The sequence below is a fragment of the Acinetobacter sp. YH12235 genome (genome assembly GCF_013417705.1).
GTDB lineage: Bacteria > Pseudomonadota > Gammaproteobacteria > Pseudomonadales > Moraxellaceae > Acinetobacter.
Genome location: NZ_VPDL01000015.1, coordinates 1 through 57671, shown reverse-complemented (window position 1 = coordinate 57671; position 57671 = coordinate 1). Strand labels below are relative to the sequence as shown.

The following is a 57671-nucleotide window of genomic DNA, read 5'->3' as shown; positions in this document are numbered from 1 at the left end:
ATTGAGGGGAAATGCTGAACTTTTAGATTGTGAATTAGAATTGACTTAAAGTCATGTTTATCATTTTATCGGAATAGAACTACGTATCCAAATTGAATTTGTATTAGGCGACATGGATGTCGCCGTTGGCTTGTGATACAGGGACGTATCATCAAGCTAACAGAAGATTTTTGTTACCTTGCATAGCAGTGCTATTCATCTTTCAAAAGTAAAAGAAGAATTTCAAGTGTCAGTAAGTTTATTCATAAAGTTATTTGAAAATTAGAATTTCATTATTTTTACTTTAATTTAAATTTTGAGTAGTTATGCCTTACTTTTGACGGGCCAAAAGTAACAAAACCCCTCGTTGATCTGATGGCACTTCCATGTGCCACAGATCAACGGCAGCATCCATGCTGCTAAGTCATGTATCAAATGTTCGCTTCGATGTTTAAGATGCAGATATTTTTATGGGTAGAAAATAAAACCCTCAAAAAGAGGGCTTTATTTACTTAGGAATTTAGCTTAACGAAGTCGCGATAACCAGTCACCGACACTTTGTACAATCTGTACCAGGATCAATAAAACAATCACAGTCATGATCACCACAGAGGTATCAAAACGCTGATAACCATAAGAAATTGCCAGATCACCAATGCCGCCGGCACCAACTGCTCCAGCCATCGCCGTTGCACCAATTAGACTGATGGTTGCAGTCGTCAGGTTAAGAATGAGTGAGCTACGCGCTTCCGGCAGAATAAACTTAAAGATGATCTGCATTGGTGTTGCACCCATGGCTTGTGCAGATTCGATAATCCCCTCATTCACTTCTAGCAGAGAAGTCTCGACTAGACGACCAATATAAGGACCGACATAAATAGTCAGAGGCACAATCGCTGCCCAAGTACCAATTGATGTTCCGACCAAAAACTTGGTTAGTGGAATCACTGCAATCAGCAGAATAATAAAGGGTAGGGAACGCAGTGCATTCACAATCGGGTTTAGAGCATGATAAATCACACGGTTTGGCAGAATCCCGTTTGGGCGAGTGACAAGTAAAATGATCGCCTGAATAAAGCCCCAGATACAGCCAAACAGCATTGCGAAGAACACCATGTGAAAGGTTTCTTGCAGTGCAGTAACAAACTGATCCATCGATAGTGAACTTTTCCAGAATGGCGCAGTAATGGTGGTCAACCACTGTACAATTAAGTCTCTCATTCTTGTACTCCTGCTTGATCTACTTGTACGCCGTTATCTCTCAGATATTGCATTGCCGCTGTGATTTGCGCTGGATCGCCTAAAAGTTGGATAAACATCTGGCCAATCACTGAACCATTAATTTCTGTCATATTGGCAAACAGGATATTTAAACTGACATCAAACTGTTTGATCACACCTTGAATCACGGTTTCCTGCGCTGAGCTGCCCAGGAATTTTAAACAATAAATACTGTGATGATTCTGGTTTTCCAGATTCGCCAGAATATTCACTGGCAAGTTTTGCTGGAGTACAGTTTGAATGAAATTCTTGGTTGTTGGATGCTGAGGTTGACTAAAGATCTGCAGGGTAGAACCGGTTTCAATCACATCACCTTTTTCCATGACAGCCACATAATCACATACGGTCTCAATGACATCCATTTCATGGGTGACCATAACAATGGTAATGCCTTGTTCCTGATTAATGCGTTTCAGCAATTGCAGTACAGATTTGGTGGTTTGCGGATCTAAAGCAGAAGTTGCTTCATCACACAGCAGAATTTTGGGATGATTCGCGAGGGCACGCGCAATACCGACACGCTGCTTTTGACCGCCTGATAACTCGTCCGGAAAAGCATGACGCTTATGTTTTAGGTCAATAAAATCCAGCAGTTCTCCGAGACGTTTTTCCCGTTCAGCCTTACTCCAGCCAAGCAACTTCATTGGCATTTCAATATTGGCAGCCACTGTTTTAGTCTGCATCAAGTTAAAATGCTGAAAAATCATGCCGATCTGGGTACGTTCCTGACGCAATGATTTGGCATCCAAAGCAGTAAAGTTCGTGCCATTGATAATCACCTGACCAGACGTTGGGCGTTCAAGCAGATTAATCAGGCGGATCAGGGTACTTTTACCAGCACCACTATAGCCAATAATGCCAAAGATACTGCCGGTTGGAATCTGTAAATTGATCCGATTCAAGGCACGTAAGGTTTGACCCTTGAGCTCATACTGTTTGGAGATGTCTTTAAATTCAATCATAGTGTCAAATACTGCATCACGAATAAAAAAACAGGCAAGAAATCTTGCCTGTTCTGAATATTGATTATTGTATTACTTTTCTTCGGTTAAATAAGTCACTGGTTTATTGACAGCAACTTTAGTACCACCGAAGTGTTCATCAACATAGGCTTTCACAGCAGGAGTATGATACAACTGGCCAACTTTTTGAAGTACAGGATCATTTTGACGGTCAGCAGCGACAGCTAAAATGTTAACATTCATTTTAGTACTTTGATCAATCGCTTCGTAATAGATCGCATCTTTCAATACGTTCAGACCACCTTCCATTGCCAAAGTATTACCTAGAACAATCGCATCAACTTCATCTTTCACACGAACTGCAGTCGCCATTTGAATTGGCTTAATCACAATCTTTTTCGCATTTTCAGTAATGTCAGCAGGCGTACCTTTTACTAGGTCAAAGTTTGGTTTAAGTTTTACCAGACCTGCAGATTGTAATAATAACAATGCACGTGATTCATTTGCGCCGTCGTTCGGAATCGCAATTGTAGCGCCTGTTTTAAACTCTTCTACTTTTTTTACTTTGCTTGAGTAGATCCCCATTGGCTCAAGATAAGTCGTAGAAAGCGGAGCGATCTTTTGAGTATTGGCGTCGTTATAAGCCACCATATAGGCATAAGACTGGAATGCGTTGACATCAATTTCTTTGTTGGCAACAGCAGTATTCATCGCCACATAGTCAGTGAAGTTTTTCACATCAAGTTTGATGCCGGCTTGTTTAGTTTCAGGCAAAGTTGAAATGTAGCGCCATACGTCAGCATCTGAACCAGTCGATGCCATAGTAACAGTTTGCAGTTCACCTGAGTCTTTGTTTTGTGCTGCATCCGTTGCAGGCGCTTCTTGTTTTCCGCATGCAGTTAAAGTCAGTACAGATGCACTGAGTAAAACGCCAAGTAGCTTTTTCATAAAGATGTCCTAATTTTCGTGTTGCCTAAAGTATATGCATTTTAAGGTCATGTTAAAGTGGAGTTTTATTACACTTTCAGCTGACCTTAGATCGAGTCGCATGTGGCTCCGGCAGGGAAAATGCAAATGTACTGCAACAGTTCACGTTAATTCGATCGGGTCAGAGTTCACCAAACCACTATAGAGATTCCCTATTTGGAGAGAGTAAATAGAGGTTTTATAAAAGATATAGTCAAATTTGGTGCTCTGAATGGGCGCAATCATAGCAATTATTATTTATTCAATATAGTGGATAAAAACTATTTACTTATCTTTTTAATAGAATATAAATTGAATGAAAATGATCAAAATATCAATGAATACAATATATTATTTTTATTGAAGATAAGGCGGAATTTCATATCGTTTAAAGATTGATCTTTATAAGATTTTATCCAATAGAAATCATAAAAATGAATAAACATGATAAATACATCAGCTCATTAAGCTACTGAAAGATCTTTTTTAATAAATGTTTAGGGAGGATTTGAGCCGTGTCTTATTTGGCTGAGTAATTAATTTGATTGATTTCATACAATACATGCCAACATAAAGGGTGATCTTCCGGCAGCTTTGGATGCTGAAATTCTTGAGTCTTTATCATGCCTATCTTTTTCATCACAGCCTCAGATGGGGTATTTGATTTGGCAGTAAACGACACAACTTTATCTAGGTTTAAAGTATTAAAGGCATAATCTAGGACTGCACGTGCACCTTCAGTCGCATAACCTCGATGCCAATACTTTTTCGCCAGACGCCAGCCAATTTCAACACAGGGCGAAAACTCAAACAGATCAGGTTGTGGTTGCAGACCAATGAAGCCAATAAATTCTTTAGTCTCTTTTAGCTCAACTGCCCATAAACCCCAACCATGCTGATCAATCTGTCGAGTCACTTTTTCAATAAACTGTAGGCTTTGTTTAGATGTCAGTGGAGCGGGAAAATAACGCATGACCTCATTATCTGCACACATTTGGATAAATGGGGCAGTGTCAGCGTCTTGCCATTGGCGGAGGATGAGGCGAGGGGTTTTTATAATTGCAATCATGTTTATCTTGAAATTTGTAAATTTGAAGTAATAATTGTATGAGATCAAATTAAGAGTAGAAAAATGGATCTATTAGAAAAAACATTAGAAAATATAAAGGATTTAGCACAAGAAAAAAATTTATATGCTTATATTTTTGGCAAGAAAAGTAAAATATTTTTAGAAAATTCTAGTCATCGTTATTGTATCGATGATGGAAGACTTCTGAAATTATCACGTATGAATGATAAAAAGTGTGTGCTGTTGGAGATTGAATTAAATAATGGCTTAAAATTATATAAGCATAGAACTGAAGTTTTAACTAGAAAATATAAAGGACGTTCTGTTAGTCTGGAATAGATTAAGGGATTTATAAATGCAAACAAAGATACATCAATTTTATTAGATACAAAAAATCCTAACCAATTAGAAGAAAAAGATTTAAGAGATATTTACAAACAAACATTTAATACTGTAGATACAATTTTTTGTAAACAATGTGGTGGTGATGGGGCTGAATGGTAGATGTCCAAGATGCTCTGGCAATGGATTAGAGCCTATTGTTTAAAATGAGAGCATTTAAAAACCCCGCACTCAGCGGGGTTTTTACTTAATTTTTTACGAGAAAGAATTAAGCATTTTCACGTGCAATCGCGCGGTAACCAATATCTTTACGATATTGAACGCCGTCAAAAGTCACTTTCTCACAAAGTTCTAATGCTTTCGCTTGTGCTTCACCAATGGTATTACCCAATGCAGTCACACAAAGTACACGACCACCCGCAGTCACGATGTCACCATTTTCATTGGCTTTCGTACCCGCATGGAATACTTTCACATCAGTCATTTCTGTATCTAAACCTGAAATCACATCACCATTGCTAGACGTTTCAGGATAGCCTTTAGATGCCAGTACGATCCCGACAGTTTTACGCTCATCCCATTCAGCTTCTGCAGGTAAATTACCTTCAAGACCTGCTTGGACTAAATCAACCAAAGATGATTTTAAACGCATCATGATTGGTTGAGTTTCTGGATCGCCAAAACGACAGTTGAACTCAATCACTTTTGGTTGGCCTTTGTCGTCAATCATCAAGCCTGCGTATAAGAAACCTGTGTATACGTGACCATCTTTTTTCATGCCTTCAACAGTCGGACGCATCACTTCATTCATGGCTTTTTCGAATACGTCAGCAGTCACAACAGGAGCAGGAGAGTATGCTCCCATACCGCCAGTGTTCGGACCTTGGTCGCCTTCAAAAATACGTTTATGATCTTGAGAAGTCGCCATTGGCAGGATGTTGTCACCATCGATCATGCAAATGAAAGATGCTTCTTCACCAGCAAGGAATTCTTCAATCACCACACGAGAGCCGGCATCACCAAACTTGTTGCCAGCCAGCATGTCATCAATGGCATCGAATGCTTCCTGATTGGTCATGGCAACAATTACACCTTTACCCGCAGCAAGACCATCAGCCTTGATCACGATTGGTGCGCCATTTTTCTCTACAAAGGCTTTCGCTGCATCTACTTCGGTAAATACATCGTAGAAAGCTGTTGGAATGTTATGGCGTTTTAAGAAGTGCTTCGCGAATGCTTTAGAGCCTTCCAGCTGAGCAGCAAATTGAGTTGGACCCCAAACTTTCACGCCTGCTTCGCGGCAAGCATCAACTACACCATTTACTAATGGTGCTTCAGGACCCACAATAATCATTTCAACTGCATTGTTTTTTGCAAAATCAATGATGGCAGGGTTATTGAGAATGTCCAAAGCGACATTTTCACATTTATTTTCAGTTGCGGTGCCTGCATTGCCCGGTGCAACAAATACTTTTGCCACTTGATCGTCTTGTGCGATTTTCCATGCAAGCGCATGTTCACGGCCGCCACTACCTAAAACTAAAATGTTCATCTTTAGAAAATTCCCTCGAAAATGAAATTCCACAAACCCAATGAGGTTTAAAAATCTTTTAACATCTTATAGCAAGATATTAAATAATCTACTGATGTAACAAACCCTCCTTACGAAAAGGAGGGTTTGGAATTTAATACTTAAAAATTAGTGGCGGAAATGACGCATGCCAGTGAATACCATTGCAATACCAGCTTCGTCAGCTGCTGCAATTGTTTCTTCGTCACGCATTGAACCACCTGGCTGGATGATGCATTTGATGCCGGCTTTAGCCGCATTGTCGATGCCATCACGGAATGGGAAGAATGCATCAGATGCCATAACTGCACCTTCAACCACGAGTCCTGCATGTTCAGCTTTGATCGCGGCAATACGAGCAGAGTTTACACGGCTCATTTGACCTGCGCCAACACCAATGGTCTGACGGTTTTTCGCATAAACAATTGCGTTCGATTTTACGTATTTCGCAACTTTCCAAGCAAAGATCATATCGTCAATTTCTTGTTCAGTTGGTGCGCGTTTAGTCACAACTTTCAGGTCATCTTTAGTGATCATGCCCAAGTCTTGATCTTGAACCAGTAAACCACCATTTACACGTTTGTAGTCAAGTTGTGGAGCACGTTCGTTAATTGCTGGAAGTTCACCACATACGAGTACACGTACGTTTTTCTTCGCGCCAGTCACTTCAAGTACGCCGTCAGCGATGCTTGGTGCAATGATCACTTCAACGAATTGACGATCCACAATTGCTTGTGCAGTTGCAACGTCTAATTCACGGTTGAATGCAATGATGCCACCGAATGCAGATTCAGGGTCAGTTGCATAAGCAAGATCATAAGCAGCTTTGATGCCGTCTAGAGAAACTGCAACACCACATGGGTTCGCATGTTTTACGATCACACAAGCAGGTTTCGCAAATGATTTCACACATTCAAGTGCAGCATCAGTATCCGCGATGTTGTTATAAGAAAGTTCTTTACCTTGTAGCTGCTTAGCAGTCGCAACAGAAGCTTCTTTCGCAGCAGGATCTACATAGAAAGCAGCAGACTGATGCGGGTTTTCACCGTAACGTAAGTCTTGAGCTTTGTTTAATTGAGTATTGAAAGTACGCGCAAATTTGTCTGCCTGACCTTCTTCTTTACCTACGCGAGCGCCTAAGTAAGATGCGATCATACCGTCATATTGAGCAGTATGTTCGAATGCTTTAACCGCAAGGTCAAAACGGGTTGCATAAGATAAAGCACCATCAGCTTTAAGCTCAGCAATTACAGTTGCATAGTCAGCAGCATTTACTACGATACCAACAGACGCGTGGTTTTTCGCAGCAGCACGAACCATTGTTGGACCACCGATGTCGATGTTTTCAATTGCATCAGCTAGTGAACAGTTTGGTTTCGCTACAGTTGCAGCAAATGGATACAGGTTAACAACGACAAGATCGATCGCATCGATGTTGTGTTCAGCCATCACAGCTTCGTCTAGACCACGACGAGCCAGGATGCCACCATGAATTTTCGGATGTAGCGTTTTTACACGGCCGTCCATCATCTCTGGGAAACCAGTGTGCTCCGAAACTTCTACTACAGCAACATTATTGTCTTTCAACAATTTGTATGTACCACCTGTAGATAAAATTTCTACCCCAAGAGCAGCAAGGTCTTGTGCAAATTCCACAATACCGGTTTTATCGGAAACAGAGATTAAAGCGCGTTTAATAGTCATGATCTTCGTCACAGTTAGCAAGGAACAGATTAAATCTAAATAGCTAATTAACAGTCAAAAAAAATGCCTGCGGTAGCCGCAAGCATTTTATCATTTATTCACTCATTAAACCGTGAGCTTTTAACTTTTTACGTAAAGTACCGCGGTTTAGTCCGAGAATCTCGGCAGCGCGTGTCTGATTACCACGCGTATATTCTAGAACGACAGATAATAAAGGCTTCTCCATTTCTGCCAGCACCATGTCGTACACCTGAGAAGGTTGCTCGCCTTGCAGTTGTGCAAAGTAGTGGCGAACTGCGCGATCTACGTGAATACGAAGAGCGACATCAGATTGTGCAGTAAAAATAGGAGATTTGCTATTCATGCGAATTAATCCGAAAAATCAAATATCACTTGGGTAAAGCGATATATAAAAGTGGTCTAGAAATTGAAATGAACTCCATTTTAGATCCTAAAACTGGAGTTCTAAAACTTGGTCATTACATTGAGCTTGTAGCTTGCCACATCTCGACGATTTGGTCGAAAAATAAGCGTAACAATAGTTAAAGTTTTGTTACTGACCAAAATCAAAACAAAAAAATCTGCTCGATACGCAATAAGTTTTATAGCGCATTAGGCAAGACTGTATTTGTTGTGAAAAAGTAGCGAGGAGTTTGCAGCACATAGCTTTCGTGGCGCGTATAATACCATTGTCTCGGGAAAAGTGAGCAAGAAAACTGCATTTTTTTTAACTTTTTTTTCGTTTTTTAATAGTTTTTATCAATATTAAGGTCGAATTATTTCCAAACTGTAATTATCGAAGTCTTTACGGTCGACAGGAAGCACAAATTCAAATTTAAATGGGCTGTTTTGGGGAATACGTTGAATCTTAACCAGGCTTTCGATCAGGTATTCCTGAGGTTTTAAATTATAAGTCGCCAAGACTACACCCTGATCTTTAAGGTGAACTCTTAAGTTTGGCATTTCCAGACTGCGCTTGTGGAAATTGATTAGCTCACCACTAAACTGGGTTTTATCTGTGGCAATCGCTTTGGCTTTGACCTTATTGGTATTGATCAGATTGTAATGTTCTTCCAGATTGGAACAGTTGAACACTTCACAGATATTGTTAAAAGCCACACTCATCACATGACTATTCTTAATATAGTGTGGATTGAACCAGAAGAATTGAAATAAAAGTAAGCCAAATAAGAACAGGTTTAGGCTGGTCCAGCCTAAATAATAAAGCGGGCCTTTATTGTGCTGTTTATCAGCCTGATCATCCCAGTTCATGCTAGGCAGTACTGCAATCGGTTCAGTACTGAAATAATTCAGGTTGTTCAGATAGGTTTTCAGATCAATATTGGAGTTTTCAACTTTTTCATCAAAAATGTTCAGTAAATAGTGCTGATCTGAAGAATTAGCTGAAGAAGTAGATTCGGTGAGGTTTCTATTAATATAAGAAACATGACTTGGCGTATGGGTAAGGGCGACCGAATTCTGTGCTTCGGTCACCAGATGCGATAAAGCATTAAAGGTCGTACTACATTTTGGGCAGCAAACCATGCCTTGGGCAATGGTTAATTGCGCAACCGTAACTTTATAGGTTGTAGAGCAGGTCGGGCAGTGGGTTCGCTTGTCACTCATAAATGTTTATAGACTCTTTAATTCTTATGGCGTTTCCCCGAGATACGGCACCAGTGTTCATCGCGTTTTTCTACTTCTAATATATCAAAATGTTTTGAGTAAATGCTAGTAACATCAGCAACTTGCTCTTCGATAACACCTGCGAGTGCGAACTCTGCCTCAGGTTTGACCAATTCTGCGAACTCAGGCTCAAGCATCATGAGTGGGCCAGCCAGAATATTGGCAACAAACACATCTGCTTTCTGCTCGCCAAGCTCTGTGTTGAACTCTTCCGGTAAACCAACATAAAGTCGATCCAATACGCCATTCAGTTCAGCATTCTGTTTGGTGGCTAAAACAGCTTGTGGGTCAATATCAGTTGCATAGGCATATTTGGCACCGAGTAACAGGGCCGCGACAGCCAGAATACCTGAACCACAGCCATAATCGATCACGATCTTGTCTTTTACATCGGTTTTGCCTAGCCATTGCAGGCAAAGGAAAGTAGATGCATGGTTACCTGTACCAAAAGCCAAACCTGGATCAAGCTTGATATTCACTGCATCTGCTTCAGGCGCTTCCATCCACTCTGGAACAATCCAGAATTTTTCAGAAATCTGGATTGGCTCGTAGGCATCCATCCAGGTGCGTTCCCAAGCTTGATCTTCCAGGAATTCATGGCGGATCGGTGCTTCAGGTAGTTGTGCGTGAATAAAGGTTTCCAATGCAGCTACATCGATTTCTTCTTCGTCATCTTCCTGAGCATAGATGCCAGTCACGATCACTTTATTCCAGAGCGGTGTTTCTCCTGGAAGTGGTTCCAGCAAATCCTGGTTTTCAGCATCATCCAGAGTGACACTTACGGCGCCCAGTGAGCTAAGTAATGTTTCAGTAAAATCTACCTGAGCTTGATCAACTGTAATATGAATTTGTAACCACTTCACAGAAATAACCTTTATACATTTTTTCAAAAAGCTATTGTAACGGAAGTTCGGCTTGAAGGTGTGATCTTCTTGAGACGGAGTCAAATAAAAAGGATGCTTTCGCATCCTTTTTATGAAAACCGGTTAAAACGCATTTTCCTGAGTGGGAGAAATGCTAGGACGTGCAGTTACTGGAGCAAAGCGATTCAGTAATAATCCAAAAATAGCCGCGAAGATATACATGAAGATGGAATAGACCGCAGCAGGCATGGCAACCACAGTGCTGGACATGACAGTAAGTGCAATGGTCATGGCGAGTGTACTGTTATGAATACCGATCTCGAAAGCGCTGGCACGTGCCTGAGCAGAATTGATGTTCATTAGTCGTGGAACAAAATAGCCAATCATTAAGCTGAAGAGACAGAACAGGGCGGTTGCTAAACCTACCTGAGTCAGATATTCGGCAATATTGGCGCGTTCACTATAAATTGCTCCGGCAATAATCAGCACCAGAAAGAGGACTGCAAAAATGCGAAGAGGCTTATTCAGCTTTACAGTGAGTGCTGGGGCATAATGACGAATCAACATACCAATCGCGACCGGTATAATAATGATACCAAACACTTGTAGGATCTTTCCGAACTGCAAGCTGATCTGCTGACTGTCCTGCATAAAATGCATGATCGAGAAATTCATGATTAAAGGCAAGGTAAATGCAGCAACCACCGAATTGATCGCAGTCAAGGTAATATTGAGGGCTAGATCGCCTTTAAACAGATAGCTGAACAGATTTGCGGTACTGCCACCTGGCGATGCGGCCAGCAACATCAGACCAACAGCTAGTAAAGGTGGTAAAGTCAGAACTTTACATAGAATGAAAGCAATGCTTACCAGTAGAATTAATTGACAAAACAAGGCAACCAGCACTGCTTTAGGGTGCTGGCTTACCCGGGCAAAATCTTTGAGCGTGAGTTCGAGTCCTAATCCCACCATGATGATGGCGAGTGCGAGGGGGAGGAATATTGTTATGATGCCAGAGTCCATCTGCATGCTCCTTATAGAAATTTATTTTAATAGTTTTAAATTTTCTATAAAAAGCATACAGCTTAAGCAGGCATTTGGCTTAGGAAGTTACAAATCTGATAAACGACTCTTGCCACTATAGCTAAGCTTTTGCTGACTAATCATAAAACCAAAAATACCGGCAAAAACGTACATGACAATTGAATAAATACCCGCAGGGATGGCAATGGTGACATTATTGAGGACAGAAATCGCAATCGTCATTGATACAGTTGTGTTGTGAATGCCGACTTCAAAGGTACAGGCGCGTGCCATCTTGTCTGGGATATCCATTAATAAAGGCAGGCAATAACCGAGAAACAGGCTGGAAAAACATAATATGGAAGTAGCAATCCCGATACTGGCAAAATATTCGATGATGTTAAAGCGCTCTTGGAAAATGGCATAAATCAAGAGCATGCTTAAAAAAGCGATAGATAGAAACCGCATTGGCATATGTACAATATCTGAAAGCTTTGGAAATTTTGCCCGAATCAGCATGCCGATCACAACCGGAATAATTGTAATCAGAAAAACCTGAGCCATTTTTTCAAGCGGTAAGCCGATGCCGGTATCCTGTCCTATAAAATAGTACAGGGACAGGTTCATAATAAAAGGTAAGGTGAAAATAGAAATAATCGTATTGATGGCGGTTAACGTGATATTAAGCGCCACATCACCTTTATAAAGATAGCTCAGCAGATTGGCAGTGGCACCTCCTGGAGAGGCAGCTAGCAGCATCATGCCTACAGCAAGCAATGGTGGCAGATCCAGTACCAGACAGATTAAAAAGGTTAAACCGGTTAAAATGACCAGTTGTGAGAATAAGACAATAAAAATCACCTTGGGATAACGACTAACATGCAGAAAATCCTTGACTGTTAACTGTAGTCCTAACCCCATCATCGTAATTGCCAAAGTAATCGGCAAAAACAAACTAAAAAACCCCGAATCCATGAAGTTTCCTTTTTATTATTCATTTTTTAGGTATGTTTTGAGTTTAGCGTAGATGAATAAATAAGCAATATAAAAACGGGTAAAATTTATGCATTTTACCCGTTAAGTTTCTGATTAAAAATATATTTAATCAGCTATATAGTGATTTACATCCCTGATTGAGATGGGGTTTGAGGCTGAGTTTGCATTTGTGACTGTGGACGTGGAGGGGTAAAGCCTAATGCACATTTACCATTGACCTGAGTGCCATTAATGGTTGCTGAAGTTTTGCCGCCTGAACTACAAGACGTATAAAGTTCAGGTTCATCGCCTTTGATATTGGTTGATGATGAAGGGAAGAACTGTTGCTGACAGGTACCATTCCAGATAATGCCGCGGTAAGCAAAACTTACAGGAGCACCCTCTGATTTACCTTTACAAACTTGCTGGTATTTTTGGGCATTATAAACCTTCTCGACTTTATCATTTGCTGAGGCTGCAAATGGAGCGAAACATAGACCGCAGAGCGCTGTTGCTAGGAAAATATTCTTATTCATCATGTATACCTTTGTTTGTAATGTGACCACTTTATAGATTAAAAACTAATCAATATTAAACAATATGAGTCGGGTAACTTTTTGAGTTTAGATGTTTAATTTATATAGTAAGTATGCAAAGTTTAATTACATTGCTTTATTGGCTGGCAGAGTAAATTCCGAAGGATAAATTCAAGTGATTTTGTCAACTTTGGAAGGAAGTTTGCTATAATGTTCAGCTATCCTTTTTCTATCTCTCTATTTACCACTATGCACTATCCTAAAGTATACGATGTCATTGTTATCGGTGGCGGTCACGCAGGTACGGAAGCAGCACTGGCTGCAGCACGTATGGGTCGACAGACATTACTCTTAACTCATAACATTGAGACTTTAGGGCAGATGAGCTGTAACCCGGCCATTGGCGGGATCGGTAAATCACATTTAGTGCGTGAAATTGATGCCTTGGGCGGTGCGATGGCGCTGGCTGCCGATAAAGGCGGTATTCAATTCCGTATTCTGAATTCACGTAAAGGTGCAGCAGTACGTGCAACTCGTGCGCAGGCTGACCGTGTTCGTTATAAAGCAGCGATTCGTGAGACTTTAGAAAATCAAGCGAATCTGGATATCTTTCAGCAAGCAGCAGATGACCTGATTGTTGAAGGCGATACTGTTAAAGGTGTCGTGACCCAAATGGGTATTCGCTTTGATGCGAAAACTGTGGTGCTAACTGCAGGTACATTCTTAGGTGGTGTGATTCACATTGGCTTAAACAATGCTTCAGGCGGTCGTGCTGGCGATCCTCCTTCAATTTCATTGGCACATCGTTTACGTGAGTTAAACTTACCTGTAGGTCGTTTAAAAACAGGTACACCGCCACGTATTGATGCACGTTCAGTCGACTTCTCTGTCATGACACCGCAGCCGGGTGATTTCCCGTCTCCAACCATGTCATTTATGGGTGATGCATCGATGCATCCAGAGCAAGTGAACTGCTACATCACGCATACCAATGAACGTACCCATGAGATCATTCGTGGCGGTTTAGACCGTTCACCGATGTACACTGGTGTGATTGAAGGTGTAGGTCCACGTTACTGTCCATCAATTGAAGATAAAATTCATAAATTTGCTGATAAAGACTCCCATCAGGTCTTCCTTGAACCAGAAGGCCTGGATACACATGAGCTTTATCCAAATGGTATTTCGACTTCATTGCCATTTGACGTACAGTTTGAACTGGTACGCTCAATCCGTGGTATGGAAAATGCGCACATTCTTCGTCCGGGTTATGCAATTGAATACGATTATTTCAACCCTCAAGCGTTGAAGTTCACTTTGGAAACCAAAGCGATCAATAACCTGTACTTTGCTGGTCAGATTAACGGTACAACCGGTTATGAAGAAGCGGGTGCTCAAGGCTTGCTTGCAGGCTTGAACGCTGCACGTCGTGCATGGGATCAAGAACAATGGACACCAAAACGTGATGAAGCATACATGGGCGTACTGGTTGATGACCTAATTACTTTAGGTACTAAAGAACCGTATCGTATGTTCACTTCACGTGCGGAATACCGTTTGATGTTGCGTGAAGATAATGCGGATCAGCGTTTAACACCAATCGGTCGTGAAATGGGTCTGGTAGATGACGAACGTTGGGCAGCTTACTGTGAAAAAATGGAAGCTGTAGAGAAAGAAACAGGTCGTTTGCAACACCTTTGGGCTGCACCAAACAATCCAATGGGTAAAAAATTCGTAGAAATGACGGGTGCGGATCTTTCTAAAGAATGTTCTGCAATTGATTTGTTAAAACGTCCAAACATCACCTTTGCTCAAATTGCAGAGCTCACAGGTTCTGAAGTTTCACCACAAGTGGGTGATCAAATTGAGATTGCGGTGAAATACGAAGGTTATATCAACCGTCAGCATCAAGACGTTGCACAAATGAAACGTTTAGAGGAAACCAAGATTCCTGCTGATTTTGACTATGATGTTGTTTCAGGTCTTTCTCGTGAAATTACATTGAAGTTAAAAGATATTCGTCCTGAAACACTGGCTCAAGCAAGCCGTATTCCGGGTGTAACCCCTGCAGCAGTTCAATTGGTGATGATTACGATTCGTAAGAATGCCCAAGCGAAAAAATCTGCTTAAGATTTGGAAGTAAAAAACCCGCGTAATGCGGGTTTTTTATGTTTAATAAGTTTGAAAAAAATTAAAGATCAATTATTTCAAGATAGATTCAGTAATTTTGCTATGTTAATTATGGGAAATGTACAACAATGAATCTAAAACATGGATAGAGAAAAATACATACGTGGCGCGATTTACGGTTTACTTGTTGGTGATGCGGTAGGTGTGCCTTATGAGTTTAAAGTGCCGAGCCAGCTGCCTGATATTGAACAAATTGATATGATTCCCCCAAAAGGATTTGCGCGGACTTATGCCAGTCTTCCAATTGGAACGTGGTCAGATGATGGTGCACAAGCATTATGTTTGTTGGCCTCATTGTTAGATCAAAAGAAACTCAATCCTGAAGATTTTATGCAACGGATTTGCGATTGGTACCAATCAGGTTATATGGCTGTCGATGGTCAGGTATTTGATGTGGGAATTCAAACGGTTGATGCGATACATCGTTATCAATCGGGTATCGAGTTAAATCAAGTTGCGAAAAATGATGAATATGCCAATGGTAATGGTGCGCTGATGCGTGTATTGCCTTTAGCGCTCTGGCATCAAGGCTCTAATCGTGAATTAATAGAGGCGGCATTTATACAATCACATCTGACTCATGCGCATATCCGTTCTAAATTATGTTGTGCATTATATTGTTTATGGGTACGTAAAATTTTAGATGGTTGTTCTATTCAAGATTCATGGATAGAAGCAATTGAAATACTCAAGCGTGAATTGAGTGATCAGAATGGTGCGTTAGATGAGCTTGAGCACCATATTTTAAGTGATGACTGGGATCGACCGACAGGTACTGGCTATGTCGTAGATTGTTTAAAGTCGGCATATTACGCACTACAAGCTAGCGATTATGAAAAGGTGATTAAGACAGCAATTGCGCTGGGTAATGATACAGATACGACTGCATGTGTGGCGGGTGGTATAGCTGGTTTATATTATGGTGTAGATGCAATTCCATCATCTTGGATGAATCATTTACGAGGTAAAGAAATGGTGGAAGAATTGCTTGTGCAATGGTTGTAGAAATTTTCTAAAGAATGACTGCGATGATGTTGGGATTTGCTAAAATATTCAAAAGTTCCACATCTAGATCATTCCAATGCCATACCAACTCGTTGAACTCGATATCCAAGCCACAGACAACATCGCTTGTCCTCATTGCCATCAAGACATCATTAATTGGCAAGAAGAGCAGTATGTTCAACCCTGTGAACATACCTTATTTATTGCCATGGATATCGGCTTTGAATACATCACCGATGAATTTGAGCAAACTATGCGAAAAACAGTGGATGAACTGCATGCCAATGATGACATCGTCAACATGTTCGAAGAAATCACCACAAGTACTTATCCGAATTATCTGATTTTAAAGTCAGATTTAGGTGCAGCAGGTTATTCGCGTTATATCGGTTTAACAGTGTAGGAATCTCATTACTATACATAAGCAATAAAAAAGCACCCAAGGGTGCTTTTTTAATTTCAGGCTTGGCCTTCGACTTCTTCGACTTCATCATCCTCCGCACTGTCCATGCCGAGTTCTTTCAACTTACGGGTGAGGGTATTACGCCCCCAACCTAATAGTTCGGCTGCATGACGCTTACGACCACGGGTTTGTTGTAGTGCAGCATTAATGAGTGTGCGTTCAAACATTGGTGTAGCCACATCTAACAGCTTCATTTCGCCGTTTTTCAGTTTCTGGATTGCCCATTGACCCAGTAATTCATCCCAGTGATGCGGCGCAATCTGATTCGGGTTTGGAATTGGAGCACCCGGGTCTTGCTGCTGAATTGGAATCTGTTTTAATTCAGGTGGCAGATCTTCTGGATAAACTTCACGGCCTGTGATCATCACTGTGAGCCAGCGACAGGTATTTTCAAGCTGACGAACGTTCCCTTGCCAAGGCAGCTTCTGCATATATTCCTGAGTTTCAGGACGTAAGATTTTAGGATTAACGCCTAATTCTTTACCTGCACGCGCCAGGAAGTGCTGCGCCAACATCGGAATATCTTCAGAGCGATGTGCCAGTTTAGGTATATGAATACGAATCACGTTTAGACGGTGATACAAGTCTTCACGGAAGCGACCATCATGTACCAGCTTTTCCAGGTCCTGATGCGTTGCAGCCACAATACGTACATCAACTTTAACCGGAATGTGACCACCAACACGATAGAATTCCCCATCAGCTAGGACACGTAATAAACGCGTTTGTGTTTCAAATGGCATGTCACCAATTTCATCCAGGAACAGCGTACCGCCGTTGGCCTGTTCAAAACGGCCCTGACGTTGCGTATTTGCACCGGTAAAAGCGCCTTTTTCATGACCAAACAATTCAGTCTCAATCAGGTCTTTCGGAATCGCGGCCATGTTTAGTGCAATAAACGGTTTATTGCTACGTGGTGAATGGCGATGCAAGGCATGCGCAACCAGTTCTTTACCTGTACCAGATTCACCATTAATCAATACGGTAATATGTGATTGAGACAAACGACCAATCGCACGGAACACTTCCTGCATTGCTGGCGATTCACCAATGATCTCAGTCGATTGAATGGTTGGTGCAGATTTGGCAGATTCTTGCTGCTGTAATTTAGTGATATGTAAAATTGCACGATTGACCAGTGCCAATGCTTCATCAATATCAAATGGTTTTGGCAGGTATTCAAAAGCACCCGTTTGATAACTGGATACCGCAGATTCCAGATCTGAATGCGCCGTCATAATAATAACCGGCAAATCAGGATTGGTATTTTTCACCTTGCCTAAAAAGGTCAAACCGTCAATACCCGGCATACGGATATCGGTCAGGATCACATCAGGTGCATCGACACCCAACTGATCAAGTGCTGACTGGGCTTCTTCAAAACTAGTAACGTCGAAACCTTCTTCTTTAAATGTTTTTTCTAGTACCCAACGCATGGCACGATCGTCATCAATCACCCATATTTTATTTCGCGACATGATCTGACTCCCAAGGTAAAAATAAGCTAAATACGGTTTTTCCTGGAACTGACTGGCATTCAATCATTCCGTTATGTTGATGCATAATATTTTGAGCAATGCTGAGACCTAGTCCGGTACCTTTGGCACGGCTGGTCACCAGTGGATAGAACACGGCTTCGATAATATCGTCTGGAACACCAGGGCCATTATCTTCAATGTCGATTCGAACCACAGATCGGTGAATCACACCACTAATGGTATAAAGCCGCTGAATTCGGGTTCTTAAAATAAGTTCCGGTTGATGCTCGACAAAGAAATCCTTGTTTTCTGTCATCGCCTGAACGGCATTTACGCAGATATTTAGCATGACCTGAATGAGCTGATCGCGATCTGCCAGAACTTCCGGTAGGGACAGATCATAGTCCCGAGTAATTTTTATTTTCTTTTTAGTCTGATTCACAATCAGTGAGCGGACGCGTTCTAATGGTTCATGTACATTGACCATTTCATAGCTTGGTAACTGGCGTGAACCGAGCATGCTATCTGCCAGATTTCTCAGGCGATCCACTTCACTAATAATAATGTCAGTGAACTCTTTATATTTTGGATCTTCAAGGCTACGTGCCAGAAGCTGGGTTGCACCACGAATACCACCAAGTGGATTTTTAATTTCATGTGCCACGCCACGAATTAATTGGCGCGCAACCTGGTGCTGCTGGATATAGTTTTCTTCACGTGAGATTTTCAGCATACGATCACGCTGATTCAGCTCGATTAACAATAAAGGATGATTTGGCTTGCCCGCATTGAGCAGGGAAACCGTATAGTCCACATGAATGTCTTTAAAATTGACAATGATCGTCGCCTCACGGCGAGTATAAGGTTGGCCTGTGTGCAGCGTGTTATATAGAGATTCTTCAGTGTTGAATTCATCTGTCGGTGCTTGCAGTATATTTAATACCGGCGTGCCTGATGCGCGTAACAGGCTGACATCAAACATGGCCTCGCAGGCCGTATTTAAGTAATAAATATTCAGGTGGCTATCAACCAGCATAATGGCAGTGGTCAGATTGTCCACCAAAAGGCGATAGTCGATGGAAAGAGGCTGATCCATTAGCGGTGGTTTTCCTGTATTAAAATGGCGCAATGGCATCTTCATAAAGCAAAATAACAATTTCAAAGTTCAGATTTGAGGCAAATTAAGCAAGATGCACGCCAACTTTAGAACTCTTGTTAAAATTTTGCTGAAAAATGCACGAAATCTGACGGGGATGCCCAATCAAACTCAGGTATAACGGATTAAATTGAGGCTGTAAACCTAAAATGATTCATTTTGGTGCATAAGCTTTTATATTGAATATTTTATGGCGTTATTTTAGTGCGTGATGCAAAGAGTGGCCATTTCAACTATTTTTATGATGCGAAAAGACATACAATACGCGCATTCTAGTGGAGCGCAGATTCATGAAGTCCCCCAAAGTCGGTTTTGTATCTTTAGGTTGTCCTAAGGCATTGGTAGATTCTGAACGAATTTTAACTCAGTTAAAGACTGAAGGTTATGATGTCGCATCGGATTATGACGGTGCTGATTTAGTAGTAGTAAATACCTGTGGTTTTATTGAATCTGCAGTACAAGAGTCTTTAGATGCCATCGGTGAAGCGATGAGCGCGAATGGTCGTGTCATCGTAACAGGTTGTCTAGGAAAAGACGAAGATAAAATTCGCCAAATGCACCCGAATGTCCTAAAAGTGACAGGTGCAGCAGCATATGAAGAAGTGATGGATGCGGTACATGAGTATGTTCCTGAACCGCCAAAACACAATCCATTTATTGATCTGGTGCCTGAGCAGGGTATCCGTTTAACCCCTAAACATTATGCATACCTGAAAATATCAGAAGGCTGTAACCACCGTTGTACCTTCTGCATCATTCCAAGCATGCGTGGTGATCTGGTTTCCCGTCCAGTCGGTTCTGTGCTTGAAGAAGCTGCAGCACTGAAACGTTCAGGTGTCAAAGAAGTACTCGTGATCTCCCAAGATACTTCTGCTTATGGCGTTGACACCAAATACAAACTGGATTTCTGGAACGGCCAGCCAGTTAAAACTAAATTCTATGACATGTGTGAAGCATTGGGTCAATTGGGCATCTGGGTGCGTCTGCACTATGTTTATCCATATCCACACGTAGATGCCGTAATCGATTTGATGGCGCAAGGCAAAATCCTGCCTTATCTGGATATTCCATTCCAGCATGCCAGCCCAAGAATCCTGAAGCTGATGAAACGACCTGCTCACAGTGAAAATACACTGGAGCGTTTAAAAGTTTGGCGTGAGAAATGTCCTGACCTAGTCATCCGTTCTACATTTGTGGTGGGTTTCCCGGGCGAAACGGAAGAAGATTTCCAGATGCTTCTGGACTGGCTGAAAGAAGCACAACTGGATCGCGTGGGCTGTTTTACTTATTCACCAGTTGAAGGTACGACAGCGAACGATCTTCCAGATCATGTGCCTGAAGAGATCAAGCAAGAACGTTATGAACGTTTCATGCAGGTTCAGCAGGAAATTTCAGCAGCGAAGCTACAAAAACGTATTGGCCAGAAAATGACGGTGCTAGTCGATGACCTGGAAGAAGAATTCCCGGTTGCTGTAGCACGCTCATATGCGGATGCGCCTGAAATTGATGGTAATGTTTTTGTTGAAGATATCGACAAAAGTGTGATTAAGGCAGGGGATTTGCTTGAAGTCGAAATCACTGATGCAGATGAATATGATTTATTTGCCAAGCTGATCTCAATCAAGTCTGCTTAAGATTTTGAATTAAAAGAATTTATATTAAATAATTTGGAGTTTGAGATGTTGGATTCTAAAAAGCCACGATTTGGTCGCATCCTGCTAAAGCTATCTGGTGAAGCACTGGCAGGAAACAAGGACATGGGTATCGATGCACAAGTGCTCGATCAGATGTCACTTTCTATTGCGCATCTCGTGGGTTTGGGTGTACAAGTCGGTATCGTAGTTGGCGGTGGTAACCTGTACCGTGGTAGCCAGTTGCAAAAAGACGGTCTTGTTGGTCGTGTAACCGGTGACCAGATGGGTATGCTGGCAACTGTCATGAACGGTCTGGCATTACGCGATGCTTTGGTGCGCCGTAATATCAAAACCCGTTTGATGTCTGCATTGCCGATTGGTGCAGTGGTTGAATCTTATTCTAGTCGCGATGCCATCCGTCATCTGACTCAAGGTGAAGTGTGCGTATTTGTTGCGGGTACAGGTAATCCGTTCTTTACTACGGATACAGCAGCTTGTTTGCGTGGTATCGAGATTGAATCTGACCTGATCCTGAAAGCTACTAAGGTGGATGGGGTTTACAATAAAGATCCAAGCAAATACGAAGATGCCGTGAAATACGATACTTTGACATTTGATCAGGTGCTGGACGAGAAGTTGGGCGTCATGGATTTAACCGCGATCTGCTTATGTCGTGACCACAATGTGCCACTTCAAGTATTTGACATGAACAAATCTGGCGCATTGCTTTCAGTGGTGATGGGTGAAAAAGAAGGAACTCACGTCACCAATTAATGACGTGAGCTACAAAGCCCTTTATACTACCTCCTAATTTAGTAAATACATCTTTTAAGAATTAAGTAAGGAAGATCATATGATTAACGATCTTAAAAAAGACGCAGAAGAGCGTATGAACAAGTCTCTTGACTCGTTAGAACATGGTTTCGCAAAAGTTCGTACCGGACGTGCGCATCCATCGATTTTGAACGGTGTCATGGTTCCTTACTACGGCTCTGATGTGCCATTGAACCAGGTTGCCAACGTAGGCGTGGAAGATTCACGTACATTGCTGGTTCAACCGTTTGAACGTTCAATGGTTGCTGCAATTGATAAGGCGATCCGTGAGTCTGATCTTGGCTTGAACCCGATTACTGCTGACGCGATCCGTGTACCAATGGCAGCGTTGACTGAAGAAACTCGTCGTGACATGCAGAAAGTTGCACGTAACGAAGCTGAAAATGCCAAAGTTGCGATCCGTAACATCCGTCGTGATGTTTTAGGTGACATCAAAGCATTGTTGAAAGAAAAAGAAATTTCTGAAGATGATGAACGTCGTGCATCTGACGAAATTCAGAAAATCACAGACAAATTTGTTGCTGAAGTAGACAAACGCTTGGCTGCGAAAGAAGCTGAATTGATGAAGGTCTAATTCATCAATGACCGCTTCTGAAGAAAATTCCCGTCTTCCAAAACATGTTGCCATCATCATGGATGGCAACAATCGTTTTGCCAAAAAAAATCAGATGCAGAAAGGCGATGGACACCGTGAAGGAAAAACGGTTCTAGACCCGATTGTTGAACATTGTAGAAAAAGAAATATCCAGGCTTTAACGGTCTTTGCATTCTCCAGCGAAAACTGGAACCGTCCCCAATATGAGGTCGACTTGCTCATGAAGTTGTTGGAAGACACGATTCATGAACAGTTGCCACGTATGCAAAAATTTAATATTGCTTTACGTTTTATTGGTGATCGGTCGCGTTTATCTCCTGAACTGCAAGCATTGATGTTGCAAGCAGAACAAAGGACTGCTAATTTCGATAGTATGACGCTTACTATTGCAATCAGCTATGGTGGAATGTGGGACATGGCACAAGCTGCAAAGCAGATTGCTGCGGATGTTTTAACAAATAAATTAGATCTTGAAGCAATTGATACTGATGTGTTCGGTCAATATGTCAGTTTGAGTGACTTGCCGCCTGTTGATCTGCTGATTCGTACCGGTGGAGATTTCCGCCTGTCCAATTTCCTGCTCTGGCAGGCAGCATATGCAGAGCTGTATTTTACTGAGACCTTATGGCCAGAATTTACCGTAGAGGAATTCGATGACGCACTTGCTGTATTTGGCGGGCGCGAACGTCGTTTCGGTAAAACATCAGAGCAGATTCTTCAAGAAAGACTTGAGAATTAATACACATGTTTGAGCGGATTATAACCGCATTGGTGCTGGTTGCAGTCGTACTGAGCTGTATGTTTGCGACCAAATCACAATATCCAATGTTCGCATTGATGGTTGTGGCTGCCGGGGTGGCAGGCTATGAGTGGTTTAAACTCATGCCGCGAAAATGTAAAAATGTAATCAAGCCAGTGGCGTGGGGCTATGGTCTACTGACTGCAGCCTTATCTGCACTGGCTTTATACTATTGGGATGTGGCCTTATTATTGTGGTCAGCATCTATCCTGACCTGGTTGCTGAGTATTTACTGGGTTAAAACCTATCCTGATTATGATGGCTGGTACAATGTCAGCTTGCATGGCATCGGGATTGTGCTGGTTTCTGCTGCTGTTACAGCAATCTTCTCGGTTTGGCTAAACTCTCCATGGTGGTTAATGTACCTGTTCCTGCTGGTTTGGGGTGCAGACAGTGGCGCTTACTTTGTTGGACGCAAATTCGGCAAGAAAAAACTCGCACCAAATGTCAGCCCAAACAAGTCGCTAGAAGGTCTATACGGCGGTATTCTTACCTCCATGCTCATCGTGGTTGTCGTCGCTTCACTTTATCTGGATATGACCTGGCCAGAGCTATGTCTGTTCCTGATCCTTTCTGTTATTACTGTGTTTAGTTCAGTGCTAGGTGACCTGTTTGAATCCATGATTAAGCGTCGTGCTGGAATCAAGGATTCGGGCCGTATTTTGCCGGGTCATGGTGGTGTACTAGATCGTATTGATTCTTTGCTTGCTGCAGCTCCTATCTTTGCAACAGGCATATATGTTTTAAAACTTATTGGCGTAGATTTATAAATGTCACAAGCTGTTTGTATACTGGGTGCTACAGGTTCAATTGGTCAAAGTACTTTAAAAATTTTGCAGCAACATCCTGAAGCTTACTCGGTTTTCGCTGTGACAGCGCAAAGTCGTATTACTGAGCTGGCGGAAATCTGTCGGCAGTACCGTCCTAAAGTGGCTGTAGTGCCTGCAAATAAGGTCGATGAGCTTTCTCAGTTGCTACAAGTGCAGGGCTTATCAGATATCGAAATTCTTCAGGATGAAGCGGGCTTAATTTCAGTCGCAGAGCATGCTGATGTTGATATTGTGATGGCAGCAATAGTCGGGGCGGCAGGCCTGCTTCCTACATTGGCTGCAGTCAAAGCGGGTAAGCGTGTCCTGTTGGCCAATAAAGAAGCCTTGGTCATGTCCGGCGACATCATGATGCAAGCCGCGCGAGATTATGGTGCATTATTATTGCCTGTCGACTCTGAACATAATGCAATTTTCCAGTGCCTGCCTCAAAACTACTTTGATGCCGAACGTAATGGTCAACCTAAGCTCGGTGTTCATCAGATTTTACTGACTGCTTCTGGCGGTCCATTCCTGAACCATTCGCTTGAACAATTGCATGATGTGACACCTGCTCAAGCCTGCAAACATCCTAACTGGTCAATGGGGCAAAAGATTTCCGTAGATTCCGCTACTTTAATGAATAAGGGACTGGAACTTATCGAAGCGTGTCATTTGTTTGCAGTTCAAGAACAATTTGTTACAGTTGTTGTGCATCCACAGAGTATTATTCATTCCATGGTGCAATATGTGGACGGGTCAACATTGGCACAAATGGGCAACCCGGATATGGGCACGCCAATTGCACATGCTTTGGCATGGCCACAACGGATCAGTACCCATATCCCGGCTCTGGATTTGGTTAAGCATTCACAACTGAATTTCCAGGAACCGGATGTGGTTCGTTTTCCGGCACTGAAATTAGCGCGTCAAGCCATGAAGAGTGGTGGAATTGCGCCTACAATTTTGAATGCGGCCAATGAAATTGCAGTTGCTGCATTTTTAAATCAGCAAATCAGATTTACCCAAATTCCTCAGGTGGTTGAAACTGTCCTGAACCAGATGGACAATCAACCAGCACACGATCTGGATACTATCCTGCATGCAGATCACACAGCACGAGGTTTATCACAGCAATATGTTGTGAATAAAGGAAGTTAAGACATGAACGCCTTGTTTATTATTGCAGCCGCAATCCTATTACTCGGTCCCTTAATTGCGATTCACGAGTTTGGTCACTACATTGTGGCACGTAAACTGGGCGTTAAAGTACTGGTCTATTCCATTGGTTTTGGACCAACCCTTCTAAAGTGGACTTCCAAAAAATCCGGTATCCAATATCAGCTTTCAGCTTTGCCTTTGGGTGGTTATGTCAAAATGCTGGACGAGCGTGAAGGCAGTGTGGCAGAAGAAGACTTGCCTAAAGCCTTTAACCGTCAGCATCCCTGGAAACGTATTGCCATCGTTGCTGCGGGTCCTCTCATTAACCTGCTTTTAGCTGTTGTCCTGTTTTGGGTACTTTTTTTACCTGCACAGGAACAGCTGAATACTCGTGTAGGTAAGGTTTTACCAAACACACCTGCAGCCGAGGTACAGATGCAGCCGGGCGACAAGATTGTTGCTGTAGATGGTACACAAGTCGAAACTTGGGAAAAACTGAGTTATGCCTTGGTGGATCGTGTGGGTGAAACTGGTGTGGTCTCGATTCAGGCAGACCGTGCGGGTGAAAACAAGATATTCCAGTTACCAATTCAAGACTTTCTTAAAGATCAAAGTCAGTCACCCCTTGATACATTAGGTTTCTTGCCATATCGTCCGGAAATTCCGGCTGTGGTGAGCAAACTGAGTGAAGATGGTGCAGCCATTCGTCAGGGTCTTAAAGAAGGTGACAAGATTCTGGCGATTGATGGTGTACAGATGAAAGACTGGTTCGATGTGGTACAAGTGGTACAGGCATCACCAGAAAAATTACTTAAGATAGATGTATTACGTGGTAATCAGGTCGTGCATCTTCAGGTCATGCCGCAAGGCAAACGTGACAATATGGGGAATGTAACCGGTATGCTCGGAGTTCAAAGCGATCCGGGCAAGGTGACAATTCCTGCTGAATATAAACAGACGATTCACTATACGCCTGTTGAGGCGATGGTGATGGCCTTTGACAAGACAGCACATCTGTCTTCAATGATTCTGAACTCGATCGTCAAAATGGTACGTGGTCTGATTGGTCTGGATAATCTTTCTGGCCCGATTACCATTGCCAAAGTGGCAGGACAAAGCGCGGAAATGGGTTGGGAAACTTTTATTTCCTTTATGGCGCTAATGAGTGTAAGTTTAGGGATATTAAACTTATTGCCAATCCCAATGCTTGATGGCGGACACCTGGTTTATTATTTTATCGAATTAATTCGTGGTAAACCTGTTTCTGAACAAATACAATTGATTGGATTAAAAATTGGTATGGTACTGCTCGGCAGTATGATGCTTTTGGCATTATTTAATGACTTTATGCGTTTATAATAACGTAAATGGAATAATTAACAGCGGAAAAGACTGGCATGCAGCACACACATTTATTTATGCCTTTGGCACTCGTTAGTGCAATGGCAGTAGCACAACAAGTATATGCGGCAGAAGACTTCATTGTACAAGATATAAAATTTGATGGATTGGTACGTTTAACTCCAGAAAATGTGTACGGCTTGGTGCCAATCAACAGTGGTGACCGGGTGAATGATCCGATTATTGCCAATGCGATTCGTAGTTTGTATGCATCTGGACTATTTGATGACATTAAAGCCGTTCAACAGGGCAATACTTTGGTATTCCAGGTCGTAGAACGTCCGGTAATTTCGAAAATTGAGTTGAAAGGCAATAAGCTGATTCCAAAGGAAGCACTGGAAGAAGGCCTGAAAAAAATGGGTCTGGCTGAAGGTGAGGTGCTGAAGAAATCTGCACTGCAAACAGTCGAAACCGAGCTGGAACAGCAATATATGCAGCAAGGTCGTTATGATGCCGATATTACGGTAACAACGACACCGCGACCAAATAACCGCGTTGAAGTGCTGATTGATTTTGTTGAAGGTAAAGCCGCTAAAGTTTTTGATATCAATATTATCGGTAATACTGTTTTTAAAGAATCAGATATCAAACAGGCATTCGCTGTTAAAGAAAGTGGCTGGAGCTCGGTCATTTCGCGTAATGACCGTTATGCACGTGAAAAAATGGCTGCGAGCCTGGAAGCTTTACGTGCGATGTATCTGAACCGTGGTTACATCAACTTCAATATTACCAATTCAAGTCTGAACCTGAGTGAAGATAAAAAGAATGTCTTTATTGAAGTTTCAGTGAATGAAGGCGAACAGTTTAAGTTTGGACAAACCAAATTCCTGGGCGATGCGCTTTATAAACCTGAAGAGCTACAAGCTTTGCAGTTGTATAAAGAAGGTGATACCTACTCTCAGGAACGAGTGAATGCGGTCAAGCAGCTATTGCTACGTAAATATGGTAATGCTGGTTATTACTATGCTGAAGTAAATGTTGTACCTCAAATCAATAACGAAACTAAACAGGTTGACCTGAACTACTATATTAATCCGGGTCAGCAAGTGACTGTACGTCGGATCAACTTCACAGGTAACTCTAAAACTGCCGATGAAGTATTGCGTCGTGAAATGCGCCAGATGGAAAGTGCGCTGGCAAGCAATGAGAAGATTGACCTGTCTAAAGTGCGTTTAGAACGTACTGGTTTCTTTAAAACAGTCGATATCAAACCTGTTCGTATTCCAGGATCACCGGATCAAATTGATTTGAATGTGGCAGTTGAAGAACAGCATTCAGGTACAAGTACTCTAGCTGTTGGTTTCTCTCAAAGTGGTGGTGTAACGTTCCAGGCTGGATTAAGTCAGACTAACTTCCTGGGTACAGGGAACAGCGTTTCGATTGATCTGTCACGTTCTGAAACTCAAGATTATTATAACTTGAGTGTAATGGACCCGTACTTCACGATTGATGGTGTACGTCGCGGTTATAATCTTTACTACCGTAAAACAAAGCTGGATGATGACTATAACGTAAATAACTATGTTACAGACAGCTTGGGTGGTGGTATTAACTTTGGTTATCCAATTGATGAGAACCAGAGTGTAAGCCTGGGTCTGAATATAGACCAGACTGAAGTGACCACAGGGCCATATGTATCTACATATGTGGCTGACTATTTGGAACGTAATGGTGGTAAAGAAACCAAGCGTGGTGACTTCTGTCCAGGTCAGGTTGAATCTGCAACAGGCAACTGTGTAGATGCAAATGGTGCTCCACTTGATACTATTTCATATGGTCAAGAGTTTAAAGGCGATTTCTTGACCTATAACCTGAATCTGGGCTGGTCTTATAATACCTTGAACCGTCCAATGTTCCCGACTACAGGTATGTCACATCGTGTCAATGCAGAAATTGCCTTGCCAGGTAGTGATGTGGAATATCAAAAGCTCACCTATGACGCACAGGCTTTCTTCCCATTAGGCAAAGACTTTGTTCTGCGTGGTTATGGCCGTTTAGGCTATGGTAATGATCTGCCTTTCTATAAGAACTTCTATGCCGGTGGTTATGGTTCGGTACGTGGTTATGAAAACAGTACCTTAGGTCCTAAATATCCAGGCGTATATTTCTCTGACATCGGCCGAACTGATCCATCCCCAGAAGAAGTGGGCGGTAATGCTTTAGTTCAGTTTGGTACTGAGTTAGTTCTGCCTGTTCCATTTAAGGGAGATTGGGCGCGTCAGGTTCGTCCGGTACTTTTTGCTGAAGGTGCTCAAGTATTTGATACTCAGTGTGATGTATCTAATGATAATATTTTCGTGAATGGCAGCTCGATTAGTGGTAAACAGTACTGTAAAGATAACTTTGGTTTCGATGCAGGCAATATGCGTTATAGCGTAGGTGCTGGTTTCACCTGGATTACCATGATTGGTCCATTATCACTGAGCTATGCATACCCGTTGAATGATAAAGACGGTGATGAAACTCAAAATGTTCAGTTTGAAATTGGACGTACTTTCTAAGAAAACTTTGATCTTAAATATAAATTTTGCTCATGAAGCCATCAGGTTTTGTGAGCAAAATTTTTTGAATGGGTAAAAACATGAAAAAAATGATGATGGCAATGGGTATTGCTTTAGCGGGATTAACTTCATTGTCACATGCGGATGATTACGGAATTGTTGATCTGGAAAAAGTGGTACAAAACAGTACCTATTTAAAGCAGCAAAATGCCACTCTGGAAAATGAAATCAAGCCGCAAACCGCACAGATTGCACAGTTTCAAAAAGACCTTGCTGCAATCAAGCAAAAAGGTCAGGCTGCAAAAACACCAGCAGAACGTGAAAAAATAGCCAAAGAATTTGAAGGCAAAGCGACTCAACTGGCAGGGGTGCAGCAACAGGTACAGGCAACCGTGCAAACGCGTATGCAAAGTGTAAATAAGGCTTTTGAAGGAAATTTGAAGCGTGCTGCTGAACAATTACGCCAAGAAAACAAGCTAGATGTGGTTTTAAATAAAAATTCCGTACTTGCTTATGACGCGAAGTATGATTTAACTGATAAAATGATTCAAAAGGTTAATGCAATTAAATAATCGATGAATCATCAAAAACTTCAGTTAGCTGACCTCGCTCGTCTTGTCCAAGGTGAGTATGTAGGTCAGGCAGATTTATGTTTGAGAGGTTTGGCAAGTCTTGAAAATGCAACCTCTCATGACCTTGCATTTGTCAATGCAGATAAATATCTGGAACAGGCAACTCAGAGTAAGGCGGGCGCTTTAATTGTGACTGCTGAATTAAAAGAGCAGCTAACTTCCCAGCAGAACTTCATTGTCGTAGCCAATCCTTATCTGGCTTTTGCAATTCTGACTCACGTTTTTGAGAAAAAACATACGATTCAGGGAATTGAAAGTACCGCACAAATTCATCCATCTGCCATCATTGCTGACAGTGCCTATATTGGCCACTATGCCGTTATTGGTGAGAATTGTGTGGTGGGTGAAAATACGATTATCCAGTCACACGTTCAGATCGATGACCAGGTTGAAATTGGTCGGGACTGTTTTATTGATGCACATGTGACTTTAACAGGTGCTACAAAAATCGGTAATCGTGTTCGGATCCATGCCAATACCGTAATTGGTAGTGAAGGTTTTGGGTTTGCACCTTATCAAGGGAAATGGCATCGAATTGTCCAGTTGGGTTCAGTCCGTATTGCAGATGATGTCCGGATCGGCTCAAACTGTAGTATTGACCGGGGTGCACTGGATGACACAATTCTGGAACAAGGTGTCATTATTGATAATCTTGTGCAAATCGCCCATAACGTCAAGATTGGTGAAAACACTGCGATCGCAGCCAAATGCGGGATTGCCGGTAGTACCACAATTGGCAAAAACTGTATTCTCGCAGGGGCCTGTGGGGTAGCAGGACACCTACATATCACCGATAATGTGACCTTGACAGGAATGTCAATGGTGACAAATAACATTACTGAAGAAGGTACTTATTCTTCAGGCATGGGATTGTTGCCAAATCAGCAATGGAAACGCACAGTGGTTCGCTTAAGACAATTAGCAGATGTGCCATTGACCCAGTTGGTGAAACGATTGGATCATATGCAATCTCAAATTGAGTCCATTGAATCAACATTTAAGTTGCGTAAATAATTATGATGACAGAGTCGAATTTGCCTACATTCACGAAGCCTGAATTGCCAATGAATATTCAAAAGATTCGTGAATATTTGCCCCATCGCTATCCATTTCTGCTGGTTGATCGCGTTGTCGATATTACCGAAAATGGCATTGTTGGTTATAAGAACGTCTCAATTAATGAAGAGTTTCTACAGGGGCATTTTCCGAACTATCCAATCATGCCAGGTGTATTGATCGTAGAGGCATTAGCACAGATCTCAGGTATTCTTGGTTTTGTCATGAATAATGAAACTCCAAAAGAAGGTTCATTATTCCTTTTTGCTGGCGCTGAAAAGGTTCGATTTAAAAAACAAGTGGTTGCTGGCGACCAATTAGTACTTAAATCTGAATTAGTGATGCAAAAACGTGGCATTTATAAATATAATTGTATTGCCACAGTAGATGGCATTGTCGCAACAACCGCGGAAATTATGGTTTCCCATCTGAAAGTCGAGCAGGCATGAGCAATAATCCCCTAATTCATCCAACTGCCATCATTGACGCATCTGCAGTAATTGCTGCAGATGTACAGATTGGCCCTTACTGTATTATTGGGCCAAATGTCACGATTGGTGCTGGTACCAAACTGCATTCACATGTCGTGGTAGGTGGTTTCACACGTATTGGTGAACATAATGAAATTTTTCAGTTCGCCAGCGTCGGTGAAGTCTGCCAGGATCTGAAATATGCAGGTGAGGAAACCTGGCTGGAAATTGGTGATTATAACAAGATTCGTGAACACTGCAGTCTGCACCGCGGTACGGTTCAGGATAAAGGTATTACCAAGATTGGCAGTCATAACCTGTTAATGGTAAATACCCATATTGCACATGACTGTATGGTTGGTGATCATAATATTTTCGCAAATAATGTTGGTGTGGCGGGTCACGTACACGTAGGCGATTATGTCGTGATTGGTGGTAACTCAGGTATTCACCAGTTCTGTAAAATTGACTCTTACAGCATGATTGGGGGCGCTTCACTGATTCTGAAAGATGTTCCTGCCTATGTGATGGTATCGGGTAATCCGGCACATGCATTTGCCATGAATGTTGAAGGCATGCGTCGTAAAGGCTGGTCGAAAGACGTAATTAACGGTTTACGTGAGTCCTTTAAGTTGATTTACAAATCTGGTTTAACGACTCAGGAAGCTATTGAGAAAATCCGTAACGAGATTCTTCCAGAAGTTTCTGAAGCACAACGTCTGATTGATTCACTCGAACAATCCAAGCGTGGCATTGTGCGTTAAGTTATAGAAATGAAAGTAAAATTAAAAAAGACACCTTCGTGGTGTCTTTTTTATGGGACTTTTTATTTACTTCAAAAATTTAACTTCTTCAGCTTTCGGATAATTCTTGAGTAGTTTCGCTTTATATTGTGAAGCAAGAGTAGCGTTCTTTTCTACATCCTTACTAATATTATAAAGCTGATAAAGGGCAGTAGAGGCTTTTGCAGAATTCGGATAGCGGTCAACCACGATCAGATAATTCTTCTTTGCTTCATTAAAATTCGGTGGGTCAATGGACAGGTTAAACTCAGCTAACCAGAAGTGAGCATTGCTGATATAGACACTATTCGGATTATTCTTGATAAAATTCTGCATGGGTGCAATGGCTTTAGCTGCACCACCATTTTTATAGGCATCCAGTGCAATGGTATAAGCCGCTTTTTCCTGCTCACTCGGCTGTTGCGTTGTAGATGCCTGATTAGTGGCTACTGGAGCATTAGAGCTTAAACTGGGAGAAATATCCTGTTGGTTATCCTCCGCGGAGGTATCTTCAGCAGGTTCAATTTTTTGCTGCAATAGTTCCAGACGTTGATCCAGATCGGCATAGCGGTTGGTTAATTCGCTCTTTAATCTCTCGATCTCATTTTCTTGTTCTTCGATTTTTCCACGTAAACTGCGTAGATCATTTTCAAGCTGCTGGTTTTTTTGCATAAGCTGCCAGCTGGTATTGGTCTGAGGTGCATCTGCGCCTGTCGCAATGGCAGATTGAGTGCTGATATTATTTGATTGAGCACCTTGGCTGAGTCCACGTGATTCGATAGGAATCGCAGCAAAAAGAGAGGTTGTACAGAGTGCAGTGAGGGCACACAATACCTGTTTCTTAAACATCATATAAGTTCCATGATTCTTGGCGAGATTATGTATCCGCAGCTCATTTATTCTAAAAGAGATAACCCGTTTATAGCTTCACATTTAAAACGGCATTTTTAGAAATTGCAACAAGGTTTTACAAAGATCATGTGAATTTCGATATTCATGAATTAATTGTGAAGAATATTAAAAAATCAGCATCTTGGGGCATATTGTTTTTAAAATAATCAAACGGATAGCTTATGCCGAAAATTTGAAATACAGCCCTTGCAACTTCAATAAAAATCTCTATACTCTGTTCCTGTAATGGTAGCCCTGCCGGTTACTTCGCAATTGTACTCTATGAACCCCGCCAGGACCGGAAGGTAGCAACGGTAGTAGATCTATGATGTGCCGGAGCTTTGCTGGTAGGGTTGCCACCAGATTTATAATTATAAAATTTCTCTATTCTCTCTTTATTTTTCAATCTTAATCTTCATTGTTTTCCCTTTCTTTAATGTTTACTTTTAAATTTCTATCTAATGCCGCTTCCTTGGATACTTGAATTGTTTGGAACATTGAAATTCAATCATGAAAATAGATTATCTTAATTTGAGCTTTTGAAAGCTTTTTGTTGTTCGGGATTAATTGTAAATTAAGGGAAACTATTTAAGTTAAGCAGGATGGCAAAGAGGAAAATAAAAAAATAGCCTAAGCATATTTTTCACAAATACAAAAGAATTAATCTTCGGCTTTGCGGCTAATCGCTTTCATGATCGCATCCATTTCAAAACCACGATACATTAGAAAACGGATCTGTTTGGCTTTAAGTTTTGGGTCTTTCGTCACTTCTGGACCATATTTTCTAAGCTTCAGTTCATAAGCCTGTTGTACCCAGTCCGTTTCTTTTAGTTCTTCACTGATCAGGGCAGTATCAATTTTTTTGCTTTTCAGCTTCATTTTAATCTGATTGGGACCTTTGCCTTTACGCTTTTGGCTCGACAACATGATTTCAGCAACACGCTGGTCACTTTGATAGTTTTCTCTAGATAGCTCTTCAACCAAAGTGACCACATCATTACGATCTTCTGCATAAAGCGCCAGTTTTTCAATGAGTTCAGCCTTGGAGTATTCCTTGCGAGTCAGTACAGCAAAGGCGTAAGAACGCAAACGCGAGCCGGTTAGACCGGGTTTCTTTTGCTCTTTATCGGAGTTACCAAATAAGCTGTCTTCCGGATCAAATTCTGGCAAAGCCTGTGACTCAACAGGTGAAGAAGTGGCTGAATCTTCAGCATCACCAAACTGCTGTTTAATCGCGTCATAGTCCAAAAGTTTGCTGAATTTTGCGTCTGACATATTGATCTCGATAAAAATATCTATTCCATAATAACAAAAACGCCCCGTAGGGCGCTCTGCTATGACGTTCAAGGATTATGCATCCAGAAAGTCTGCTGGTTCTTCTTCGTCTTTATCTTCGACTACTTTGCCTGTAGTAAGCAGTTGCTCACGGATTAGTTTTTCAATAGTATCCGCCAGCTCTTTGTGTTCTTCAAGATAACGGATGGTATTGTTTTTACCTTGGCCAATCTTGTCGCCTTGATATGAATACCATGCACCCGCTTTTTGAACGATTTCTTGCTGTACTGCAAGGTCAATCAGTTCACCAAGATGGTTAACACCTTTGCCATACAGAATCTGGAACAGAGCTTCTCTGAATGGTGGCGCCATTTTGTTTTTCACAACTTTGACTTTGGTTTCAGAACCTACAATCTCGTCGCCTTCTTTCACCTGACCGATACGGCGGATATCCAGACGTACAGAAGCGTAGAATTTCAGTGCATTACCACCAGTAGTTGTTTCTGGGCTACCGAACATTACACCAATCTTCATACGGATCTGGTTAATGAAAATCACCATACAGTTTGAACGCTTGGCATTACCGGTAATTTTACGCAGTGCCTGGCTCATCAAACGTGCTTGCAGACCCATATGTGAGTCACCCATTTCGCCTTCAATCTCGGCGCGAGGCGTCAATGCAGCAACAGAGTCGACTACAATCAGGTCAATTGCGCCAGAACGTACCAGCATGTCAGCGATTTCAAGTGCCTGTTCACCGTTGTCTGGCTGAGAAACCAGCAGGTTATCAATATCTACACCGAGTTTACGGGCATATTGAGGATCAAGCGCGTGCTCGGCATCGATGAATGCACATGTACCGCCAGCTTTTTGACATTCAGCAATCGCTTGCAATGTCATTGTGGTCTTACCTGAAGATTCAGGACCATAAATCTCGATAATACGGCCTTTCGGTAAACCACCAATACCCAGTGCGATATCAAGCGTTAAAGAACCTGTAGATACAGCTTCAACTGCTTGCACGGTATTGTCACCAAGACGCATCACTGTGTTTTTACCAAACTGTTTTTCAATCTGGCTTAAGGCAGCATTGAGCGCCTTGTTTTTATTCTCATCCATCTTACAACCTCAATACGATGTCACAAACTTAGTACTCAAGTGGATGTCTTACATTAGAGCTTCGTTCCACAGGAATATAGTGACAGAAATTTCCCTTGTGTTCTATAAAATCCAGCAGTGTTACGACACATGCTGACGCTTGAATTTAATCATCATTATATGACCAATGTTGATCAAAGTTCTGACTATTTTCATTCTTGAATCGACTGATGTCTCGACGATCTTTTTTGCTTGGCCGATGATCGGGACGCGCTAGATTATGCAACTTTCTTTGTGATGCAATCAATTCCCGGCGAGCGATACTGACTTCAGTTTCTTCATACAGTTTCTGTGCCACAGGTGCAGGACCACGAACATCAGAAAGTTCTTTTACAACTACGGTTTTTTTGTCGATACCTTGCTGAATCGTCAACTCCATACCCACACGGACTTCGCGAGATACTTTTACACGCTCACCATTATGATGGACTTTACCGCCCTCAATAGCATTCTTGGCAATGGAACGGGTTTTAAAAAAACGTGCCGCCCACAGCCATTTATCTATACGCATGCCTACCGCATCTTCGGGTAAAGACGATTTACGCATATTGCTTGTTTACCTCAGACTGATTTAAATGAGTGATTAAATCTGTTAATTGGTGCAGCATCGGGTAATTACAAGTCTGGCGTGCAACTTTACTGGAAGATGGTTGCTGGATACAGAACAGGTTCTGGATGCCATAAGCCTTGGCACCATTCAGGACTTTTTCGGTATCATCAATAAAATAGACCTGCTCAGGATCAAAGGGGTGCAAAGCATTCAGACCTTGCCAGAATTCTACAAATTCCTTGGCATGTCCAATGCTTTCCGAGCTGACAATCACATCAAAATAATCTTTGAGATTCAGATGATCCAGTTTGAAGGCGAGTCCTGCACAGTCGGCATTGGTGGCAAGCCAGATGGGATAGCCATTATTTTTAAGATAATCGAGTAATTCGAGGCAATAAGGGCGTAAGCTAACCTTATCTTTATGCTCGATTTGCATGGCCAGAACGTCGACTTCGACTTTAGCCGTCCAGAAGCGAGAAGAGTACCAGTTTAGGGTATGATTATGTTGCTGATAGAATGCATAAAGCGTTTCGCGGCTCTGTTCCAGACTACAGCCATGTGTTTCAGCATAACGGACCGGTAATAACTCGTTCCAGATGAAATCATCGTAGGCAAGATCAAGTAAAGTTCCGTCCATATCAAAAATGACAGGCGGTTTTTCTGAGCAATTCGACATATAAGGTTTTCTATGTTTAAAGCGACAATAGCACCACAAGATCCGATGATTTTGCAGTTTGTGCCCATTTTGACACAGGCCTGTGAAATTTTGCGAGAAGAATATCAGCGTTATTGTTCAGGTGCTGCGTTTGATATTGTCAAGAAAAGTGATGATTCTCCTGTGACCCAGGCAGACTATCGGGTGAATAGTTATTTAACCCAAGCTTTAGCGGAAATCTCAGAATTGCCTTTATTGTCAGAAGAGGGGCAGCAGGATCAGCGTCATGCCTGGACAGATTTCTGGTTACTTGATCCTCTGGATGGCACTAAAGAGTTTTTGCATCAGCGCCCAGAATTCACGATTAATCTCAGTCTGGTCAGAAGCAGTCTGACTACCTTTGCTATTTTGGCGGTTCCTGCGCAGCAGCTAATTTATTTCTGCCCAGAACAGGGCATGCCTTTAAAATACGATATTCAGAATCAGGCATGGTTTGGTTATGAAGCAGCTATAAATCATCAGGATGTCTTTGTCGGTCTGAGTCAGAGCAGCCAGCAAAAACCTAAATATGTCGAGTATCTGCAAAGCCTGGCTAAACTTAGCGCGTACACCGAGTTCAAGGCAGGAAGTGCCTATAAATTCTGCATGTTTCTTGAAGACTGGGTAGATATTTATCCTCGTTTCCATCCAACCTCGGAATGGGACACCAGTGCCGGTCAATGCATGCTCGAGCGAATTGGTGGAGGGTTGGTTGATCTGGAAGGTCGGCCATTCATCTACAATCAGCGCAAGACCTTACTGAATGGCGGATTTATCGCCTATAAGAATGAAGCTATGAAAATACTAGCCTTACAGGCACTGGCGGACATGCAAGACAATGATTGAGCTCATAGCCGTTCATGGTATAGTGAGGAAGATTCCGTTGATAGATCAGTTGGCAAGATTGTGGCATTAAAACTGCTTCCACCAAGTATGCTCAGTGCAATAGATTTATTGCCTGATACCAAGACACCTGTGACTCTGTTTACGCGGCATTCTCTGCGTGAAGATGTCGCTGGTCAGGGACTGGCAGGTTATGATTTGCAGTTGACGCCGCAAGGACGTGATCTGGCGCAGGAATGGGGCGCTTATCTGGTCAATCAGACAGATCGGCATATCCAGCATTGTATATCGAGTCCGATTCAGCGCTGTGTAGATACCGCAGCATTGATGATCGAGGGGGCAGATGCAACGGATAAAGCACCGCATACCCATAAGATTGAAATCGTTGAACAGGGTTTGCTAGTTGAGCCAGGCAGCTTTGTACTGGATATTCAAAAAGCAGGGCCATATTTCAAAAAACAGGGGGCATTGGGCTTTATCAATAGCTTCGTCAATAATGCCTTGCCCGGAATGAAACATCCCATTAATGGCGTAGTGGATGTACTGGAATTAATTTACAACACTCATCCGAAAACGCTGTATGGACTCAGTCTGGCGGTCAGTCATGACACCATTCTGGCAGCGATGATTGCAGTGATGTCTGGGCATCAGGAAGTCAGTCGTGAAGACTGGCCGAAAATGATGGAAGGTCTGTTTGTCTGGTTTGAAGGCGATGTATTTGAGGAATCTAAACTAAAATGGATCTGGCGGGGCAAAGTGCATGAGCTGGATATTTCCCAATTTCAGAATGCCGAATTAAAGGTAAATAAATAATTCAAAGGCTCAATCATTTAGGTTGAGCTTTTTTACATTTATCGTATGAAAGTGAAATAGAGTAATGATGAAATATCACTATGCTGATATTTAAACCAATTTTGGAAGCATAGGAGTCATCATGAAAATAATCACAATTTTAAGTCTGGTCGTTATGCTGGGATTAACTGCCTGTCAGCGTGATACAGACAATGCGCAGCAAGATCAGACCACAACACCTCATTCTATGGATAAGGATGAATAGTTTATTCTGTTTTTGTCTAAGTAAAAGATTTCTATGACTAGAATTGGGAATAATCTGGTATTCATCATTCTTTATTGTTGATTTGGTATTAAATTTCAGGCACAAAAAAAGCCCTAAAAGGGCTTCTTTTGATTTGCGATTAGTTAGAAGCTAATGCTTTAACTTGCGCGTTCAAACGGCTCTTATGACGAGCTGCTTTATTTTTATGGATGATACCTTTGTCAGCCATACGGTCGATTACTGGAACAGCTTTTTTGTAAGCTTCAGTAGCAACAGCATAGTCGCCAGCAGCAATAGCAGCTACTGTACGTTTAAGATATGTACGAACCATAGAACGCAAGCTTGCGTTGTGTTTGCGTGCTTTAACGTTTTGACGAGCACGTTTTTTTGCTTGAGCAGAGTTTGCCACTCGTGCACTCCTTGAAATAGATTGGTCTGGGCGGGCTGAAACTCAACTGAAAACCACATCAGAAGAACTATCACCAGCCCGTAAACAAGTGCCATATTTTGAGGAAACTATGGGCTTAAGTCAAGTCTTGACATGCTTTGACAACATTTTAGTTGCAGAAAAATTCTAAAGAAAACGTTAGATTAGTATCTAAGCAGGGAGATCGTACAAAAAATGACTAAAACCATTACATATCCTATCGTGATTGGCGCTACAGGCTTGGTCGGAAAGACTTTGGTACAACAGCTGGTAAATGAACCTAGTTGTAAGCGTATTAGCGTCATCGTGCGTAAACATCAACCAGAATTTGAACAGTGGCACAAGGTCAAGCAGGTGGTCGTTGAGGATTTCTTAATGCTCAATGATCAGGATGTCAGTGGCCATACTCATGCCTTTAGCTGTCTGGGTACCACGCTAAAGAAAGCCGGCTCCAAAGAAGCTTTTTATAATACCGATTACACCATCAACGCCCATTTTGCCGAACTAGTGCAGCAAACGGATGCTCATTATCTGTTGATTAGTGCGATGGGTGCCAATTCAAAATCCAGACTGTTCTATAACCGGGTAAAGGGTGAATTAGAGGATTATATCCAGACCTTGTCTCTGGAGCGTATCAGCTTGTTCCGACCCTCTTTGTTGATTGGTGAGCGAGATCATCAGCGTTTACTGGAAGACGCGGCACAGAACCTGTTTGACAAGTTTTCGCATTTCATCCCCGATTCTTTTAAATACAAGCCAGTGACAGCAGAGCAGGTGGCTCATACTATGGTATATGCAGCGCTGAATCAGACTGTGAAATTTGAAATTTATGATAATTTAGCCATACAAAAAATGAAATGAGGGTAAAAAATCGTGTCCAGCGTACCATTTGTAACTTGTGACCTGCTTGATGACAATCCGGATAAAAACTTGCAGGTGGTCACCCCATGCCTGGATGGCAAATTCTTTAGAAGCTATGGTGCACGTAAAAGCTTTGGCGGCCAGATTGTGACCGTAAAATGTTTTGAAGATAACTCTCGAGTAAAAGAGTTATTGGCGACAGATGGTACCGGCAAGGTTCTGGTTGTAGATGGTGGTGCTTCGATGCGTTGTGCATTGATGGGTGACCTGATTGCTGAGTCTGCGGTGAAAAACCACTGGAATGGTGTAATTATCTACGGCTGTGTCCGTGATGTCGATGCGATTGCTGAGCTTGATCTTGGTGTACATGCTTTAGCTTCTATTCCTCAAAAGAGCAACCGTAAGGGGATTGGTGAGGTAGATGTGCCGCTTTATTTTGGTGGCGTGACCTTTAAATCAGGCGAGTATGTCTATGCTGATAACAACGGCATTGTCCTGTCCAAAGAGCAACTGGTGGACTAATTCCGGTTATTGAAAATATACAAAAACAAGCTATACCGTGGAAGTCAGGCAGTTTAGATTGCTGCTTTCACGGTTTGAAAATAATAAAGAGGACAGACGATATGTTAGGCCATCAGATTAAAGTAGCACAGGCATTGGCATCCGCATTTCTGGAAGGTGGACGTGGTACCACTGGAACACCATTTCCGAATCAGCCTGAAAAGCCTCTCAAGCTTTATGAATATGAAGGATCGCCATTCTGTCGTCGTGTCCGTGAGGTCATGACTTTACTGAATCTCGATTATGAAGTGTATCCGTGCCCACGAGGCGGTAAACGCTTTCGTCCCGAAGTGAAACAGCAAGGTGGCAAACTTCAGTTTCCATTTTTAGTAGATGAAAATACCGGAGATAAGCTATACGAATCTCAGGATATTATTCATCACCTGTTTAAGCATTATGGCAAGACAGGTAAGACTCCAGCCAAATATTCAAATTATCCAAAAGTGCCGGTTGCTGCCATTGCAGGTACGATGGTGAATGGTCTACGTGGTGGCATGGCTAAACCGTTGTCGAAGAATAGCCCTGCGCCTGAACAGCTTCTTGAGCTGTGGGGCTTTGAAGCCAGTCCATATACCCGTATTGTCCGTGGCGTATTGTCTGAACTGGAAATCCCTTACATCTATCATAATGTGGCAAAAGAACGTTGGCAGGATCAAGGTCTGGCAAAACTGCGTTTAAAACCGGGGAAATATGAACCTTTACCGGGTGGTAAGCGTGAACAGGTCTTAAAAGTAATGGGAGATAATATTCAGGTTCCTTATCTGGTTGACCCAAATACCAATACAAAAATGTTTGAGTCCAAAGATATTGTGGAGTATTTGAAGCAGCAATATGGTCCTGAGAAGAAAAGCAAAAAATAAACTGCTCCTAATATTTGGAAGATAAAAAATTGCCATCTGAAAATAGATGGCATTTTTATGGTTTATAAATTTAAATTTTCCAAGAACAAGAACTCTGCTTTCAAAATTATTCATACTTAGAGCTACTCACAATAAAGTTAAAAAAACTCATGATTTTTCTTCTTTTTTTGTTTATATTTTAATTTCAATGGGGTGATAAGAATAACGATAAGGGGTGTGCTTATGACAGCACAAGACGCCGTGCTACCGGTACCTGTATTAATTGTTGAAGACGAATATGTCATTCAGTGCCGTTTAAAGAACATATTGAAGGATCTGGGGTATAGTGATGAGGTATTGCTATTCGCCAATAATGTCAGGGAAGCCGAATATCTTCTGCAGCAAGAACCGTTCTGTTTAGCACTGATTGATCTTGGATTGCCAGATGGAAATGGCATTTCCATTATTGAAAAAATACATGAGCTCGGTTCACAAACTTTGATACTCGTCGTATCCGCTTGGAGTACTCAGGACAGTCTGCTAAAAGCAATTAAAGCAGGAGCAACTGGTTATGTACTCAAGGAACGTGATGATACAGAAGTAAGTCTGGCAATTCGTAGTATTTTGCGTGGCGGCGCACCCATTGATCCTTTTATTGCACGGGAAATTCTCAAGCAGATTTCCAGTTCAGAGCCATCTTCCTCTTTGGAGCAGATCGTACTTGATCCTGAACAGGAAAGCTTGACTCAACGGGAAAAAGAAATTCTTTCATTGGTGGCACAGGGGCTCAGCAATCGTGAAATTGCTGATGAACTCTGCGTGTCACGTTATACCGTTGAAAGTCATATCAAGCATATTTACCGCAAACTCTCTGTTAGCAAGCGGACCAAAGCAGTCAGCACCGCCCGGCATTTAGGTATTCTTTAGTGCGAATGCTGTCTGTTAGCAAGATGTTTGGGCAAAGACTAAGGCTCTTCGCTCTATTAATGATAGGGAGCTGGCTGAGCCTATTCTCTTGCATCAGCTTGGCACAGAATAATTTTCAGATTAACGAGCTTTGTCAGGTGAACATTGAACAGCAACAAAAAGTTCAAGTCCCAAGTCATCTCGAAATTCCGGAGGCGGGCTGGCAACCTGTAACATTACCGGATAACTGGAAAAATAACTGGCCGAAATATAATGGGGGTGCCTGGTATAAAATTCGCTGGGGTTGGTCTTGTCAGGACAATATACGTCTCGCTGAACCCATTGTTTTTGGTATTGATTATCTGAACTCTGCTGGAGCTGTTTTCCTGAATGATGATCTGCTGTGGTCGGATCAAAACCTGCAAGAGCCTTTGTCTAAAAGCTGGAATGTACCACGTTACTGGATTTTGCCCATTGCGGGCTTGAAGCAGACAGACAATGAACTGCTGATTTATGTACGAGGCTATAGTTTCCAGGGTGCAGGGCTTGGCAGAATTGAATTTCACAACATCATGGCCAATGACCAGCATTACTCAAAAAAGATCTGGGATCGCCGTACGCTCTTTCAGATCAATATGATTCTATCCGGTACGATTGGAGTCATTAGCCTGATTATCTGGCTATTCCGACGTTCAGAAACCACTTTTGGCTGGCTGGCGTTGAGTTCATTATTGTGGATTCTGTTTATCTCCAATGTATTAACCACAGAGAATTTTCCTTTTCCCTCCAGTATATGGGCCGGTAAAGCCAATCTGATTTTCTTTATCCTCTATATGCACTGTTTTTGTCTGTATCTAATTCGGTTCTTGAAGCAGAAATTTCAGCGTTTGGAGCGGGGACTTATCGGGGTGACTGCTTTATTCAGTCTATTCATCATAGCCAGTTCTTTAGATCATTTAGAAGCAGTGCTAAGTGTTGCTTTTGTCTGCTATGTGCTGCTTTATATTAGTTGTGTCATCTATGTTAGCTACTGGGCAATTAAAACTCGAAATGGCGAATATCTGTTTCTGATGCTTTGTCTGTGGGGAATTTTGCTGTGTGTCATTATAGATCTGATTATTCTGGGGCGAACGGCGGTTAGTGAATTCTCACCTTTATCACCTTATACATCACCGATTATTATTCTGTTTGTTGTGCTAATTATGGGGACACGACTGAATCGTAATATTAAAAAAATCGAAAAATTTAATACGCAGCTGGAATCCAAAGTACGGCAAGTCAGTGCAGATCTAAATAAAAGCCTGAGTGATCAGCATAAGCTGGAACTGGATAATGTGCGTTTGCAGGAACGGATTAATCTGTCACATGAACTGCATGATGGACTAGGTGGCTCGATTGTGCGTTCCATGATTCTGGTGGATCAAAGTACCGAAAACATTTCCAATCGACAGTTTTTATCTATGCTGAAGCTGCTTAGGGATGACCTGCGTCAAATCATCGATAGCGGTTCTTCTATTGACAATAAAGTGCCTGAAACGCCAGTGATCTGGATTGCGCCAGTACGTTACCGATTTACTCAATTGCTGGAAGAAATAGATATCGCCGTAGAATGGTCATTTCCTAAAGTCTGGCAGCGTGAACCTACGGCTTTACAATGTCTGACCCTGATCCGTGTGGTAGAAGAAAGCTTGACCAATATTATCAAGCATAGTCAGGCCACAAAAGTGAGTGTGAGTATGGAATATACACAACCACATCAACTGACTTTAAAAATTCAGGACAATGGTATCGGTTTTAATCCGGAGATGGTGCAGAAAAATGGCATGAGCATTGGTATGCGCAGTATGAAAATGCGTATTGAACGCATGGGTGGAATGCTGGATATTCAGTCTGCGAAAGGCGATACTTGCGTACACGTGGTGATGGAACTCTATCAGCCTTAATCATCTCAAAATTATACATACATAAAAAAGAAGGATCATATGATCCTCTTTTTTTATAGACTTAAAATGACCGAGATATAAAAACTTACTCTTCTTCAGCCGGTGGCACTAGCATCAGTACAGAATCATTCAATAGCTCAGCAACATCCTCCAGTATATCTTCGTCAGCGAAATCTTCATCCAATAAGACACGCGCACCATCAGCAATCTGCTTCAGTTTTGAAGTAAATGCTTCAGAAATACAGATTCCCTCACCATTGGCCCAGAATAAGGTTTCACCATCTTCTTCTGTATAGAGTAAGCGTGAAGCGGGTTCAAGCATCAGGCTATAGCCCTGATCAAGTGCTTCTTCCAGATCACCTGTACCAATTTCTTCAGCTTCCGGAATATTCTCTTCATATTTTGGTTCTGACATCAGGCTCATGATGGCATCTTCAAGCACATTGGAGTTATGCAACTGCTCCATGATTTTGCCTTTCAGATATTCAAGTTCATTGCCTGTGACTTCACCCGCAGCACTGATATGATCGCGAATGATGTCAGTCAATGGATTGCGTAAGACTTCATTTTCCGAAAATTTATCGCCTACACGGTCCATCATGTCACTGACATTTGGCATACGGAAACCAAAAGAGAAAGTCAGACAGTCATCTTCTGCTACGCCGTAATGAGACAGACCGGGTGGAATATACAGCAAATCACCGGGTGCAAGGACTTCATCAAAATTCACATCCATTTCTGGCAATAATTTTAATGGCTGCCCCGGTACAAGTTCGGTCTCAGCATCACACATTTGCCCCAGTTGCCAGCGGCGATGACCATAGCCTTGAACCAGAAAAACATCATAAAAGTCGAAATGTTGACCGACTGAACCGCCTTGAGGTGCATAAGACACCATGATGTCATCACGACGCCATTGAGGGATAAAGGCAAACTTTTTCCAGAGTTCAGACAGGTCGAAAGAATAGTGATCCACAGCCTGAACCAGTAAAGTCCAAAGCTTAGGCATCTTCTGGAAGTCAGCTTTTAATAAAGGAGATGTCTTGACCGACCACTGATTTGGATCACGATCTTTCTGCTTGATCAGACGTGCAGTGACATTTTCTTCAAGTGCTAGCTCCATCACATCATCAGGCTCTAGCAGGCCTGCGATTTCAGGCATGGCATTACGTACCAGCAGCGGTTTTTTTTGCCAGTATTCGGCAAGGAATTGTTCAGCGGTAATACCGCCTAAAACGTCTAGAGGTAGGGACATAAATAAAGCCTAAAATAAAGGAGATTAAGGAACTAAAATCTTTAGCTCACGAAGAATATTACATAGCTGAATCATTGGCATACCCATCAGGGTAGTTTGATCCTGACCGATCATGGTTTCAAACAGACTAATCCCAAGGCTTTCACATTTAAAACTACCGGCACAATGCAGCGGCTGTTCGATCTCTACATAACGCTCAATTTCCGCTTGAGACAGTTTGCGGAATTTGACTTTGTAATGTTCTACCAGCGTACGTTCAAAACCGGTAGATTTCTGCTGAACGCTGAGCGCTGTACTGAAATACACAATCTTGTCCGAATTGGCCTGCAGCTGGCGAATGGCCTTTTCTATTGTTAAAGGCTTACCCATAAAGATATCTGGTGCGCCTTCACGCCAGGCTACCTGATCAGAACCAATTACAATCGCATCAGGATGTAGCTCAGCGATATGACGAGCTTTTTCAAAAGCCAGGCGTTTGGCTAATTCATCCGCATGATTTTCACCTTGGGGTGATTCATCTATGTCCGGGACGACCGATACGTAATCAAGACGTAGACGGTTCATCAGTTCTTTACGGGTCTGGCTTGAAGAAGCCAAGATGATTTTTGCGGTATTCATTAGACAGCGTATTCTTCTAAAATATGGAGAGGAACGTAAGCAAGGACAGCTTTGTGACAGGCTTGCAGCTTGATCGGTGGCGCTTGTCCAGCTTCATAAGCTTCTACCCAGCGTGTAACGCAGATACACCAGAAATCACCAGGTTGCAGTCCAGGAAATCCCAGTTCTGGTAATGGTGTAATCAGGTCATTGCCCACTTTCTGGGAAAAATTCAGAAATTCAGAGGTCATCTGTGCACAGACAGTGTGCTGTCCCAGATCGGTAGGTGCGGTATGGCAAAAGCCATTACGGAAATACCCAGTAATGGGATCAAAACAACAGCTTGCCAAAGGCTCGCCCAGAACATTAAGACGGTTAAGATTAGGATCAGGATGTATCGACATAGGTACTGAATCTGGAAGAAGCTTTTTTCTATCATAACAAAACTTTGGCATTCATAATGTTTTCTGCAAAAGATGCTAACCTTTTTCTGCATAATCATTTAAAATCGCCTCGTTTTTAATATCTATAAAGAGAGCTCTACAATGAACTTTCAGCGTATGACTGACCTTGACCTGACGGGTAAACGTGTTCTGATCCGTGAAGATTTAAATGTACCGGTTAAAAATGGTGTAATCACTAGCGATGCGCGTCTACGTGCTGCATTACCAACAATTAAAGCTGCAGTAGAAAAGGGCGCGGCTGTCATGGTGTATTCACACCTTGGTCGTCCAGTTGAAGGTGAGCCGAAGGCTGAACAGTCTCTTGCGCCTGTAGCAGCTTATCTGACTGAAGCATTGGGTCAGGAAGTAAAACTTTTCACAGACTATCTGGACGGTGTTGAAGTTCAGCCGGGTCAAGTGGTTTTACTGGAAAACTGCCGTTTCAACGTGGGTGAAAAGAAAAACAATCCTGAACTTGCAGCAAAATATGCAGCACTTTGTGACGTATTCGTGATGGATGCATTTGGTACTGCACACCGTGCAGAAGCATCAACTGAAGGTGTCGCTCGTTTAGCTAAAGTAGCAGCAGCAGGTCCTTTATTGGCAGCTGAGCTAGATGCTCTTGGCCGTGCATTGAAAACGCCTGAAAAACCAATGGTTGCGATCGTTGCGGGTTCTAAAGTTTCTACCAAGCTTGATGTTTTGACTTCATTGTCTGATATCTGTGATCAATTGATCGTTGGTGGTGGTATCGCAAATACGTTCCTTGCAGCTGCTGGTTACAATGTAGGTAAATCACTGTGTGAAAATGACCTGATCGATACAGCGAAAGCGATTGCCGCAAAAGTTTCAGTTCCGCTTCCAACTGATGTTGTGGTTGCTGATGCCTCTGAAATCAACTTTGATGACTTCCTGGGTTCATTGGCTGCAGCGAAAGCGACTGTGAAGAAAGTTGAAGATGTTGCAGACAATGACATGATCCTTGACGTGGGTCCAGAAACTGCAAAAGCATTTGCTGAAATCCTGAAAACGTCTAAAACAATCCTTTGGAATGGTCCAGTCGGCGTATTCGAAGTAGATCAGTTCGGTGAAGGTACTAAAGCACTGTCTTTAGCAATTGCTGAATCTGAAGGCTTCTCGATTGCTGGTGGTGGCGATACTTTAGCTGCAATCGACAAATACGAAGTTGCTGACAAAATTGGCTACATCTCGACTGGTGGCGGTGCATTCCTTGAATTCGTTGAAGGCAAAACACTTCCTGCAGTTGCGGTATTGTTAGAGCGTGCTTAATCGCATGCCCTAATGTAAAAAGCTGGCTTGATGCCAGCTTTTTTTATTTTTATCGCTTATTTATTCCAGATCTGTTCATCAATGATTCATTAAAGTGCAATAAAGCTGTCATAAGATGCAGACAATAGAGTATGAAGATGAGATCTTTTGATGAAACAGCACCTCACTTTAGCTGCATTGCTGGCAGCATCTTTTATTTTTACTGCCTGTACCCAGCAGGAAAATACACCGGCAGAGAACGTAGAAAATACAACAGCTGTAAATGAAGAGAGCATTAGTCCGGAACAGCAAGCCGCAATTGATGCGATTGATAAACCGGTTCTGGATGAAAAAAATACAGATGTTCCGGCTGAAATTGCCAATGCACCTGCAGATGCCGCAACTGTAGATCAATCTGTATCAGGTGCTTCTGAGCCTATGACACCTTAACTCAGACTATGCAAGTAAAAATCCCTGCTTTTGCAGGGATTTTTTATAAAATATTGTATTTTTTGGCTGTATTGCAATAGTTGAACATGTAGAATATGGCCCATTACCTGGGAGGATATTATGGCTCTTATTTCGATGCGCCAGCTCTTGGATCACGCCGGCGAACATGCTTACGGCGTACCAGCGTTTAACGTAAACAACTTAGAACAAATGCGCGCAATCATGCTCGCAGCAGATGCAACGAATTCACCTGTGATCGTGCAGGCATCTGCAGGTGCTCGCAAATATGCAGGTGCACCATTCTTACGTCACCTTATCTTGGCTGCAGTTGAAGAATGGCCACATATTCCAGTGGTAATGCACCAGGATCATGGTACTAGCCCTGACGTATGTCAACGTTCAATCCAGTTAGGCTTTACTTCAGTTATGATGGACGGTTCACTGGGTGAAGATGGTAAAACACCAACTTCATACGAATACAACGTTGATGTGACTCGCCGTACTGTACAAATGGCACATGCATGTGGCGTTTCAGTAGAAGGTGAAATCGGCTGTCTGGGTAGCCTTGAAACAGGTATGGCAGGCGAAGAGGATGGTGTAGGCGCTGAAGGCGTACTTGACCATTCTCAACTGCTAACTTCAGTTGAAGAAGCTCGTCAATTCGTTGCAGATACCAATGTTGACGCATTAGCCATTGCTGTGGGTACTTCTCACGGTGCATACAAGTTTACTCGTCCACCTACAGGCGATATTCTTGCAATTGACCGCATTAAAGAAATTCATGAAGCACTGCCAAATACTCACCTTGTAATGCACGGTTCAAGCTCTGTGCCACAAGAATGGCTGGCTGTGATTAATCAGTATGGCGGCGACATCAAAGAAACTTATGGTGTTCCTGTTGAGCAACTGGTTGAAGCGATCAAACACGGTGTTCGTAAAATCAACATCGATACTGACTTGCGTTTAGCGTCTACAGGTGCAATGCGCCGTATGATGGCTGAAAAACCAAGCGAATTCGATCCACGTAAATTCTTCAGCGCAACTGTAGATGCAATGAAGCAAATCTGTATCGACCGTTATGAAGCATTTGGTACTGCAGGTAATGCAGACAAGATTCGCCCAATCTCTTTAGAGAAAATGGTTGAGCGTTATAAATAATTCCTTGTGAATAATTTATAAGAAGAGCCCACAGCGAATGTGGGCTTTTTTATATTTAAATAAAGATGAAGAATAAGAGCAGCATATGGAACTGATTTTTATTGCAGCATTATGTAGTGTTGCAGTCTCGATACTCTTAAAAATTGCTAAAAATAGAGGCTTGAGCCCCATCCACATGATTAGCTGGAATTATGTTACAGCCAGCGTATTGTGTTTTTTCTGGTTCAAGCCAGACATCCAGCATATTTCCATGAGTCAGACTCCATGGCTACTGATTCTGGCGCTTGGCGTTTTATTGCCGAGCGTATTTCTATTTCTGGCCAAGTCATTACAGACAGCAGGAATCTTAAAAACTGAAATTGCCCAGCGATTATCGGTTGTACTATCACTGGCCGCTGCTTATTTCATTTTTCAGGAACAATTTAACCAGCTCAAGATGCTGGGTATTGTCTTAGGCATAAGTTCCGTACTGTGCATTCTATTCTCACACCGTCAGGCATCAGAAAGCTCCAGGCAGGGAATGTTTTTTCTGGGTCTGGTGTGGTTTGGTTATGCACTGATTGATGTCTTGTTGAAATATACCACCAGCCTTGGTCTACAATTTGCTGTGGCACTGAACTTGATGTTTATCTGCGCCATGATTCTGTCGATGATCTATCTGCTGCTGCAATATCGTCATCTGGGTTCTGGCAAGGATATTGGTTTCGGTCTGTTATTGGGTGCGTTGAACTTTGCCAATATTGCTTTTTACGTCAAAGCACACATGATGCTCAAAGATACGCCAGCGATTGTATTTGCGGGCATGAATATTCTGGTGGTGATTTTTGGTGTGATTGCAGGATTGTTCATCTTTAAAGAACGACTCAAACCTGCAAGTGTGATCGGGTTGATTCTAGGTGTGATTAGTGTTGTTTGCCTAGCATATGCAATGTCTGTTTAACATAGGAAGATGCAAATTCAAGCGGATAACGTAACAGGTCTTCTTTTTCAGCCCGTCCAAGCAATAAGCCTGCCTGTTTGCAGTCTGGACAATGCGGATAACGATGCTGGGCATTAGCATAGTGATGTAAATAGATCTTATCGCAGTGTTTGCATTCGAATTTTAAAGAGCTGGATGGTAAAACAGACATGGGTACCTCTAATTGTTATTCTAGTTGGATGTTTGGAGAATAAAGCAAAAATTAGGCCCGAATTGACAAGAAAAGGGGCACTAGACCCCTTTTATACCATAAAATGCTTACAGTTTGGTGAAAATATCTTCAGCTTGCAGACGAGATTTAGGCAATTTGGCATTGAAATCATTTTCACTGCGATAACCTAAAGTAAGCAGTACTGATGGAATCAGGCCTTGTTCAGCTAACTGTAATTCCTCACTCAGAATGTCTTCATCAAAACCACCGATCGGTGTGGCATCAATACCTTCACTTCCTGCAGCCAGTAAGATCTGTCCCAATGCAATAAAGGTCTGGTTTTCTGCCCAGCGCTGAATATCGCCTTTTTCATTACGATAATAATGTACATAGCCGGTACGGGTATTCTTTTGACCTTCTTTGGCGCTCTCATCTTTAAAACGACCACTGAGATCATCACGATTTAACAGATTGTCCAGATGTAACTCGTCAATATCGGCTTTGGTACAAAATAAAATGGTATGTGAAGAGTCCAGCACTTTGGGAGCATTGTAGGCATAAGTTCCAACTAGTGCTTTGGCAATACGCTGTTTAGCGGCATCATTGTCGGCAATAAAAAAATGCCAGGGCTGAATGTTAATCGAAGATGGCGTCAGGCGTAAGATTTCTAATAAACGTTCAAATTGTTCTGCTGGAACCTTCTTGTTAGGGTCATAAGCTTTAGTGGTATAACGGGTTTGAGCGATCTTGAGTAAATCCATTGATGGACTCCAATCTTTTGATAAGGCGTTTAGAAATATGCTTTAGGCATCTAGATTTTTCTGATCAAAAGATTATTACAATAAAAACATCATCGGCAAAGTTTATATTTATATAATCTTGAGTGAAATTTTATGAAAAACTAAGAGTTAAATCAGATAAAAAGCAAGCTTTTGTATATTGGCAGTTTCTGGTAACAGGAGTTTAATAAGGACTTCAGGCAATAGCATGCAAGATAGGTGGGCCGATGCAATATACCAATTACTTTAAACGTAAATTAAAGACGCAGCAGCAAATTGGCTTGTGGGTCGGACTGGCTGACGCGTATGGAACAGAAATTGCGGCAAATGCAGGCTATGACTGGCTCTTGATTGATGGCGAGCATGCCCCAAGCGATTTAAGAACAACGCTCTCTCAATTACAGAGTATCGCTGCTTATCCATCTCAAGCTGTAGTACGCCCACCAATCGGCAGTGTACAACTGATCAAGCAGTTACTGGATATTGGCGCACAGACCTTATTGATTCCTATGGTAGAAACTGTGGAGCAGGCCGAATTAATGGTCAAAGCAGTCCGTTATCCACCGGAAGGAATTCGTGGTGTGGGTGCTGCGCTGGCACGTGCGACACGCTGGAACAGTATCCCGAATTATTATCAGACTGCTCATGAAAATATCTGTTTGTTAATTCAGATTGAATCGGTGACAGGTCTGGAAAATCTGGATGAAATCCTCAAGATTGAGGGGGATTGATGGTGTATTTATTGGGGCGGTAGATCTTTCAGCGACTATGGGTTATCAGGGGAATCCGAACCATCCTGAAGTACAAAAAGCAGTAGTAGACGCTATTCAGCGGATTCGTGCATCAGGTAAGGCTGCTGGGATTTTATCGACGCAGCATGAAGCTACCCAGAAATATTTGGACATTGGAACTGAGTTCGTTGCAGTAGGGGTTGATACCAGTGTTCTGATGAATTCGCTTCGTGAACTTTTGGCGAAATATAAACCTGATGCTGAAGTCATCAAGTCAGAAGGCGGTTATTGATTATAAAAATATCAGAGAGTCGTAAATTGTGGTTTCTCAATATTGATTACTTACATAGAAGATATTTTATAAAAGCTCTGATTTGTCAGAGCTTTTTTATTTACTTTAGCTATAGTAGTTTAAAAAATAAGATGGGTGGGATTGTAAAATGAAACCAGAAGAAATTGATATATTTTTTGAGCAGCAAAAACAGATCCATGAGCAAAAAAACAACAACGTTATCATTTAGGGCAACGTATCTTATTCGTCTTTAATGCTGACTTATACATTGCTTAGTGGATATCTGGCAGTTTTAAACTTTCTTGATTCAGGTGATTTGATCTCTGGCTTTAGTATCATGATGTTGATCGGTTTGTTTTATATGTTGAAATACTTCTTTACTGGACATTCAGATAGGCGAAAAAGCATCTGAAAAATACTACTCTTGACATATGTCATTACAATGTAATTTTGCTATTTGGTCAAAAAAGAGTTATAAGATAATTACTTTAAAGCGAATACTGTTTTCGCTGGTTTATTTTTAGCTGATTGTGATACACGAAAGACAGGTTTTCCTGTTAAAAAAACTCTAGCAAACCCAGAAATAAGATTTATTTTTAGTCTATAGCTCTCCTTGTTTAATCACAAAAAGCTCATATTATGAGTGAATATTTTGAAAAATTTAAATACATGGTCTATCGCGACCGCCATTAATGGTTGTGAAATTCAAGTCAAAGTTGTACCAATGCAACGTCAGCAAAATACCATCAATGGTATGATTATGGTCAATGTGGGCAAGATGATTGAACTTGAAAATGGTGAACAATATCCATTTAATCTGGATGGTAAAAGTTTCTATACTGGTTTTAACCAGTTATACCGTTTAAGTTAAATAAAATATAAAAAGCAACTGCTCGCAGTTGCTTTTTTTATGGGTAATACCAGATTTTTAGCTGAATGTTATGAATATCAATATCCGAGCTGCCCAGCTCTAAAATCTCAGCATAATCAGCTTTCCAATCTCCTAAAACAACTCTTTTTTTACCATTTACATCATGGATTGCAGCGCGGTGAGTATGTCCATGAATCAGCACATCTGCTTCTTTGAGTGCTGCTTCTACCGCAGATGGGTTTACATCCATAACCTCATAGCTTTTCAATTGCTGTGCTTCATGGCTTTTCTTGCGGAAACCGTTGGCGAGTCTGGCTCGAAAGCTAAGAGGCATTTTTCTTAAAAAACCTAACATCCAGGGATGACGGATGATTTTTCTGAAACGTTGATAGGACACATCATCGGTACAGAGTGCATCGCCATGTTCGATCCGGTATCGGATCGAACCGATATTTAAACTGGTCATTTCAGGTAAAAGCTGTCCGGAAAATTGATCCAGAAAATCTTGGCCTAAGGCAAAGTCACGGTTACCGATGAGAAAATAGATTTGATTGCCGGCCTGGTTAAACTGTTTTAAAGCACTGACGATTTCATCCAGCCAGGGAGCAGTGTAGTCATCTCCAATCCAGGCATTGAACCAGTCGCCCAAAATATACAGTTGGGTATTTTTATGCTGATAAGCTGCTAATAAATCTAAAAACCCCCGAACGAGTCGAGGGTGATCAGGTGACAAATGTAAATCTGAGATAAACAGATAGGTCACGAATCTTTTCCTTATTTTTTAATCCCTCCCGACCTCCCTTTCTTGCGTTTCGTTTTAAAAGCAGTGCTTTAAAACTTACTCAGGGAGGAGAAAAACCATCTTTAAAAATGGTGGTTCCCTCCTTTATTAAAGGAGGATTAGGGAGGATTTAAAATTACTCAGAAATGATTTTTGCAGATTCGATCACAACGTTCTCTAGAGGAACGTCAGCGTGGTAGCCACGGTTGCCAGTGCGAACACCTTTGATTGCATCAACAACATCCATGCCTTCAACTACTTTACCAAATACGGCATAACCCCAACCTTGTGCAGTTTTGCCAGTATGGTTAAGGAAAGAGTTGTTTTTCACGTTAATGAAGAATTGAGCAGAAGCAGAGTGAGGTGCTTGAGTACGTGCCATTGCAATGGTGCCTACATCGTTGCTTAAACCGTTGTCAGCTTCGTTTTCAATCGCATCACGTGTTGCTTTTTCTTTGAAGTTTTCATCCATGCCGCCGCCCTGGATCATGAAACCATCAATAACGCGGTGGAAAATTACGCCGTCATAAAAACCGTCACGTACATATTGCAAGAAGTTAGCTACTGTTTTAGGTGCTTTTTCAGCGTTTAATTCAAGAACAATACGACCTTTATTGGTGTTTAATTCGACTTGAGGAAAACTCATTGTGTAATCTCCTAATCATGGACTAATGCCATGGTTTTTTCTGAATGAAGGAAGCATAAGCAAACTACAATCGACAAGGCAAGCAAAAACATAATTTTCTTTGTTAAAAACATAAAAATCGTATCTTATTTATGCATTGATTTACAAAGTCATTTCTTCGAGATCATGCGTCTTCATAAAGCTTGTCTGACCCTAAGAGCATGCACTGATCTGCTGGCTCAGTCAAAAGCGGATATTTTACGATTTGGTAAGCTATTGTATTTTCCAATTTGAAAATGAACGAATTGAAATCAAATACCTAAGTTAACGGTTGAGAGATCATTCACCTATAGTTAAACTAAAGAACCTTTATTTAGTGAATACAGTTAGACCGCGTGAGCTACTGCATATTCATTAATCCCTTTTTAACTTTAGAAGTGAATGATTAATCATGAAGCCAAATGATGTTGTGACGTCTCTGCCCGACAACCCGACCCAAAATAAGAATGCAGTCGATTCAGTGCAGCAGCAGGAACAACAACCAGGCTTAGACTTTGTACGTCAGGTGATTACTGACGATCTAGCAGCTGGTCGTACCCAGCAAGTGGTCACCCGTTTCCCGCCTGAACCAAATGGTTATTTGCATATTGGTCATGTAAAAGCGATCTGCCTGAACTTTGGTATTGCTGAAGAATTTGGTGGCCTGTGCAACCTGCGTTTTGATGATACCAACCCCGATGCAGAAGAGCAGGAATATGTGGATGGTATTGCCAATGATGTGAAATGGCTGGGCTTCCAGTGGAATGGTGAACCACGCTATGCATCAAGCTATTTTGATCAGTTATATGCATGGGCAATTCAACTGATTGAACAGGGCGATGCCTATGTGGATCTGCAAACTCCGGAAGAGATCAAGCTAAACCGCGGTAACTTTGTAGAGCCAGGTAAAAACTCGCCACAACGCGATGCGACTGTGGAAGAAAACCTTGAGCGTTTCGAGAAAATGCGTACTGGTGAATATGCTGAAGGCGAAGCGGTATTGCGTGCCAAGATAGATATGAACTCACCAAATGTGCATATGCGTGATCCAATCCTGTATCGTATTCTGCATTCTGCGCATCACCAAACTGGCGATAAATGGAAAATTTATCCAATGTACGACTATGCGCATCCATTATCAGATGCGATTGAAGGCATTACGCATTCACTTTGTACACTGGAATTCCAGGATCACCGTCCATTCTACGACTGGGTGGTGGAAAAAGTTAAATCGCCATCAGTTCCACGTCAATACGAATCTAGCCGTCTGAATGTTGATTACACCATCACTTCTAAACGTAAGCTGCGTAAGCTGGTTGAAGGCGGTTATGTCAATGGGTGGGATGATCCACGTATGCCGACAGTTGTCGGTATGCGCCGTCGCGGTTTCACGCCTGAAGGTCTACGTGATTTCTGTAAGCGTGTAGGTGTGTCTAAAGTCGATGGCAGTATCGTTGATGTAGCAATGCTTGAATATTGCATCCGTCAATCTTTAGAAAATACTGCAGCTCGCGGTATGGCAGTATTGAATCCACTGAAAGTGACTTTAACCAATTTGCCAGCGGATATGGATCTGACTCATTCACGTCATCCAAACGTAGATATGGGCGAACGTATTATTCCGCTCACTTCAGAAATCTATATCGACCATAAAGACTTTGAAGAAGAGCCACCTAAAGGCTTCAAACGCCTAATCCCGGGTGGTGAAGTGCGTCTTCGTCATGCTTATGTCATCAAATGTGATGAAGTGATTAAAGATGCGAACGGTGAAGTGGTTGAATTGAAATGCTCAATCGATCCTGAAACTTTAGGTAAAAATCCTGAAGGCCGTAAAGTAAAAGGTGTAGTTCACTGGGTATCTGCAACCAAAGGTATTCCTGCCGAAGTTCGCATTTACGATCGTCTGTTCACTGAATCTGATCCAGAAACTGGGGATGACTTCCTGGCGAATCTGAACCCTGAATCATTGAAAGTGGTTCAAGCAGTTATTGAGCCTGCGCTGGCTGAGGCAAAACCGGAAGATCGTTTCCAGTTTGAACGTGAAGGCTATTTCGTAGCGGATCAATATGATCATACCAGCGACAAACCAGTGTTCAACCGTATTCTAGATTTGAAAGACAGCTTTAAACCTGGCAAATAATTTAAGCGAAATCCCTAAAAAGCCCAACTCCGGTTGGGCTTTTTCAATCGTGGCAGGAAAGAATGAATGATTGTTCGTGATAAAAGTAATAGCTTTAGTCTGCTGTTTGCATGGCATGGCACAATTTTGCCTAAAGTTCTGCCTGCCTTGGGGCTGGTAATTTTTCTTTCAGGCTTGCTGGTCTATCTGCGTCAGGCGCATTTTTTTAGCTTTCCTGCAGTGCCGGCCATAGGCTTTACCATCTTCGGGGTGATTCTGTCGATTTTTCTCAGCTTTCGTAACACCGCCTGTTATGACCGTTGGTGGGAAGGGCGCAAGCTGTGGGGAGCGCTGATTGCTACGACACGTCATTTATGCCGTGATAGCTATGTCCTTGATGATCAGTCACGTGAAATCCTGTTGTATCGAATGATGCTGTTTACTCATTTATTACGTGACCGTTTGAGACAGAAGCAGCAAAGTATTCAGCATTACCAAGCCCACACTAATTTTGAAGTTGCTGCATTTGAACAATTGTCCACGCATATCAATGCATCACAATGGGTACTGGAACAGATCCAGAAAGATTTGGTTTTGCTCTATAAACAGGGCAAAATCACAGACATTATTTATAACAATTTGAATCAGCATACAGTGGCTTTGGGTGATATACAGGCGGGTTGTGACCGGATCTTGTCGACGCCGTTACCATTTTCCTATTCAGTGCTATTGCATCGTGCTGTTTATTCTTTCTGTTTTATCCTGCCATTTAGTCTGGAAGCCAGTCTTGGTTTATGGACACCGATTCTAGTTGGTCTGATTGCCTATATGTTGTTAGGGCTAGATGAACTGAGTGCGGAACTGGAAGAGCCTTTCGGATTTCAGGATAATGATCTGCCTTTAGATTCTATTGTGAGATTGATCGAACGTGAAACCCTGAGTTCTTTAGGACAAGAATTACCTGAAGCAATTAAAGCTCAAAAAGCTTATTTAACTTAGGTTTAAACTGATTCTAATGAAAAGCTAATTATTAAATATAAATCAAATGATAGACATTTTATTTTTTTAAATATTTTTTTAAGGCTCTAGACTAGCAAAATGATTATGTTAGTCTAGAATCATGATAGAAAACAGTAAATTAAGTCACTACAAGATTAAAAAAATTATTCAATGCTTTTGTGTTGATATTCCTGCTTCCAAAACAGCCT

Annotated in this window: 58 protein-coding genes, 1 other RNA gene and 2 pseudogenes; 34 read left to right on the top strand and 27 right to left on the bottom strand. The window is 42.0% G+C overall.

Features of this window, described 5'->3' with window-relative positions:
- Positions 1 to 504: 504 nt before the first annotated feature.
- The 4 genes from FTV13_RS09490 to FTV13_RS09475 form a co-directional block, all read right to left on the bottom strand.
- Positions 505 to 1200, bottom strand: coding sequence for a methionine ABC transporter permease (locus tag FTV13_RS09490; RefSeq protein WP_004786199.1), 696 nt, complete (start codon positions 1198 to 1200; stop codon positions 505 to 507).
- Complete coding sequence (locus tag FTV13_RS09485; protein ID WP_179992300.1) at positions 1197 to 2222, bottom strand: methionine ABC transporter ATP-binding protein; 1026 nt, start codon at positions 2220 to 2222, stop codon at positions 1197 to 1199. Before FTV13_RS09485 ends, FTV13_RS09490 begins: the two co-directional genes overlap by 4 nt.
- Before the next feature lie 72 nt (positions 2223 to 2294).
- A complete protein-coding gene (locus tag FTV13_RS09480; RefSeq protein WP_179992301.1) occupies positions 2295 to 3170 on the bottom strand; it encodes a MetQ/NlpA family ABC transporter substrate-binding protein in 876 nt (291 codons plus the stop codon).
- 538 nt (positions 3171 to 3708) lie between these two features.
- The gene (locus FTV13_RS09475; RefSeq protein WP_179992350.1) at positions 3709 to 4248 is read right to left on the bottom strand and encodes a GNAT family N-acetyltransferase; all 540 of its coding nucleotides are present in this window, start codon (positions 4246 to 4248) and stop codon (positions 3709 to 3711) included.
- A 72-nt stretch (positions 4249 to 4320) separates the two neighbouring features.
- Between FTV13_RS09475 and FTV13_RS09470 the strand changes: the two genes are divergently transcribed.
- Positions 4321 to 4596 (top strand): hypothetical protein, encoded by a 276-nt coding sequence (locus FTV13_RS09470; RefSeq protein ID WP_159122780.1) that lies wholly within the window; start codon positions 4321 to 4323, stop codon positions 4594 to 4596.
- Between the two features lie 271 nt (positions 4597 to 4867).
- Here the strand turns inward: FTV13_RS09470 and purD are convergent, their stop codons facing one another.
- The 8 genes from purD to FTV13_RS09430 all read right to left on the bottom strand — a co-directional run bounded on the left by purD (position 4868) and on the right by FTV13_RS09430 (position 12956).
- Positions 4868 to 6151, bottom strand: a complete 1284-nt coding sequence (purD, locus tag FTV13_RS09465; RefSeq protein WP_180011844.1) for a phosphoribosylamine--glycine ligase — start codon at positions 6149 to 6151, stop codon at positions 4868 to 4870.
- A gap of 147 nt (positions 6152 to 6298) precedes the next feature.
- A complete protein-coding gene (gene purH, locus FTV13_RS09460) occupies positions 6299 to 7873 on the bottom strand; it encodes a bifunctional phosphoribosylaminoimidazolecarboxamide formyltransferase/IMP cyclohydrolase (RefSeq protein WP_004786185.1) in 1575 nt (524 codons plus the stop codon).
- Between the two features lie 94 nt (positions 7874 to 7967).
- A complete protein-coding gene (fis, locus tag FTV13_RS09455; RefSeq protein ID WP_001086304.1) occupies positions 7968 to 8237 on the bottom strand; it encodes a DNA-binding transcriptional regulator Fis in 270 nt (89 codons plus the stop codon).
- Positions 8238 to 8638: 401 nt separating this feature from the next.
- Entirely contained in the window at positions 8639 to 9499 is an 861-nt protein-coding gene (locus FTV13_RS09450; RefSeq protein WP_104426212.1) for a DUF3426 domain-containing protein, read from the bottom strand.
- 17 nt (positions 9500 to 9516) lie between these two features.
- Positions 9517 to 10422 (bottom strand): 50S ribosomal protein L11 methyltransferase, encoded by a 906-nt coding sequence (gene prmA / locus FTV13_RS09445; RefSeq protein WP_179992303.1) that lies wholly within the window; start codon positions 10420 to 10422, stop codon positions 9517 to 9519.
- Positions 10423 to 10545: 123 nt separating this feature from the next.
- Positions 10546 to 11445 (bottom strand): bile acid:sodium symporter family protein, encoded by a 900-nt coding sequence (locus FTV13_RS09440; protein ID WP_125278346.1) that lies wholly within the window; start codon positions 11443 to 11445, stop codon positions 10546 to 10548.
- An 87-nt stretch (positions 11446 to 11532) separates the two neighbouring features.
- On the bottom strand, positions 11533 to 12420 hold the full coding sequence (locus tag FTV13_RS09435) for a bile acid:sodium symporter family protein (protein ID WP_179992304.1): 888 nt from the start codon (positions 12418 to 12420) through the stop codon (positions 11533 to 11535).
- Between the two features lie 146 nt (positions 12421 to 12566).
- Positions 12567 to 12956 carry a hypothetical protein gene (locus tag FTV13_RS09430; protein WP_051065385.1) on the bottom strand — a complete coding sequence of 130 codons (390 nt, stop codon included), beginning with the start codon at positions 12954 to 12956 and terminating at the stop codon, positions 12567 to 12569.
- 249 nt (positions 12957 to 13205) lie between these two features.
- Between FTV13_RS09430 and mnmG the strand changes: the two genes are divergently transcribed.
- The 3 genes from mnmG (at position 13206) to FTV13_RS09415 (ending at position 16554) form a co-directional block, all read left to right on the top strand.
- Positions 13206 to 15086 carry a tRNA uridine-5-carboxymethylaminomethyl(34) synthesis enzyme MnmG gene (gene mnmG / locus FTV13_RS09425; RefSeq protein ID WP_179992351.1) on the top strand — a complete coding sequence of 627 codons (1881 nt, stop codon included), beginning with the start codon at positions 13206 to 13208 and terminating at the stop codon, positions 15084 to 15086.
- A gap of 141 nt (positions 15087 to 15227) precedes the next feature.
- On the top strand, positions 15228 to 16151 hold the full coding sequence (locus tag FTV13_RS09420; RefSeq protein ID WP_179992305.1) for an ADP-ribosylglycohydrolase family protein: 924 nt from the start codon (positions 15228 to 15230) through the stop codon (positions 16149 to 16151).
- A 76-nt stretch (positions 16152 to 16227) separates the two neighbouring features.
- Positions 16228 to 16554, top strand: coding sequence for a hypothetical protein (locus tag FTV13_RS09415; RefSeq protein ID WP_179992306.1), 327 nt, complete (start codon positions 16228 to 16230; stop codon positions 16552 to 16554).
- Positions 16555 to 16610: 56 nt separating this feature from the next.
- On the opposite strand, the gene glnG is transcribed toward FTV13_RS09415, so the two are convergent.
- Positions 16611 to 18092, bottom strand: coding sequence for a nitrogen regulation protein NR(I) (gene glnG / locus FTV13_RS09410; protein ID WP_034702648.1), 1482 nt, complete (start codon positions 18090 to 18092; stop codon positions 16611 to 16613).
- On the bottom strand, positions 18079 to 19188 hold the full coding sequence (gene glnL / locus FTV13_RS09405; RefSeq protein WP_125278343.1) for a nitrogen regulation protein NR(II): 1110 nt from the start codon (positions 19186 to 19188) through the stop codon (positions 18079 to 18081). The genes glnG and glnL overlap by 14 nt, the downstream gene beginning before the upstream one ends.
- Positions 19189 to 19538: 350 nt before the next feature.
- Here glnL and rimO point away from each other — a divergent pair, with 350 nt between their 5' ends.
- The 12 genes from rimO to lpxA all read left to right on the top strand — a co-directional run bounded on the left by rimO (position 19539) and on the right by lpxA (position 31901).
- Positions 19539 to 20882, top strand: a complete 1344-nt coding sequence (gene rimO, locus FTV13_RS09400; protein ID WP_180011842.1) for a 30S ribosomal protein S12 methylthiotransferase RimO — start codon at positions 19539 to 19541, stop codon at positions 20880 to 20882.
- Positions 20883 to 20927: 45 nt separating this feature from the next.
- Positions 20928 to 21656: a UMP kinase gene (gene pyrH / locus FTV13_RS09395; protein WP_004786170.1), complete on the top strand. Its 729-nt coding sequence runs from the start codon at positions 20928 to 20930 to the stop codon at positions 21654 to 21656.
- Positions 21657 to 21735: 79 nt separating this feature from the next.
- Positions 21736 to 22290, top strand: a complete 555-nt coding sequence (frr, locus tag FTV13_RS09390) for a ribosome recycling factor (protein ID WP_005235283.1) — start codon at positions 21736 to 21738, stop codon at positions 22288 to 22290.
- 7 nt (positions 22291 to 22297) lie between these two features.
- A complete protein-coding gene (gene uppS, locus FTV13_RS09385) occupies positions 22298 to 23050 on the top strand; it encodes a polyprenyl diphosphate synthase (protein WP_179992307.1) in 753 nt (250 codons plus the stop codon).
- 5 nt (positions 23051 to 23055) lie between these two features.
- The gene (locus tag FTV13_RS09380; RefSeq protein WP_179992308.1) at positions 23056 to 23880 is read left to right on the top strand and encodes a phosphatidate cytidylyltransferase; all 825 of its coding nucleotides are present in this window, start codon (positions 23056 to 23058) and stop codon (positions 23878 to 23880) included.
- Positions 23881 to 25077 carry a 1-deoxy-D-xylulose-5-phosphate reductoisomerase gene (gene ispC / locus FTV13_RS09375; protein ID WP_179992309.1) on the top strand — a complete coding sequence of 399 codons (1197 nt, stop codon included), beginning with the start codon at positions 23881 to 23883 and terminating at the stop codon, positions 25075 to 25077.
- A gap of 3 nt (positions 25078 to 25080) precedes the next feature.
- Entirely contained in the window at positions 25081 to 26436 is a 1356-nt protein-coding gene (gene rseP, locus FTV13_RS09370; RefSeq protein WP_179992310.1) for an RIP metalloprotease RseP, read from the top strand.
- A gap of 38 nt (positions 26437 to 26474) precedes the next feature.
- On the top strand, positions 26475 to 28979 hold the full coding sequence (gene bamA, locus FTV13_RS09365; RefSeq protein ID WP_179992311.1) for an outer membrane protein assembly factor BamA: 2505 nt from the start codon (positions 26475 to 26477) through the stop codon (positions 28977 to 28979).
- An 80-nt stretch (positions 28980 to 29059) separates the two neighbouring features.
- Complete coding sequence (locus tag FTV13_RS09360; RefSeq protein WP_213064459.1) at positions 29060 to 29551, top strand: OmpH family outer membrane protein; 492 nt, start codon at positions 29060 to 29062, stop codon at positions 29549 to 29551.
- A 3-nt stretch (positions 29552 to 29554) separates the two neighbouring features.
- Complete coding sequence (lpxD, locus tag FTV13_RS09355; RefSeq protein WP_179992312.1) at positions 29555 to 30625, top strand: UDP-3-O-(3-hydroxymyristoyl)glucosamine N-acyltransferase; 1071 nt, start codon at positions 29555 to 29557, stop codon at positions 30623 to 30625.
- A gap of 5 nt (positions 30626 to 30630) precedes the next feature.
- Positions 30631 to 31116 (top strand): 3-hydroxyacyl-ACP dehydratase FabZ, encoded by a 486-nt coding sequence (gene fabZ, locus FTV13_RS09350; RefSeq protein ID WP_171064833.1) that lies wholly within the window; start codon positions 30631 to 30633, stop codon positions 31114 to 31116.
- Positions 31113 to 31901 (top strand): acyl-ACP--UDP-N-acetylglucosamine O-acyltransferase, encoded by a 789-nt coding sequence (gene lpxA / locus FTV13_RS09345; RefSeq protein WP_004786156.1) that lies wholly within the window; start codon positions 31113 to 31115, stop codon positions 31899 to 31901. Before fabZ ends, lpxA begins: the two co-directional genes overlap by 4 nt.
- A gap of 66 nt (positions 31902 to 31967) precedes the next feature.
- Here the strand turns inward: lpxA and FTV13_RS09340 are convergent, their stop codons facing one another.
- A complete protein-coding gene (locus FTV13_RS09340; protein ID WP_179992313.1) occupies positions 31968 to 32771 on the bottom strand; it encodes a YbgF trimerization domain-containing protein in 804 nt (267 codons plus the stop codon).
- A 295-nt stretch (positions 32772 to 33066) separates the two neighbouring features.
- On the opposite strand from FTV13_RS09340, the gene ffs reads away from it, so the two are divergent.
- An RNA gene (gene ffs / locus FTV13_RS09335) (signal recognition particle sRNA small type) lies at positions 33067 to 33163 on the top strand.
- Between the two features lie 307 nt (positions 33164 to 33470).
- Here the strand turns inward: ffs and FTV13_RS09330 are convergent.
- From FTV13_RS09330 to FTV13_RS09315, 4 genes are all read right to left on the bottom strand, one after another.
- The gene (locus FTV13_RS09330) at positions 33471 to 34085 is read right to left on the bottom strand and encodes a regulatory protein RecX (protein ID WP_179992314.1); all 615 of its coding nucleotides are present in this window, start codon (positions 34083 to 34085) and stop codon (positions 33471 to 33473) included.
- Positions 34086 to 34160: 75 nt separating this feature from the next.
- Entirely contained in the window at positions 34161 to 35204 is a 1044-nt protein-coding gene (gene recA / locus FTV13_RS09325; protein ID WP_004786150.1) for a recombinase RecA, read from the bottom strand.
- Positions 35205 to 35349: 145 nt separating this feature from the next.
- A complete protein-coding gene (locus FTV13_RS09320; RefSeq protein ID WP_004786147.1) occupies positions 35350 to 35790 on the bottom strand; it encodes an RNA-binding S4 domain-containing protein in 441 nt (146 codons plus the stop codon).
- Positions 35783 to 36469 (bottom strand): HAD-IA family hydrolase, encoded by a 687-nt coding sequence (locus FTV13_RS09315; protein WP_179992315.1) that lies wholly within the window; start codon positions 36467 to 36469, stop codon positions 35783 to 35785. Before FTV13_RS09315 ends, FTV13_RS09320 begins: the two co-directional genes overlap by 8 nt.
- Positions 36470 to 36481: 12 nt before the next feature.
- Here FTV13_RS09315 and FTV13_RS09310 point away from each other — a divergent pair, with 12 nt between their 5' ends.
- The 3 genes from FTV13_RS09310 to FTV13_RS15770 all read left to right on the top strand — a co-directional run bounded on the left by FTV13_RS09310 (position 36482) and on the right by FTV13_RS15770 (position 38387).
- Positions 36482 to 37333 carry a 3'(2'),5'-bisphosphate nucleotidase CysQ gene (locus tag FTV13_RS09310; RefSeq protein WP_179992316.1) on the top strand — a complete coding sequence of 284 codons (852 nt, stop codon included), beginning with the start codon at positions 36482 to 36484 and terminating at the stop codon, positions 37331 to 37333.
- A 60-nt stretch (positions 37334 to 37393) separates the two neighbouring features.
- Positions 37394 to 38143 (top strand): histidine phosphatase family protein, encoded by a 750-nt coding sequence (locus FTV13_RS09305; RefSeq protein WP_179992317.1) that lies wholly within the window; start codon positions 37394 to 37396, stop codon positions 38141 to 38143.
- A gap of 121 nt (positions 38144 to 38264) precedes the next feature.
- A complete protein-coding gene (locus FTV13_RS15770) occupies positions 38265 to 38387 on the top strand; it encodes a hypothetical protein (RefSeq protein ID WP_004786141.1) in 123 nt (40 codons plus the stop codon).
- 139 nt (positions 38388 to 38526) lie between these two features.
- Here FTV13_RS15770 and rpsT read toward each other — a convergent pair whose 3' ends face one another.
- On the bottom strand, positions 38527 to 38796 hold the full coding sequence (rpsT, locus tag FTV13_RS09300) for a 30S ribosomal protein S20 (RefSeq protein WP_004786139.1): 270 nt from the start codon (positions 38794 to 38796) through the stop codon (positions 38527 to 38529).
- A 213-nt stretch (positions 38797 to 39009) separates the two neighbouring features.
- Here rpsT and FTV13_RS09295 point away from each other — a divergent pair, with 213 nt between their 5' ends.
- The 5 genes from FTV13_RS09295 to FTV13_RS09275 all read left to right on the top strand — a co-directional run bounded on the left by FTV13_RS09295 (position 39010) and on the right by FTV13_RS09275 (position 43924).
- On the top strand, positions 39010 to 39675 hold the full coding sequence (locus FTV13_RS09295) for an NAD-dependent epimerase/dehydratase family protein (protein WP_034702612.1): 666 nt from the start codon (positions 39010 to 39012) through the stop codon (positions 39673 to 39675).
- Between the two features lie 12 nt (positions 39676 to 39687).
- Entirely contained in the window at positions 39688 to 40197 is a 510-nt protein-coding gene (rraA, locus tag FTV13_RS09290) for a ribonuclease E activity regulator RraA (protein WP_125278329.1), read from the top strand.
- 101 nt (positions 40198 to 40298) lie between these two features.
- The gene (locus FTV13_RS09285; RefSeq protein WP_034702605.1) at positions 40299 to 41096 is read left to right on the top strand and encodes a glutathione S-transferase N-terminal domain-containing protein; all 798 of its coding nucleotides are present in this window, start codon (positions 40299 to 40301) and stop codon (positions 41094 to 41096) included.
- A gap of 222 nt (positions 41097 to 41318) precedes the next feature.
- A complete protein-coding gene (locus FTV13_RS09280; protein WP_034702603.1) occupies positions 41319 to 42002 on the top strand; it encodes a response regulator transcription factor in 684 nt (227 codons plus the stop codon).
- A 59-nt stretch (positions 42003 to 42061) separates the two neighbouring features.
- Positions 42062 to 43924 carry an ATP-binding protein gene (locus FTV13_RS09275; protein WP_180011840.1) on the top strand — a complete coding sequence of 621 codons (1863 nt, stop codon included), beginning with the start codon at positions 42062 to 42064 and terminating at the stop codon, positions 43922 to 43924.
- Between the two features lie 85 nt (positions 43925 to 44009).
- Here FTV13_RS09275 and FTV13_RS09270 read toward each other — a convergent pair whose 3' ends face one another.
- Genes FTV13_RS09270 through FTV13_RS09260 form a run of 3 tightly spaced genes read right to left on the bottom strand, consistent with a single transcriptional unit; the run spans position 44010 to position 46180 of the window.
- Positions 44010 to 45179 carry a cupin domain-containing protein gene (locus FTV13_RS09270; protein ID WP_166136604.1) on the bottom strand — a complete coding sequence of 390 codons (1170 nt, stop codon included), beginning with the start codon at positions 45177 to 45179 and terminating at the stop codon, positions 44010 to 44012.
- A gap of 24 nt (positions 45180 to 45203) precedes the next feature.
- Positions 45204 to 45797 carry a nucleoside triphosphate pyrophosphatase gene (locus tag FTV13_RS09265; protein WP_034702599.1) on the bottom strand — a complete coding sequence of 198 codons (594 nt, stop codon included), beginning with the start codon at positions 45795 to 45797 and terminating at the stop codon, positions 45204 to 45206.
- The gene (locus FTV13_RS09260) at positions 45797 to 46180 is read right to left on the bottom strand and encodes a DUF2237 family protein (protein WP_034170328.1); all 384 of its coding nucleotides are present in this window, start codon (positions 46178 to 46180) and stop codon (positions 45797 to 45799) included. The genes FTV13_RS09265 and FTV13_RS09260 overlap by 1 nt, the downstream gene beginning before the upstream one ends.
- A 141-nt stretch (positions 46181 to 46321) precedes the next feature.
- Between FTV13_RS09260 and FTV13_RS09255 the strand changes: the two genes are divergently transcribed.
- The 4 genes from FTV13_RS09255 (at position 46322) to FTV13_RS09240 (ending at position 50036) form a co-directional block, all read left to right on the top strand.
- On the top strand, positions 46322 to 47509 hold the full coding sequence (locus FTV13_RS09255) for a phosphoglycerate kinase (RefSeq protein ID WP_034702596.1): 1188 nt from the start codon (positions 46322 to 46324) through the stop codon (positions 47507 to 47509).
- Positions 47510 to 47659: 150 nt separating this feature from the next.
- Positions 47660 to 47938, top strand: coding sequence for a hypothetical protein (locus FTV13_RS09250; RefSeq protein WP_052026304.1), 279 nt, complete (start codon positions 47660 to 47662; stop codon positions 47936 to 47938).
- Positions 47939 to 48058: 120 nt separating this feature from the next.
- The gene (gene fba / locus FTV13_RS09245; protein ID WP_104426189.1) at positions 48059 to 49096 is read left to right on the top strand and encodes a class II fructose-bisphosphate aldolase; all 1038 of its coding nucleotides are present in this window, start codon (positions 48059 to 48061) and stop codon (positions 49094 to 49096) included.
- A gap of 85 nt (positions 49097 to 49181) precedes the next feature.
- On the top strand, positions 49182 to 50036 hold the full coding sequence (locus FTV13_RS09240) for a DMT family transporter (protein ID WP_179992319.1): 855 nt from the start codon (positions 49182 to 49184) through the stop codon (positions 50034 to 50036).
- Here FTV13_RS09240 and FTV13_RS09235 read toward each other — a convergent pair.
- Together FTV13_RS09235 and nfsB are read right to left on the bottom strand one after the other, a co-directional pair.
- A complete protein-coding gene (locus FTV13_RS09235) occupies positions 49999 to 50226 on the bottom strand; it encodes a hypothetical protein (RefSeq protein WP_004786112.1) in 228 nt (75 codons plus the stop codon). The two genes, FTV13_RS09240 and FTV13_RS09235, sit on opposite strands and share 38 nt — an antisense overlap.
- A gap of 107 nt (positions 50227 to 50333) precedes the next feature.
- Complete coding sequence (gene nfsB, locus FTV13_RS09230) at positions 50334 to 50987, bottom strand: oxygen-insensitive NAD(P)H nitroreductase (protein ID WP_166136614.1); 654 nt, start codon at positions 50985 to 50987, stop codon at positions 50334 to 50336.
- Between the two features lie 245 nt (positions 50988 to 51232).
- Here nfsB and hpaI point away from each other — a divergent pair.
- Together hpaI and FTV13_RS09220 are read left to right on the top strand one after the other, a co-directional pair.
- Positions 51233 to 52028, top strand: a pseudogene (gene hpaI / locus FTV13_RS09225) (4-hydroxy-2-oxoheptanedioate aldolase).
- A gap of 652 nt (positions 52029 to 52680) precedes the next feature.
- A complete protein-coding gene (locus FTV13_RS09220) occupies positions 52681 to 52899 on the top strand; it encodes a hypothetical protein (protein WP_004786100.1) in 219 nt (72 codons plus the stop codon).
- Between the two features lie 37 nt (positions 52900 to 52936).
- On the opposite strand, the gene FTV13_RS09215 is transcribed toward FTV13_RS09220, so the two are convergent.
- The gene (locus tag FTV13_RS09215) at positions 52937 to 53662 is read right to left on the bottom strand and encodes a UDP-2,3-diacylglucosamine diphosphatase (protein WP_179992321.1); all 726 of its coding nucleotides are present in this window, start codon (positions 53660 to 53662) and stop codon (positions 52937 to 52939) included.
- Between the two features lie 154 nt (positions 53663 to 53816).
- Positions 53817 to 54326 (bottom strand): peptidylprolyl isomerase, encoded by a 510-nt coding sequence (locus FTV13_RS09210; protein ID WP_004786097.1) that lies wholly within the window; start codon positions 54324 to 54326, stop codon positions 53817 to 53819.
- 430 nt (positions 54327 to 54756) lie between these two features.
- Here FTV13_RS09210 and FTV13_RS09205 point away from each other — a divergent pair, with 430 nt between their 5' ends.
- The 3 genes and pseudogenes from FTV13_RS09205 to FTV13_RS09195 form a co-directional block, all read left to right on the top strand.
- The gene (locus tag FTV13_RS09205) at positions 54757 to 56484 is read left to right on the top strand and encodes a glutamine--tRNA ligase/YqeY domain fusion protein (RefSeq protein ID WP_179992322.1); all 1728 of its coding nucleotides are present in this window, start codon (positions 54757 to 54759) and stop codon (positions 56482 to 56484) included.
- A gap of 66 nt (positions 56485 to 56550) precedes the next feature.
- The gene (locus FTV13_RS09200; protein WP_180011838.1) at positions 56551 to 57462 is read left to right on the top strand and encodes a bestrophin family protein; all 912 of its coding nucleotides are present in this window, start codon (positions 56551 to 56553) and stop codon (positions 57460 to 57462) included.
- 121 nt (positions 57463 to 57583) lie between these two features.
- Positions 57584 to 57671: pseudogene (locus FTV13_RS09195) on the top strand (IS1595 family transposase); the annotation flags it as partial.

Bases quoted from the DNA above. Each gene is read 5' to 3' on its own strand.
- recA (WP_004786150.1), bottom strand. From the start codon at position 35,204: ATGGATGAGAATAAAAACAAGGCGCTCAATGCTGCCTTAAGCCAGATT.
- mnmG (WP_179992351.1), top strand. From the start codon at position 13,206: ATGCACTATCCTAAAGTATACGATGTCATTGTTATCGGTGGCGGTCAC.
- glnL (WP_125278343.1), bottom strand. From the start codon at position 19,188: ATGGATCAGCCTCTTTCCATCGACTATCGCCTTTTGGTGGACAATCTG.
- bamA (WP_179992311.1), top strand. From the start codon at position 26,475: ATGCAGCACACACATTTATTTATGCCTTTGGCACTCGTTAGTGCAATG.
- ispC (WP_179992309.1), top strand. From the start codon at position 23,881: ATGTCACAAGCTGTTTGTATACTGGGTGCTACAGGTTCAATTGGTCAA.
- FTV13_RS09360 (WP_213064459.1), top strand. From the start codon at position 29,060: ATGAAAAAAATGATGATGGCAATGGGTATTGCTTTAGCGGGATTAACT.
- FTV13_RS09205 (WP_179992322.1), top strand. From the start codon at position 54,757: ATGAAGCCAAATGATGTTGTGACGTCTCTGCCCGACAACCCGACCCAA.
- FTV13_RS09265 (WP_034702599.1), bottom strand. From the start codon at position 45,797: ATGAATACCGCAAAAATCATCTTGGCTTCTTCAAGCCAGACCCGTAAA.
- FTV13_RS09415 (WP_179992306.1), top strand. From the start codon at position 16,228: ATGCCATACCAACTCGTTGAACTCGATATCCAAGCCACAGACAACATC.
- frr (WP_005235283.1), top strand. From the start codon at position 21,736: ATGATTAACGATCTTAAAAAAGACGCAGAAGAGCGTATGAACAAGTCT.
- uppS (WP_179992307.1), top strand. From the start codon at position 22,298: ATGACCGCTTCTGAAGAAAATTCCCGTCTTCCAAAACATGTTGCCATC.
- fis (WP_001086304.1), bottom strand. From the start codon at position 8,237: ATGAATAGCAAATCTCCTATTTTTACTGCACAATCTGATGTCGCTCTT.
- FTV13_RS09380 (WP_179992308.1), top strand. From the start codon at position 23,056: ATGTTTGAGCGGATTATAACCGCATTGGTGCTGGTTGCAGTCGTACTG.
- FTV13_RS09250 (WP_052026304.1), top strand. From the start codon at position 47,660: ATGAAACAGCACCTCACTTTAGCTGCATTGCTGGCAGCATCTTTTATT.
- FTV13_RS09210 (WP_004786097.1), bottom strand. From the start codon at position 54,326: ATGAGTTTTCCTCAAGTCGAATTAAACACCAATAAAGGTCGTATTGTT.
- FTV13_RS09280 (WP_034702603.1), top strand. From the start codon at position 41,319: ATGACAGCACAAGACGCCGTGCTACCGGTACCTGTATTAATTGTTGAA.
- FTV13_RS09295 (WP_034702612.1), top strand. From the start codon at position 39,010: ATGACTAAAACCATTACATATCCTATCGTGATTGGCGCTACAGGCTTG.
- nfsB (WP_166136614.1), bottom strand. From the start codon at position 50,987: ATGGATTTACTCAAGATCGCTCAAACCCGTTATACCACTAAAGCTTAT.
- FTV13_RS09320 (WP_004786147.1), bottom strand. From the start codon at position 35,790: ATGCGTAAATCGTCTTTACCCGAAGATGCGGTAGGCATGCGTATAGAT.
- purD (WP_180011844.1), bottom strand. From the start codon at position 6,151: ATGAACATTTTAGTTTTAGGTAGTGGCGGCCGTGAACATGCGCTTGCA.
- FTV13_RS09310 (WP_179992316.1), top strand. From the start codon at position 36,482: ATGTTTAAAGCGACAATAGCACCACAAGATCCGATGATTTTGCAGTTT.
- FTV13_RS09490 (WP_004786199.1), bottom strand. From the start codon at position 1,200: ATGAGAGACTTAATTGTACAGTGGTTGACCACCATTACTGCGCCATTC.
- fabZ (WP_171064833.1), top strand. From the start codon at position 30,631: ATGACAGAGTCGAATTTGCCTACATTCACGAAGCCTGAATTGCCAATG.
- purH (WP_004786185.1), bottom strand. From the start codon at position 7,873: ATGACTATTAAACGCGCTTTAATCTCTGTTTCCGATAAAACCGGTATT.
- FTV13_RS09275 (WP_180011840.1), top strand. From the start codon at position 42,062: ATGATAGGGAGCTGGCTGAGCCTATTCTCTTGCATCAGCTTGGCACAG.
- FTV13_RS09330 (WP_179992314.1), bottom strand. From the start codon at position 34,085: ATGTCAGACGCAAAATTCAGCAAACTTTTGGACTATGACGCGATTAAA.
- FTV13_RS09480 (WP_179992301.1), bottom strand. From the start codon at position 3,170: ATGAAAAAGCTACTTGGCGTTTTACTCAGTGCATCTGTACTGACTTTA.
- FTV13_RS09200 (WP_180011838.1), top strand. From the start codon at position 56,551: ATGATTGTTCGTGATAAAAGTAATAGCTTTAGTCTGCTGTTTGCATGG.
- lpxA (WP_004786156.1), top strand. From the start codon at position 31,113: ATGAGCAATAATCCCCTAATTCATCCAACTGCCATCATTGACGCATCT.
- FTV13_RS09315 (WP_179992315.1), bottom strand. From the start codon at position 36,469: ATGTCGAATTGCTCAGAAAAACCGCCTGTCATTTTTGATATGGACGGA.
- FTV13_RS09235 (WP_004786112.1), bottom strand. From the start codon at position 50,226: ATGTCTGTTTTACCATCCAGCTCTTTAAAATTCGAATGCAAACACTGC.
- FTV13_RS09340 (WP_179992313.1), bottom strand. From the start codon at position 32,771: ATGATGTTTAAGAAACAGGTATTGTGTGCCCTCACTGCACTCTGTACA.
- glnG (WP_034702648.1), bottom strand. From the start codon at position 18,092: ATGTCGCGAAATAAAATATGGGTGATTGATGACGATCGTGCCATGCGT.
- FTV13_RS09430 (WP_051065385.1), bottom strand. From the start codon at position 12,956: ATGAATAAGAATATTTTCCTAGCAACAGCGCTCTGCGGTCTATGTTTC.
- FTV13_RS09285 (WP_034702605.1), top strand. From the start codon at position 40,299: ATGTTAGGCCATCAGATTAAAGTAGCACAGGCATTGGCATCCGCATTT.
- pyrH (WP_004786170.1), top strand. From the start codon at position 20,928: ATGTTGGATTCTAAAAAGCCACGATTTGGTCGCATCCTGCTAAAGCTA.
- rseP (WP_179992310.1), top strand. From the start codon at position 25,081: ATGAACGCCTTGTTTATTATTGCAGCCGCAATCCTATTACTCGGTCCC.
- FTV13_RS09485 (WP_179992300.1), bottom strand. From the start codon at position 2,222: ATGATTGAATTTAAAGACATCTCCAAACAGTATGAGCTCAAGGGTCAA.
- FTV13_RS09470 (WP_159122780.1), top strand. From the start codon at position 4,321: ATGGATCTATTAGAAAAAACATTAGAAAATATAAAGGATTTAGCACAA.
- FTV13_RS09270 (WP_166136604.1), bottom strand. From the start codon at position 45,179: ATGTCCCTACCTCTAGACGTTTTAGGCGGTATTACCGCTGAACAATTC.
- FTV13_RS09440 (WP_125278346.1), bottom strand. From the start codon at position 11,445: ATGGACTCTGGCATCATAACAATATTCCTCCCCCTCGCACTCGCCATC.
- FTV13_RS09240 (WP_179992319.1), top strand. From the start codon at position 49,182: ATGGAACTGATTTTTATTGCAGCATTATGTAGTGTTGCAGTCTCGATA.
- rimO (WP_180011842.1), top strand. From the start codon at position 19,539: ATGAAGTCCCCCAAAGTCGGTTTTGTATCTTTAGGTTGTCCTAAGGCA.
- FTV13_RS09260 (WP_034170328.1), bottom strand. From the start codon at position 46,180: ATGTCGATACATCCTGATCCTAATCTTAACCGTCTTAATGTTCTGGGC.
- FTV13_RS09420 (WP_179992305.1), top strand. From the start codon at position 15,228: ATGGATAGAGAAAAATACATACGTGGCGCGATTTACGGTTTACTTGTT.
- FTV13_RS09450 (WP_104426212.1), bottom strand. From the start codon at position 9,499: ATGAGTGACAAGCGAACCCACTGCCCGACCTGCTCTACAACCTATAAA.
- FTV13_RS15770 (WP_004786141.1), top strand. From the start codon at position 38,265: ATGAAAATAATCACAATTTTAAGTCTGGTCGTTATGCTGGGATTAACT.
- lpxD (WP_179992312.1), top strand. From the start codon at position 29,555: ATGAATCATCAAAAACTTCAGTTAGCTGACCTCGCTCGTCTTGTCCAA.
- fba (WP_104426189.1), top strand. From the start codon at position 48,059: ATGGCTCTTATTTCGATGCGCCAGCTCTTGGATCACGCCGGCGAACAT.
- FTV13_RS09255 (WP_034702596.1), top strand. From the start codon at position 46,322: ATGAACTTTCAGCGTATGACTGACCTTGACCTGACGGGTAAACGTGTT.
- FTV13_RS09435 (WP_179992304.1), bottom strand. From the start codon at position 12,420: ATGGATTCGGGGTTTTTTAGTTTGTTTTTGCCGATTACTTTGGCAATT.